A 53,211-nucleotide genomic window follows, 5' to 3' on the forward strand; every position below is an offset into this window, starting at 1 on the left:
GCGACCTCCGCCGCCACGTCGGCCCCGGCGGGCCTGAGTCGGCGCAGCGTGCGCACCGCGTCGTCCGCGCGGTGTTGCTCGATGAGCCAGCGCGGACTCTCCGGCAGGAACATCATGCCGACGGCCAGGGCCACGGCGGGGATGACGGCGAGGGCGAACATGACGCGCCAGCCGCCGCTGCCGGACAGGGCCCAGCCGCACAGGTAGGCGATGAGCTGTCCGATGGCGACCATGAGCTGGAAGAGGACCATGAGCCGGCCGCGCACCGCCGCGGGTGCCAGCTCCGCGATGTAGACGGGCACCATGTTGGAGGCGCCGCCCACCGCGAGGCCGAGCACGAAGCGGGCGGCGACCAGGGTCGTCACGTCGGGCGCGACGGCGGCGGCCACCGCACCGGCGGCGAAGATCACCGCGACCGCCGCCACGACCTTGCGCCGGCCGTGCCGCACTGCGGTACGTCCCGAGACGAGGGCGCCGGCCATCGCGCCGAGCAGGATGACGCTGACGACGATCTCCTGCTCGCGGGAGGACAGGTCTAGGTCGTCGCGCAGGTGGAGCAGGGCGCCGGAGATGATGCCGGTGTCGTAGCCGAACAGCAGTCCGCCGAGCGCCGAGACTGCGGCGACGGCGTAGACCAGCAGCGGCGGGCGCCCCGAGGGTGCGGGCGGCGCCGGCGGGCGGCCGGTCACCGTGGCCGCCTCAGACATCGCCCATGACCAGGCCCTCGATGGTGTGCTTCTGCGTGAGGGGCGTCAGCTCGTCGACGACCGGGCAGTCCAGATGGCGACGCACCCGCTCCGGCAGCGACTCCCAGAACCGCCGGGTGACCGCGGTGTCGTGGCGGTCGGCGTTGTTCGCCTCGGGCCCGTCGAGGCCGAGCACGAGGACGGGGCGCGCCTTGGCCGACTCGTTCTTCGTGCCGCGGTGGATGGTCAGGGCGGTGCGGGCCGAGATGTCGCCGCGCTGCGGGTACTTGCGGACCGCGCGCTCCTCGTAGCGGCCGTAGCGCTCGCGGGGCGGGAACATCCCGTGCTCGAAGTCGGGTTCGTCGTCCCACTGGGTGCCGGGCGCGATCTCGAAGGGGCCCATGTCCTCGGCCGTGTCGACCGCGGTGACGTTGAAGGCGAGTGAGGTGAGGCGGCGGTCGGCGCGTGTCTCCTCGGGGATCGGGAAGTCACGGTGCCACGGCTGGTGCACGGCACCTTCGAGCGGTACGTCGAAGCCGAGTTCGACGATGCGGTAGTCGGGGCCGAGGACGGCGGTGGCCACGGAGCGGACCCAGGGGTGGTCCACGAGGTCGACGAATCCGCGCAGTTGCTCGGGGTGGATCTCCACGTAGTAGCGGTGGGGGCCGCGGCCCACGGCACCGTCCGGACGGGAGCGGGCCTCCTCGAACGCGACCTCGATGTCCTCGCGCAGCCGGTCGGCCCACTCCTTGGTGAAGGCCCCCTTCCGCGCGGTGATGCCGTCCGTGTAGAGGTGCGTCACCTCCTGCGTCACGTCGACGTCCAGGTCGGCGGGGTGGACACCGGGGTATGCGGACACAGTCATCCTTGCCTCCTTGCAAGCAGAGCTTCCGCCCATAGATTGCATCGTTGAATGCAACGTTGCAATACCCTGCGGCGCACCTCTTTCGTGAAGGGCTTCGCGGACAGGACCGCGTGAAAGGATGGCGCGGTGAGCAGTCGTCTGAAAGATGTGGCCGCCCGGGCAGGCGTCTCCGTGCGCACCGTGTCCAACGTCGTCAGCGGATCCGCCTCGGTGGCGCCCGAGACCCGGCAGCGCGTCCAGGAGGCGATCGACGCACTCGGCTACCGGCCCAACCTCGCCGCCCGCAGCCTGCGCGCGGGCCGCACCGGCATCATCGGGCTCGCCATCCCCGAACTGCACTCGCCGTACTTCGGTGAACTCGCCGGACTGCTCGTGGACGAGGCGCAGCGCCGCTCCTGGACCGTCATCATCGACCAGACCCGGGGCGACGCCGACGCCGAACGCCGACTCCTCGCCCAGGGTGGCGGGCGCGTGGTCGACGGCCTGATCATCAGCCCCTGGGCCCTGGACCCGGCCGAACTGGCCGCCACGGCACCGGCCGTGCCCCTCGTCCTGCTCGGCGAGCGCAGTCCGCACGGAGCGGCCGACCGCGTCGCCGTCGACAACGTCACCGCCGCCGACGAGGCCACCGGCCATCTGATCGGTCTCGGGCGGCGCCGCATCGCCGCCATCGGCCTCCAGCCCCAGCTGCACAACGGCACCGCCCGGCTGCGCGCCGAGGGCTACCGCCGCGCGCTCGACCGGGCCGGACTTCCGGCGCTCCCCGGCGCCCAGCGCCCGGTGGCCGCGCTGCATCGCGCGGACGGCGCCCGCGCGATGACCGAACTCCTCGACGGCTCCGCCGCCCCCGACGCCGTCTTCGCCTTCAGCGACGAACTCGCCCTGGGCGCCCTGCACGTGACGCACGAACGGGGCCTGCGCGTCCCCGAGGACATCGCGATCGTCGGCTTCGACGACATCGAGGACGGCCGCTACAGCCATCCTCCCCTGACCACCGTCGCGCCGGACAAGCGGCAGATCGCCGAACGGTCCCTCCAGTGCCTGGCGGACCGCATATACAGCCCGGGCAACGCCGTCCCCCCGCAGGAGCTGATCGTGCCGCACCGCCTCGTCCGGCGCGGCACGGCATGAGCACCGCCGCACGAACGAGGAGTGCCCCGGCCTGTCGCAGGCCGGGGCACCCCTCGTTCCAGGTCAGGCGATGCGCCTCACCATCGGTACCAGCGGCCCTTACGACCGCTCGCGGCGGGCCGGATCACGAAGCCGAGCAGCCACACCACCAGGACGATAATCGCGATCCACCACAGGGCCTTCAGCGCGAATCCCGCGCCGAAGAGGATCAGAGCCAGAAGCAGAACCAGAAGCAGGGGAACCATTGTCATTACCTCCTGGCCATCGTGTGCTCTTATCTTGCCCCTACAAACACACAAAAAGCGCGTTTCCTTCATGATCTCGCCGGGCACGTGGTCACGTCGCGTCGTGAAGTGCCCGCTGCCGCTTCCGCCATGCATGTTTACCGAGCGCGAGAGCGGCCAGGCGGACCACAGAACGTGATGTCGATGCCAAGGGAGCGTGAGCGGACATGACCGCCAACGAGAAGGCCAAGGCGAAGACCGAGCAGGCCACCGGAGCCGCCAAGAAGGCCGCCGGACGCGCCGTGGGCAACGAACGGCTCACCGCCGAGGGCCACGCCGAGCAGATGAAGGGCGACGCCCGCCAGGCCAAGGAGAAGACCAAGGACATCGGCAAGCACTAGTCCGGCGAGCGCCGGTGCGCCGGCATCGCCGAGCACCGGTGACGGACGCAGTGCCGTACCACGCAAGCCTCGAGGGCGGCCCCGCACAGGGGCCGCCCTCGGAGTGTGTGTGGGCCGGGGCATGCGCGCGGGCGGGCCGTGCCGCCGTCGCCGGTGGCGTCAGCCGGTGTCGCCGGGAGGCTCGGTCGCGGCCCGGCGGTACTGCTCGTTGAGCCGCTGGGCCTCTTCGAGCTGGTCCTCCAGGATCACGATGCGGCAGGCCGCCTCGATCGGGGTCCCCTGGTCGACGAGTTCGCGGGCGCGGGCGGCGATACGCAACTGGTAGCGGGAGTAGCGGCGGTGCCCGCCCTCCGAGCGCAGTGGCGTGATCAGGCGGGCGTCGCCGAGCGCCCGCAGGAAGCCGGGGGTCGCGCCGATCATCTCGGCAGCCCGCCCCATGGTGTACGCGGGATAGTCGTCATCGTCCAGCCGGCCGCTGAGCGGAGTATCTGCTGTCATTCCACCTCGATAGGTAACACGCGTCGAGGGGCCCTGGTGCCGTACGGCACCAGGGCCCCGAAGGAAATTCAACACCATCTGCCGGCCCTCTTACGCCGCCGGCCTTCTGTTTCCGCCGACGCTCCCACGACGGGGGCGCTGCGCGGGGATCGCGGTTGCCTGACCGAGGACCACCTTCCTACCGGGGGTCTGCGGTACCCGGCCCACTTCCTGTCGGGCCAGGCGATCCTGATGGCGCCTGCTTCCTCCTGTTCTGTCCTCATCGACCTCGTCTACGAGAGAAACACTAGCCACCTGGGCGAGGAATGTCTAACTCGGCCAGGACAGATTTGGGCCTGCCGGGGACCACAGGAGGCCGCCGCCCCGGAAGCCGAATAGAATCTGCGGCCATGTCGAAGCCTGACGAACTGCTCACCGTGCTCGCTGCCACCGTCGAGTCCGAACAGAGCACACAGATGTCTCTCACCGTGGTCACCGGCGGCACTGTCATCACCGGCCGGCTGGCGCCCGAAGCGGTCTGGCGCCAGCGGGTGTCGGAGGTCCTGAAGGACTCGGACCAGCTCAGGCCGTTCTCGGTCGCCTTCACCGCCCTGGAGGCCCAGGACGCGTCCGCGCTCCGCGAGACGGCCGAGCCGCCCACCCATCTGCACTTCCATGTCGCCCGCATCCTTCAGGGCACCATGGGGATCCCCGAGACGGGCGGGATGTACCGGGTCGCGATCTCGGACGTCAACGCGTGGACCGTGGGCGACTTCAGCTACTCCGACCACTGAAGCCGTCCCACGGGGCGTGAGGACGCCACCGGACAGCAGTCAGGGCCCGACCGGAGAACCGGTCGGGCCCTGACTGTCCGTCAAGCGCTCCCGTGCGAGCGAACGTCGCTCAGAGGGAGACGGAGGATCCCAGCATCGCGGAGGCCCGCTGGTAGGAGGCGGTGGCGGCGGCCGGGGGTGCGACCACCTCGACCGGCGCGGCGGCGCGGCAGGTGAACCCGAGCTGGGTCATGGCGCGGACGACCTCGCCCACGCTGAAGTCACGGCGGTCCTGGCCCGTGACGAGCTGGCCGACCTGCTTGACGGGGTAGTGGCGCCGCCCGATGATCACGGACTCACCCGTGACCGGCTCGGGCTTGACGCCCTTCATCGTGTCGAGGACCGCGTCCTTGGTCAGGTCGAACGGGAAGCGAGCGATGACGCAGCGCATGAGACCTCATTAGGGGAGTGAGAGGCTGGGCAGGGCAGAGGATCGAGTTGGTTCAGCCGGCGAGGGCGAGCGGGACGTCACGCAGGCGCGTCTCGTCCGTGTAGCCGGAGCTGTCCCGGACGACGGCGAGCCTCGCCCGCGTGACCAGGCCGGTGCGCCGGCCGTCGTCGTCGCAGACGAGCAGGTGCCCGACACGGGCGCCCGCCATGACGGACAGGGCCACTTCGACCGTCATGTCCGCCCATACCCGCAGCCCGGCGTCCGTCGCCGCCCGACGCTCGGGATCGCCGCTCGCCGAACGAGTATCTACCTGAACCAACGTCAAAGGTGCCTCCAGCGAAGAGAAAATGGGACCAGTTGTGCGCGGTGCTACGCCGCCGCGTCGACGGAGGACTGTCGCACCGAGGAGCGGCGCGCCGCCGAGGCGGGGCGGCGACGGCCGCGCGAGGCGCCGCGCTTGGGGCGCTCGGCCACCGGCGTGGTGATGACGACCGGGACACCCGACGGGGCCTGGGCGCCCGTGATGCGGTGCAGTTCCTCCTCGCCGGAGTGGACCTGCGTGACCTGCGGGCGGATCCCGGCGTCCGACATGAGGCGGGTCATGCTGCGGCGCTGGTTCGGGGTGACCAGCGTGACGACGCTGCCGGACTCGCCCGCGCGGGCGGTGCGGCCACCCCGGTGCAGGTAGTCCTTGTGGTCGGTCGGCGGGTCCACGTTGACGACGAGATCGAGGTTGTCGACGTGGATGCCGCGCGCGGCGACGTTCGTGGCGACAAGCACGGTGACGTGCCCCGTCTTGAACTGCGCGAGGGTGCGCGTGCGCTGCGGCTGCGACTTCCCGCCGTGCAGCGCGGCGGCCCGCACCCCGCTGTTGAGAAGGTCGCGGGTGAGCCGGTCGACGGCGTGCTTGGTGTCCAGGAACATGATCACGCGGCCGTCGCGCGCCGCGATCTCGGTCGTGGCCGTCTGCTTGTCGGCGGCCTGGATGTGCAGGACGTGGTGCTCCATCGTCGAGACGGCACCGGCCGAGGGGTCGACGGAATGGACGACCGGGTCGCTCAGGTAGCGGCGCACCAGCAGATCGACGTTACGGTCCAGCGTCGCCGAGAAGAGCATCCGCTGCCCCTCAGGGCGTACCTGGTCCAGGAGCGCGGTGACCTGGGGCATGAAGCCCATGTCGGCCATCTGGTCGGCCTCGTCGAGGACGGTGATGCCCACCTGGTTCAACCGGCAGTCGCCCCGGTCGATGAGGTCCTTGAGCCGGCCCGGGGTCGCCACGACGACCTCGGCACCGCCGCGCAGCGCGGCGACCTGGCGGCCGATGGACATCCCGCCCACGACCGTGGCCAGCCGCAGCCGCACGGAGCGGGCGTACGGGGTGAGCGCGTCCGTCACCTGCTGCGCGAGCTCGCGGGTGGGGACCAGGATCAGCCCCAGCGGCTGGCGGGGCTCCGCGCGCTGCCCGGCGGTACGGGCGAGCAGGGCGAGGCCGAAGGCGAGAGTCTTGCCGGAACCGGTGCGCCCACGGCCCAGGACATCCCGGCCCGCGAGGGAGTTCGGCAGCGTCGCCCCCTGGATCGGGAAGGGGACGGCCACGCCCTGCCTGCCGAGTTCGGCGAGGAGCGGGGCGGGCATGTCGAGGGCGCCGAAGTCCTCCACGGCGGGCAGTGCCGGGGTGATCGTCTTGGGGAGAGCGAACTCGCCCTGGGGGCCGGCCGCGGGCCGACGGCCGTAGCCGGCGGAACGGTTCGGCCGCTCGGAGCGGCGCGGGGCGGGCGCGCCGAAGCGGCTGCCGCCCCTTTCGCTGCCGGCGCCACCATTACGGGTGCGTGCGAAACGGTCGTTCGTGCGTGTGCGGTTCATGCGGAACCTTCCTCAATGCGGTGCACATCATGGAATTTCTCCGGCGAACAGCGGCGCGGAGAAGCACAGGACATGGACCGAATGGAACGCGAAAGCGAAACCGGCCGAGGGGTGATTTCTGCGGCGCGGTGACGTGATGGACGGCGCGCGGTGGGCGCCTGAAGCGGGGATGAGGACCCGGCAGATGAGACCCCGGTGAAATCCTCTGGATCCAGCCGTCCCGCAGGTGGAACCACTGCGGGGAAAGTGCATGCGGCTGGGGCCCGCACCCCGAAGGATGCGGGCCCCAGCTACAAAGTGCGCGTCAGCGTCAGGCCGGAATGATGTTCTCGGCCGTCGGGCCCTTCTGGCCCTGCGCGATGTCGAAGGACACCTTCTGGCCCTCGAGGAGCTCGCGGAAGCCCTGGGCAGAGATGTTCGAGTAGTGGGCGAACACGTCAGCGCCGCCACCGTCCTGCTCGATGAAACCGAAACCCTTTTCGGCGTTGAACCACTTCACGGTGCCTGTAGCCATGTCATTTCTCCTTAGGGGCAGTACATCGGAGTCCGCCCTGTGCGGATTCCGTGTCGCCGCGATGATTACCCCGCCCGGAAATGACCGGAAATACAAGAGTGCTCCTGTCCGGCGAGCCGGCCAGGGGCACCTGAAGTTCGGGAACCACAACTGCAACTGAGATCGACAGTAGCACGCATCGAGGGGCGACATCCGGCAGAAAATGCCGCCCTGCTTGAGGCGATAAAAATCCTCACCGCAGGCCGCGCCAAACTCTCATCCGGCGGTCGCAGATATTGATTGTTTCGAAGCACTGTTCGGGCGTACCGGCTGCCTGGCGGGAGGGCGGGCCCGCCGGGCCCGCGCCTGGGTTGGCCCATCCGGAGCCGCGGAGGGGCCGCATCGCCCGTGGGGCACGACCGCCCTGTTATCCGTCGTGCCCCGAGTGGCATAAACCTCAAAGAAGATCATTCGTCTTTCCTCTTCCTACGGGAGTGCTGTGTGATGCGTATCCGCGGACGACTACTGCTCATGGCGGTCACGCCACTGGCCATCGGCGTGGCCGCCTCGACCGCCGGAGCCGAGCCCCGGCCCCCCGCCTCCGCCTCCGCCGCGAGCACGATCGGCACGCGCACGGCCACCGTCGTCACCGAGCTGAGCGCGCAGGAGACCTCCGCGGGACCCACCGGCGCCACGGTGCGGGTGGAGGGACGGCTCGTGGAGGGGGAGACGATGCTCTTCCCGCTGTCGCGGCTGGCCGTCTCGGTGCGGATCAGCGGCGAGGACCCGACCTCCTCGCAGAAGTGCAACACCACCACCACGCGTGAGGGCCGGTTCAGTTGCACGTTCGAGGTGGCGGCGCACCGGACGACCTCGGCGACCGCCACCTTCGCGGGCAACGCCCTGTTCGCCCCCGGGACGGCCACCACCAGCGTCGCCGGTGCCGATCAGAACCCCGCGCCGCCCGCGGCAGCCGCCCCGCTCGCGGCGCCGCCGTCCGCCACTCCCCCGCCGACCGCCGCCCATTAGTCCGGCCGCAGCCAGGAGATGACACCTACGGGTGGCGGGGCCGGTACCGGTCCGGTGCGTCGCCGTCGCGGCGGGCGGGCGGCGGGCAGGGTCGTGCCATGTCGATTCCGTCGCTGTCACGTCATCCGCTTCGTCCGACCGTTCTGACTCTCGCCCTGGCCGCCGGGCTCTGCCTGGCTTCGTCAGGGATCGCCGCCGCGGCGGACCGATCCACCACGACCGAGGGGCCGGCGCCCACGGCGTCGGCCCCGGCCGTCTCCGCGGGCCCGACCTGGGACCAGGAGACGGTCGACTTCACCGGCGGCCGCATCGTCTACAGCGACACCTCGTCCGGCTTCGACTCCGCGGGCGGCGCGTACTTCGAGCAGTACGTCCTGACGGTGGGCGGGCCCGACAGTCTCCGCTGGACCACGACCCACTCCCATTCCTGACGTTCCGACCGCCCGGGCCCCGGACAGGCGTGTGCCCCGAAGTCGTCGACTTCGGGGCACACGGATCGGCTCGGCTCAGCGGCCGGGCCGCACAGTGGACCGCGTCAGGAGTGCGAGCCGACCGTGTTGCCACCGGCGCCCTTGGGACCGGCCTTCTTGATCGTGGTCAGGAAGTACGCCTTGCCGTCCGGGGTGAAGCCGCTGAACGTGGCGGCCGTCTGACCACCGTTGGCGCTCGCGGAGTTCTGGGCCTTGCCGTAGCCGGGGCCGTTGACGTAGCCGGGGCCGTCGTGGGCCGACGCGAAGCCGGCGCTGCCGATGACAAGGGGGGTGACGAGGGCACCGACAGCGACGTACTTGGCAATCTTGCGCATCTGATGCGGTCCTTTCAGGGTTCGCGGGCCCAGGGCAAACCCCGGCACCATTACCGGGGCTCGGCGGAACGGGCCGTCTTCCCGCCGCGATCGACATTGCCGCCTCGGGCAACCCTCCGCATCCGCTGGCGTCACGATCCGTGACGGACGGGTGATTCGATCAGGCCCCTCCACCCCTCTGAGCTGCACAGACAGCCGTAGTGACACCTTCGGTGCGTACACCGGAATTCGCCCGCACGGCGGGCAAGGCATCTTCCACCAGATACCAGGACCTTTTGCACGCTCTCGGGAGGCGACAGAGACTCGAACCGCCGAGACCGACCGGTCCGGAGTTCGCTCGCACCAGCCCGGAGGATCCATGTCCCGTATGCGCAGACGTCTCGTCCACACCGCGGTCGTCCTCGCCCTGTCCACGACGGCCGCGGCGCTGGCCACCGCGTCCGCCGCGGCGGACGACCGTCTCGACGTGCTCTCGGCGACCGCCGAGAACGACCATGTCGAGGTGGCCGTGCGCTACCGCTGCGAGTCGCTCATGGGCACCGACACCCTGGACGTCGCTCTCGCCGACACCGCCAAGGGCGGCATCTACTCCGCCTCGATCACCCCGGTGTGTGACAACGCCCTGCACAAGGCCGTCGTCGAGACGGCCCGCAACGCCGGACCGGTCGCCGCCGCTCATCGGGACGTCGTCATCACGGCCTCTCTGGGCGCCGGTCCCACGCCCCAACTGTTCCCGACCGCGACCAAACAGGTCACGATGGCCCTCAAGAGCCGGTCCTGACCCGCTCGTCGAGGAGCCTGCCCTCCGGCGGCGTCCACCGGGGCGTTCGCTCCCGTGTACAGTGGAGTCACCGACGCGGGGTGGAGCAGCTCGGTAGCTCGCTGGGCTCATAACCCAGAGGTCGCAGGTTCAAATCCTGTCCCCGCTACGAAACGAAGGGGCCCGGCAGCAGCCGGGCCCCTTCTTCGTGCCGCGTCAGGGCTCTTCCGGGCCGTCCTCGTCGAGCGCGAACCAGACCGTCTTGCCCTCCGGTTCGGGGCGGACGTTCCACTGGTGCGCCAGCAGGTCGAGGAGGACCAGGCCCCGTCCGGACGAGGAGAGCTCACCGGGAGCGCGCCGGTGCGGGACGTCGTCGCTGCGGTCGGTGACCTCGACGCGGAGCCGACGACGGCCGGTTACGCCGCTGACGTCGGCGTGCAGGACGGCGGCGTGCTCGGTGTGGACCAGGACGTTGCCGAGGAGCTCCGAGGTGAGCAGGACCGCTGTGTCGACCTGCTCAGGGCGGGCCCAGTCGTGCAGCAGGCCCTGGAACTCGGTTCGCGCCTCGCTGAGGGCCTCCGCCTGGTCCTGTTCGAGGGTGAGGTGCAGGTGGCGTCCTGGCGGGGCCGCGGGGTTGGTGGAGGGGTCGCGGCGCAGCAGGAGCAGGGCGATGTCGTCCTCGGTCAGGGAGACGGGCTGGTCCGGATCGCGCGCGGTCTCGGGGGCCACGACCGCGTTGAGGAGCCGGTCCGCCATCGCGTCGAGGTCCTCGGGGGCGCCCGGCGAGAGCGCGTTGCGTACGCGGAGCCAGCCGGAGTACATGTCGTGGCCGCCGGTCTCGATCAGGCCGTCGGTGCAGAGCATCAGGATCTCGTTCTCGCGCAGGGTGAGGACGTTGACCGGATAGTTGTCCTCCGCGAGGTCGAGGCCGAGGGGCAGGCCGCCGCTGAGGTGCTTGAGCAGGCAGGTTCCGTCCGGCAGGCGCAGCACGGGGTGCGGGTGGCCGGCGCGGGCGATGCGCAGGATGCCGGTGGCGGGGTCGGCCTCGATGTAGATGCAGGTGGCGAAGCGGTCCGCGGCCAGTGCCGAGAGGAAGTGGGAGGCGCGGACCAGGACGGCGTCCGGGCCGTGCCCCTCGGCCGCGTAGGCGTGGATGGCGGTGCGCAGTTGGGACATCAGTCCGGCGGCGTGCATGTCGTGGCCCTGGACGTCGCCGATGACCAGGCCGAGGCGGCCGTTGGGCAGGGGCAGGCAGTCGAACCAGTCGCCGCCGACCATGAGTCCGCCGCCGGTGGGCAGGTACCGGGCGGCGGTGGTGAGCCCGTCGACGGCGGGGCCGGCCCCGCCCATGCTGCTGCGCAGGCTCTGGGAGAGGGCGCGGTCCGCCTGGCCGGTGTAGGTGTGTTCGATGCTCCGGCCGAGCAGGCGGGCGATGGTCACGAGCAGGGCGCGCACGCTGTCGGTCATCGCCAACGGCGCGTCGAAGGCGGTCATCCATACGCTGGTGAGCTGGCCATAGGTGGTCAGGGGCAGGAAGGCCCAGGCCCGGTGCCCCTCGCGGTCGGCGAGTTGCCAGGTGGAGGGGTAGCGGGCCCGGTACTCCTGCGGGGAGGCCAGGAAGACGGGGCGCCCGGTCCTGGCCACCTGCGCGCCGGGGTAGTCGGCGTCCAGCGGCATCCGCAGGGTGTCCTCGTCGCAACCGCGGAATCCGAAGTGGCCCACGCAGTGCAGGAACTCACGGTCCGCCCGGAAGACCGCCTGGCCGCAGAGCGGCAGGGCGGGGTCGGCGAGCCGGGAGATGAGGGCGAGTGCTTCGCCGAGCGATTCCGTGCGGGCCAGCGCGTGACCCGTCACGAGCAGGTCGGCTCCGCGATGGCGTACCCGGTCCGGCACCTTGCCGAGGCCGTCGCCGGTCGGGCCCTCCAGTCGGTTGAGCGCCTCGACCTGGCGCACCTCGGCGGCGTACTCCTCAGAACGGCCGTGCTCGCGCCCCGCACCCACTTGTGGCACTCCCGTCTGCTCGGCCCACGCGTACTCTCCCCCATGGTCCGTCGACGCGACGGTAAGCGCCTGCCCACCCGGGTACATTCGTGACCGGGCCGCCAAACCTTCGCGGGCCGGATTCGATCCGGATGCATGGTTGTGGCGGACGGGGGTTGACCGGGGCGTGGCGCTGCCCGCGCACAGGTCGTTGCGCATGCCATGGAGACACACGACATCACTCACCCCGGGCTGTGCGGCTGCTGCCTCGATGAGGCGGAGCCGTTTCCGCGACCGGGAGGATCGTTCCGCTACGCGATGATCGGGATGGCCTGCGCCCTGATTCTGGCGGGTCTCGCGGTGGCCGTCGCCGCCTGACCTCCGCACGGGTGGGAGGAGGGGCGCCGGAGCGCCTGCCGACGGGGTGCGGTTGCTGCATCCGGGGGAACCACGCACGCGCGCGGGCGCGTAGGACCGGTTTTCCGGCGGCGGTGGACTACTCGTGGTCGCGTCCCTCGACAGCACCGACGAAGAGAGCCCCACCTGATGACGTCCTTGGACAGCGCTGAGGCGGCGCCCGACACACCCGACGCGGAAAGCGCTCACGCGCGGCGGCCCGGCGCCATCGTGGTGAAGTGGCTCAGCACCACCGATCACAAGACGATCGGGACGATGTACCTGACGACATCGTTCCTGTTCTTCCTGGTCGGTGGCGTGATGGCGCTCTTCATGCGCGCGGAGCTGGCCCGCCCCGGCACGCAGTTCCTCTCGAACGAGCAGTTCAACCAGGCGTTCACCATGCATGGCACTGTCATGTTGCTGATGTTCGCCACTCCGCTCTTCGTCGGTTTCGCGAACTGGATCATGCCGCTCCAGATCGGCGCCCCCGACGTCGCGTTCCCGCGGCTGAACATGCTCGCCTACTGGATGTACCTGTTCGGCTCGCTGATCGCGGTGGCCGGGTTCCTGACGCCGCAGGGGGCCGCGGACTTCGGCTGGTTCGCCTACAACCCGCTGTCCGACGCGGTGCACTCCCCCGGCGTCGGCGGCGACATGTGGGTCATGGGCCTGGCGTTCCAGGGCTTCGGCACGATCCTCGGCTCGGTCAACTTCCTCACCACCATCGTCTGCATGCGCGCCCCGGGCATGACCATGTTCCGCATGCCGATCTTCACCTGGAACGTGCTGCTGACCGGCGTGCTCGTGCTGCTCGCCTTCCCGGTGCTGGCGGCGGCGCTGTTCGCCCTGGAGGCCGACCGGAAGTTCGGGGCGCACGTCTTCGACGCGGCGAACGGGGGGCCGCTGCTGTGGCAGCACCTCTTCTGGTTCTTCGGCCATCCGGAGGTGTACATCATCGCGCTGCCGTTCTTCGGCATCGTCTCCGAGGTCATCCCGGTCTTCAGCCGCAAGCCGATCTTCGGCTACTCGGGGCTGGTGGGCGCCACCATCGCCATCGCGGGTCTGTCGGTGACGGTCTGGGCGCACCACATGTACGTCACCGGGGGCGCGCTGCTGCCGTTCTTCTCCTTCATGACGTTCCTGATCGCGGTGCCGACGGGAGTGAAGTTCTTCAACTGGATCGGCACCATGTGGAAGGGGTCGCTGTCCTTCGAGACGCCGATGCTGTGGGCGACCGGCTTCCTCGTGACCTTCCTCTTCGGCGGTCTGACCGGAGTGATCCTCGCGGCCCCGCCGCTGGACTTCCATGTGTCGGACTCGTACTTCGTGGTGGCGCACTTCCACTACGTCGTCTTCGGGACCGTGGTGTTCGCGATGTTCTCCGGGTTCCACTTCTGGTGGCCGAAGTTCACCGGGAAGATGCTCGACGAACGGCTCGGCAAGATCACGTTCTGGACGTTGTTCTGCGGCTTCCACGGGACGTTCCTGGTGCAGCACTGGCTCGGTGCCGAGGGCATGCCGCGGCGGTACGCGGACTATCTCGCGGTCGACGGCTTCACCGCGCTGAACACCATCTCCTCGATCTCGTCCTTCCTGCTCGGCCTCTCCCTGCTGCCGTTCCTCTACAACGTCTGGAAGACGGCCAAGTACGGGCGTCCGGTCCTGGTCGACGACCCGTGGGGCTACGGCCGGTCGCTGGAGTGGGCCACGTCCTGCCCGCCGCCGCGCCACAACTTCGTCACGCTGCCGCGGATCCGCTCCGAGTCGCCCGCGTTCGACCTGCACCACCCCGGCGTCGCCGCCCTCGACCAGAGCCAGAACACCTACCGCAACGAGACCAACTCCGAATGAGCACCGAGCAGGACGTCGAGTCCGGCCTCAGGCAGATGGAGGGCTATCTGCTGTGGACGTCGAAGGTCGCCGAGACGCGGACGCAGGCCGAGGCCTTCACCCGGCGCCTCCCCTGGCTCACCACGGCGCAGCGGGAGGAGGTCGAGCGCGTCTTCACCGAGGAGCGGCTGGCGTTCCACAGAGCCGCGCTGGCGCAGCTCGCGGACCGCGCGCGTGAGCTGCGCGGTGAGTACGAGGAGCGCTATCTCAGGCTCAGGGCGCGCTGTCTGGCGTGGTGCGCGGGCGGTGTCGGCGCGGTCGTCGGACTGTTCTCGTACGTCGTCCAGAGGTGAGCCCCGGCAGGGGATCCGGGCAGTGAACGAAGGGGCCGTACGTCCCGCCGTGATCGCGGCGGGACGTACGGCCCCTTCGTGCGGCCCTCGCGCGGGCCCGCTCAGGAGGTCGAGCTGACCCGGTCGGCCTGGTGCGGGAGGTCGGGGCGGGAGGAGGTGACCACCTCGGAGCGGCGGGTGCCGCGGTCCATGAACCCGCCGACGAGGGCGAGGCCGAGGCCGGCCACGGCGAGCGCCGCGCCGACCAGGTTGGGCGAGGCCCAGCCCCAGCCCGCCGAGATGGCCAGGCCGCCGAGCCAGGCGCCGCCCGCGTTGGCGAGGTTGAAGGCCGAGTGGTTGGAGGCCGCCGCCATCGTGGGGGCCTTCTCCGCCTTGGCCATGAGCAGCATCTGCACGGGCGTGGTGATGAGGGAGCCCATCGCGCCGATGAAGGTGATGGTGACGAGCGCGGGCACCGTGCTGTGGACGGTGAAGTAGAACGTCACCAGCGCCACGACGAGCAGGGCGAGACCCGCGTACAGGGTGGGCCTGAGCGCCCGGTCCGTGAGCGGGCCCGCGATCAGCGTGCCGAGGGTCATGCCGACGCCGTACAGCGCGAGGACCAGGGTGGTCGAGGTGTCGGAGATGCCGGTCACATGGGTGAGCATGGGCACCAGGTAGCTGTAGACGGCGAAGAACCCGCCGAAGCCGACGACGGCGGTGGCCAGGCCGATCACGACCTGCTTGTTGCCCATCGCGCGCAGCTCGTGGCGGATGCCCGACTGCTTGCCGCGGGGCTGGTGCGGGACGAAGAGGGCCAGCGCGGCGAGGGCGACGACGCCGATGACGGCGACCCCCTAGTAGGCGGCGCGCCAGCCGAGGTGCTGCCCGAGGGCGGTGCCGGCCGGTACGCCGACGATGTTCGCGACGGTCAGCCCGAGGAACATCTTCGACACGGCGCGCGCCGCCCGCTCGGGGGCGACCAGGCGCGACGCCACGACGGCACCCACGCCGAACAGTGCTCCGTGCGGCAGCCCCGCGAGGAATCGGGCGGCGAAGAGCAGGCCGAAGGAGGGGGCGAGCGCGGACGCCACGTTGCCGACCACGAAGAGTCCGGACAGGAGCAGCAGCAGCCGCTTGTGCGGGACGCGCGCGCCGATGCCGGTCAGCACGGGCGCGCCGACGACGACCCCGAGGGCGTACGCCGAGACGAGGTTGCCGGCGTGCGGCACGGAGACGTCGACCCCGTCGGCGATCTGGGGCAGCAGCCCCATCGTGGCGAACTCGGTGGTGCCGATGCCGAACGCGACAACAGCCAGGGCCAGGAGGGCCAGCGGCATGGTGCAGGAGACCTTTCGAAGTACAGCGGTCTGTGGACAGGGAACCCGAGCCCCGTTGCCCGGCGCCACCTTGTGAAGGGGCAAGCCCACAAGCATGCAGCAGCGTGGCGGATGACGCACATTCCATGATCGGACCCTGCGGGCGGGTGACCTCGGTCACGGGCCGCGGGATCCGGTCCTCAGGCGGCCCCCGCCCGTGTCAGGCAGTCCCGCGCCACGTCCTTGTCCAGGGCGGCCCGCACCAGTGCCGCCGCCACCCGCGCGCGCGGGGCGTCGCCCGCGAGGCGGGTCAGCGCGGCGGCGTCCTTGGGCAGTCCGAGGCGTTCGGCGCCCTGCATCGTCTTGGCGTCCAGGTACGGCGCGTACTCGGGCCAGATGTCCTGCACCTCGCGCAGGAAGATGTCGACCCCGGTCGGGCCGAGCCCCGGTACCCGGCGCAGCCGCTCGCTCAGGGCGCCCACGTCGCCGTCGGCCTGCTCGCGTACCGTGCGCAGGTCTCCGCCCCACTCGTCGAGCACCAGTCGGGCGCCGTCGCCGAGCTGGGTGGCGGTGCGCTCGTCGTAGCGGCGGTAGCCACCCTGTCCCAGCGCGTCGACGCGCTGCTGCCAGGTGGCGTCGGCCATGCGGCGGGGATCGCGCAGCCCCGCGTCGTGCAGCGCCCGGGCCGTCGCCACCGCGACCGAGGCCCGGATCCGGGCGCTGAGCAGGCTCGCGAGGACCAGCGTCCGGTAGAGCGGCTGCGGGGTGTCCTTGAGGTGGATGCCCGCCTCCTCGGCGTAGGTCAGTCCGTGCTCGCGGAGCAGTTCCCTCAGGACGTTCTTCGGATCGGTCATGGCGTGGCGCGCTCCCTCACGACGTCGGCCGGATTCTTGTCGTCGCGCAGTCCTTGGTAGCGGGGGTGACGCAGCATGCCGTCGCGCGTCCACTCCGCGAAGTCGATCTGCACGACGAGCTGGGGACGTACCCAGTGGACGCCCCGCTGCGCGATGCGGCCGGTGAACGGCGACGCGGCCACCTGGAGCGCGTCGAGCCGGCGCCGCAGGGCGAGCAGGGTGCGCCGGTCGAACCCGGTGCCGACCTTGCCCGCGTACCGCAGCTCCCCGTCCTCGTGGTAGCCGATGAGGAGGGCGCCGAGGCCCTCGCGGCTGCCCGCGGGTTCGGTGAAGCCGCCCACCACGAACTCCTGACCGCGGCTGCACTTGAGCTTGAGCCAGTCGTCGGAGCGGCGGGCCTGGTAGGTGCTGTCCGCGCGTTTGGCGATGAGCCCTTCCCAGCCGCGCCGGCACGCGTCGGCGAGCAGGTCGGGGCCGCCGTCGTTGCGGTGGGTGCTGAAGCGCAGCGGCGCCTGGAAGGCGAGCGCGCGGCGCAGCAGGGACTTGCGGTGGCGCAGGGGCAGGCGGCGCACGTCGACGCCGTCGAGTCGCAGCAGGTCGAACACGTAGTAGGTGACGGTGACCTTGCTCGCCTCGACGTCGGCGCGCCTGGTGAGTCCCATGCGTTGCTGGAGCAGGGAGAAGTCCGTGCGTCCCTGGCTGTAGGCGACGATCTCGCCGTCGACGGTGAAGTCCGCGCAGTCCTGTGCGGCGAGCGCCTCGATGATCTCCGGGTACGTGGCGTCGAGGCGCCGGCCCGAGCGGGAGCGGAGTGTCACCTCGCCCCGCTCGCGTACGGCGAGGACCCGGATGCCGTCCAGCTTCCGTTCGAAGACCCAGCCCGTGGGGAAGTCACGGCGGGCGCTGAGCGTCGCGAGCATCGGGGAGGCCGCGAGTTCCACGCCCGGTGCCGCGGCGCGCGTGCGGCTGTCCAGTCCGGGCGGCAGGGTGTCGAGCAGGCCGGTCATGCGTGCTCACCGTCCTTCGGCTGCCAGGTCGGCGCGTCGGGTGCCTCGGCGACCTGGCGCAGGGTACGGCCGGTGCGGGCGGAGCGGGCCCGGCGCGGGTCGGGGGTGCCGCCGCCGTGCCCGGCGCCGGGGCCCTGGGTGCGGACCAGCAGCCAGGTCGGCTTCTTCGGCGGGCCGCCGTCGCGCTCCTCGCGGCCGTGGAACCGCGTGAGCGCGTACCCGCCCCGCAGCTTCTCGCCGTGCATCTCGAAGGTGACGTGGCCGTTCTCCAGCGCCTGTGCGAAAGGCACCGGGCGGCCCCGCTTGTCGTGGCTGGTCGGGCGGTAGGTGCCCTGGTCCCAGACGATGACGGTCCCGCCGCCGTACTCGCCGTGCGGGATCACCCCCTCGAAGTCCCGGTAGGCCATGGGGTGGTCCTCGGTCGGGATGGCGAGCCGCTTGTCGTGCGGGTCGGTGGAGGGGCCCTTCGGGATCGACCAGGACTTGAGCACGCCGTCGACCTCCAGGCGGAAGTCGAAGTGCAGCGAGCTGGCGTCGTGGATCTGCACCACGAACGCCGGCTCGTCGGAGGAGTCCGCCGCGCTCTTCTCCCGCTTCTCCCGCGTCTCGTGCTCGCCGCTCGGCTCGCTCGTCCGGTCGAAGTGCCGCTTCGCGCGGTAGGTCCGCAGCCCGTCCTTCTCGCTCACGCGTGACTCCCCTCTGCCGTCGGTCGCGCGGTCCGGTGGTGCCGGGAGGGCCGGGCCGCGTGCGCGCGGACGGTGGCGCAACTGCGGTGGATGAGGCGGGAGACGTGCATCTGCGAGATGCCGACCACCTCGGCGATGCGGGCCTGGGGCATGTCCTCGAAGAAGCGGAGGTAGAGGATGGTGCGTTCGCGTTCGGAGAGCTTTCGCAGGCCCGCCTTGGCGGCTTCCCGGTCGGCGACGAGGTCGTAGCCCGCCTCGGCCGCGCCGAGGGTGTCGGCCAGGCTGTGGCCGTCTTCCGCCGCGTCCGCCCCGGCGTCCAGGGACAGCGCGCTGTAGCTCTGCAAGGCCTCCATGCCGTCGCGCACCTCGCCGGGGGTCAGGCCGGTGTGCGCGGCGAGCTCGTCGACGCTCGGCTCGCCGTCGTGGCCGGGCCGGTTCATCAGGTCACGGCGGGCGACGCGGACCTTGTTGCGCAGGTCCTGGACGCGCCGGGGCACCCGCACGTCCCAGGTGTGGTCGCGGAAGTGGCGGCGTAGTTCACCGGTGATCGTGGGGACCGCGTAGGCCTGGAAGGCGCCGCGCCGGACGTCGTACCGCTCGATGGCCTTCATCAGGCCGATGGCCGCGACCTGCTCCAGGTCCTGCAGGTGCTCGCCCTTGTCGCGGAAGCGCCTGGCCAGCCGGTTGGCCATCGGCAGCCAGGCCTTCACCAACTCCTCGAACAGGATCTCGCGCTCGCGTCCGGCCGGCGTCGCGGCCAGGCGCACGAACATCTGCTCGGTGTCGGGGGCGTCGTCGTACGGACGGTGCGTGGCCATGGAGAACTCGTTCCTCGACGCGGCCGGGCCCGGGGCGCGGGGAGCGGACCCGCATGCGGGTGACCCGGCTCCTCGCGGCCGCGCCTGCGGTCGCGGACCTGTGGTCTCAAGCACTCGAATGCGCCTGCCCGTCGCCCTCGGGGACAAACGGTGCGGCTCTGATCACGCTACGCGCGGGCGGTGCGCGGCGCACACGGAGAACCGCTCGACGTGCCGGGCGCCCGTGCGCTGCCTACGCTGGCGTTCTCGGGGCCGACCAGGGAGGTTCGTCATGCCCCGTCCCGTGTGGAGCGGCGCCATCTCGTTCGGGCTCGTCACCATCCCCATCCGGGTCATGACGGCCACCGAGGACCACAGCATCCGCTTCCACCAGTACCACCTGGACGACATGGGACGGGTCCGCAGTCGCAAGGTGTGCGAGCTGGAGGACCGCGAGGTCGGCCAGGACGAGATCGGCAAGGGGTACGAGGTCGCCCCGGGCGAGGTCGTCACCGTCTCCGACGAGGAGCTGCGGGAGATCCCGCTGCCGACCGCGAAGGCCATCGAGATCGTCGCGTTCGTGCCGTACGAGAGCATCGACCCGATCCAGATCGGCGAGGGCTACTACCTGGAGGCGGGCGGGCAGGCCGCCACGAAACCGTACGTCCTGCTGCGCAAGGCGCTGGAGCGCAACGCGAAGGCCGCGATCGCCAAGTTCGCCTGGCACGGCCGGGAGCGTCTCGGGTTGCTGCGCGTGAAGGAGGACGTGATCGCCCTGCACGCCCTGAAGTGGCCCGACGAGATCCGCTCCCCCGGCGAACTGGCCCCGGACGAGGTCGACATCACCGGCGAGGAGGTCGAGGAGGCGTTGCTGCTGATCGACTCGATGACGCGCGAGGAGCCCCTGGAGGACGCCGAGTGGGCCGCCGACCGCTACACGGCGGCCCTGGAGGAGGTCATCCACGCCAAGGCCGACGGCAAGAAGCCTCCCGTGGCGGAGCCGGAGGAGGAGCCGTCGGGCCGGGTCCTGGATCTGATGTCGGCGCTGGAGCAGTCCGTGCAGCGGGCGAAGAAGTCCAGGTCCGCCGAGGGGGACGGTGCCGGGGGCGGTCGGGCGACCGTGCATGAGATGCCGCGCAAGAAGGCCGCCGCCAAGAAGGCCACGAAGAGCGCGGGCCGCTCGAAGAAGGGGTCGGAGGAGAAGGCCACGGCGGGGCGGTCCACGGGAGCGCGGTCCTCGGCCGAGAAGACGGCGAAGAAGACCGCGAAGAAGACGGCCAAGCGCACGTCGCGCTCCGCCTGACGAGAACCCGGAGCGCCCCTGGGGTGCGGAGATCCGGTGGGCGCGACGTGCGTCACCCGTTCCGCGCGGCGTCCGGCGGGTACTCGCGACCACTGAGACAAAAGACCCAGCGATCAGTTCCTGGAAGGCGCGACATGACCACATACGGCTACTTCCTCTCCTCGGAGGAGTTCACCCCCGCCGAGCTGCTGTCCCAGGCCAGGGCCGCCGAGCAGGCCGGGTTCCAGGCACTGGCGATCTCCGACCACTTCCACCCCTGGAACGACGAGCAGGGCCAGAGCTCGTTCGTCTGGTCGATGATCGGGGCCCTGTCCCAGGTGACCTCGCTGCCCGTGACGACCCTGGTCACCTGTCCGACCGTGCGGATGCACCCCGCGATCAACGCGCAGGCCGCGGCGACGGCGGCCGTCCTCACCGAAGGGCGCTTCCGGTTCGGCATAGGCACCGGCGAAGCCCTCAACGAGCACATCCTCGGTGACGCCTGGCCCGACGCCCCGCAGCGCATGGAGATGCTGGAGGAAGCCGTGCACGTGATGCGCCGGCTGTTCAGCGGCGAGCAGGTCACCCATCGCGGAGCGCACTACACGGTGCAGAACGCCCGGCTCTACACCCTCCCCGACAACCCGCCGCCGCTCTACGTGTCCGGGTTCGGCCCGCAGGCCGCGGCGCTCGCCGGCCGGATCGGCGACGGCTTCGTGACGATGACGCCGGACGCGGATCTGGTCGGCCAGTTCCGGCGGGCGGGCGGCGGCCAGAACCCGGTGATCGGCGGGCTGAAGGTCTGCTGGGGCACCGACCGGGCGCAGGCCGTCAAGACCGTGCACCGGCTCTGGCCCAACGAGCAGCTTCCCGGCGAACTCCCCCAGGTCCTGCCGACGCCCGCCCACTTCGAGCAGGCCTCCGGTCTGGTCACCGAGGAGATGGTGTCCGACGCCGTCGTCTGCGGCGACGACAAGGACGAACACGTCCGGGCGGTACGGGAGTTCGCCGACGCCGGTTTCGACGAGGTCTACGTCAACCAGATCGGCCCCGACCAGCAGGGCTTCTTCGACTTCTACCGCGCGGAGGTCCTGCCGCGGCTGCGCGACGCCGCGCGCCCCTGACGATCCCGCGGGCGACGCGAGGCCCGACGTACAGACACGTCCCTACGAGGAAAGGCACTCATGCGTATCCGCCGTTCGACGCTCAGCCGCTGGCAGCGGTGGCGCTCCGGTCCCGCCCTGCGTGTTCCGCGCGGGGCGGACGACGTGGAGAACGCCAGCCGCAGGTTCCTGCTGTACGGCGTGCTGCCGCTGTGGTTCGTGCCGGCCGTCGCCGACTGGGTGATGCACCGGCGCACGGACATCGAGCACACCAGTGGCATCCGCGAGTCGGCGGTGCACGCCCTGATGATGACCGAGGCCGGTGTGCCCGTCGTCGCGGGGCTCACCGCGAAGATCAACCCGCTGGTGCTCTCCCTCATGGGCGGCGCGGCGCTCACCCACGGTGCGACGGCGCTGTGGGACGTGTCGCTGGCCACCGACAAACGTGAGGTGCGCCCCGTCGAGCAGCACATCCACAGCTTCCTGGAGGTGCTGCCCCTGACGGCCGCCGCCTTCACCACGTGTCTGCACTGGGACCAGCTCCGGGAGACCCTGCGGGGCGGTGGCCGGCCCGACGACTGGAAGCTCGTCCCCAAGGAGCGCCCGCTGTCGGCGGGGTACCTCGCCGCCATCACCGCCGGAGTGGGGCTGTGCGTCGCCCTCCCCTACGCGGAGGAGATGATCCGCTGCCTGCGGGCCCGCAAGGACCGTGACGCCGATGAGCCGCGGTAGGGGCGGCGCCGCCCCGCCCCGGCTGCTGCCGCTCGGCGGGGAGGGGCCCGAGCACGTCACGGGCGACGGCCGGGGCGGGCTCCTGACCGGGGTCGCGGACGGGCGCGTGCTGCGCGTCGATCCCGCCACCGGCGAGGTGCGGGAGGTGGCGCGCACCGGCGGGCGCCCGATGGGCCTGACCCCGCGCTCCGACGGCACGCTGCTCGTGTGCGACGCCGAACGCGGCCTGCTCGCCGTGGACCTCTCCACCCGGGCGGTCCGCACCCTGCTCACCGGGGTGCGGGGCGTCCCCTTCGGCCTGTGCAGCAATGTGGCCGAGGCAGCGGACGGGACGGTGTACGTCACCGACTCCAGTACCCGGTACGGGCTGCGGGACTGGAAGCGCGACCTGCTGGAGCACGTCGGCACCGGCCGGCTGATCCGCCTCGCGCCCGACGGGTCGGTGGACGTCCTCCTCGACGGGCTCCAGTTCGCCAACGGCGTGGTCCTCACCGCCGACGAGTCGTGCGCGGTCGTCGCCGAGTCGGGCGCGTACCGCCTCGTGCGGGTCCGGCTCGACGGCGAGCGGGCCGGGCGGCACGACGTCCTGGCCGACGCGCTGCCCGGCTTCCCCGACAACCTCACCCGCGACGCCGACGGCCTGATCTGGGCGGCGATCGCCGGCCCCCGCGATCCGCTGGTCGACGCGCTGCACCGCGGCCCGGCGGCCGTGCGGCGCGGCCTCGCGGCGCTGCCCGCCCGGCTGCTGCCCGGCCCGCGCCGCTCCGTGCGGGCGCTCGGCATCGCCCCGGACGGGCGCACCGTCCACGACGTGCGGCGCCTGCCCCGGGGCTTCTCCATGGCGACCAGTGCGTACCGCGCCGACGGACGGCTGTGGTTCGGCAGCCTGCGGGGCACCGCGCTGGCGGCGACCGATCTCCCGCAGCCGCGGACGGCCCCGGCCCACGGCGCATAGGCCGACGAATGACGGCAACCCGGACACACCTGGCCCCACGCGGCCGACAGAGCGAGAACACCACCGCACGAAAGGACTGACCCGTGACGCAGAAGGTCTCCGACCACATCCTGGAGCGCCTGCGCGAATGGGAGGTCGAGCATGTCTTCGCCTACGCGGGCGACGGCATCAACGGCCTTCTCGCCGCCTGGGGACGCGCCGACAACAAACCCGAGTTCATCCAGGCCCGCCACGAGGAGATGGCCGCGTTCGAGGCGGTCGGCTACGCGAAGTTCTCCGGGCGGGCCGGTGTCTGCGCGGCCACCTCGGGACCGGGCGCGATCCACCTCCTCAACGGGCTCTACGACGCCAAGCTCGACCACGTCCCGGTCGTCGCCATCGTCGGGCAGACCAATCGCAGCGCCATGGGCGGCTCGTACCAGCAGGAGGTCGACCTGCTGAGCCTCTACAAGGACGTGGCGTCCGACTTCTGCGAGATGGTCACCGTCCCCGAACAACTCCCCGGCGTCATCGACCGCGCCTTTCGCACCGCGTACGCGCGCCGTACCGTCACCGCGATCATCGTCCCCGCCGACGTGCAGGAACTCGACTACACGCCGCCCACGCACGCCTTCAAGATGGTCCCCTCCAGCCTCGGCATGTCCTCCTACGCGCCGGTCCCGGCCGAGGAGGACCTGCTCAAGGCCGCGGAGATCCTGAACGCGGGCGAGAAGGTCGCCGTGCTCGTCGGCCAGGGCGCGCGAGGGGCCCGCGCCGAGGTGCAGCAGGTCGCCGAGGTGCTGGGCGCGGGCGTCGCCAAGGCGCTGCTCGGCAAGGACGCCCTGCCCGACGACCTGCCGTACGTCACCGGGTCCATCGGCCTGCTCGGCACCCGCCCCTCCTACGAGCTGATGCAGGGGTGCGACACCCTGCTGGTCATCGGTTCCAGCTTCCCGTACAGCCAGTTCCTGCCCGAGTTCGGTCAGGCGCGGGCGGTCCAGATCGACATCGACCCGCACATGATCGGGCTGCGGTACCCCTTCGAGCTCAACCTCGTCGGCGATGCGCGGGCCACCCTGGAGCGGCTGCTGCCTCACTTGCGCAAGAAGTCCCACGGCAAGTGGCGCAAGAAGATCGAGAAGGACACCGCCCGCTGGTGGCAGGTGATGGAGCGGCGCGCCGCCGTCGAGGCCGACCCGATCAACCCGGAGTACGTCGTCCACGCCCTCGACGCGCTCCTGCCCGACGACGTCATCCTCGCCGCGGACTCCGGCTCGGCCGCCAACTGGTACGCGCGTCACCTGCGGCTGCGCGGCGACATGCGCGGTTCGCTGTCGGGGACGCTGGCCACGATGGGCCCGGGCGTCCCGTACGTCATCGGCGCGAAGTTCGCGCATCCCGGGCGGCCCGCCATCGCCCTCGTCGGCGACGGGGCGATGCAGATGAACGGCATGGCCGAGCTGATCACGGCGGCCAAGTACTGGAAGGAGTGGGAGGACCCGCGGCTCGTCGTGGCCGTCCTCAACAACCAGGACCTCAACCAGGTCACCTGGGAGATGCGGGCCATGTCGGGGGCGCCGCAGTTCCTGCCCTCGCAGGCGCTGCCCGACGTGGCGTACGCGGACTTCGCCCGGTCGATCGGGCTCGGCGGCGCCCGGGTGGAGAAGCCGGGCGACGTGGAGAGCGCGTGGCGCCAGGCGCTGGCCTGCGACCGGCCGTTCGTGCTCGACTTCCGCACGGACCCGGCGGTGCCGCCGATCCCGCCGCACGCCACGCTGGACCAGATCGAGGCGGCGGCCACCGCGATCCTCAAGGGTGACAGCGACTCGGCGGACGTGCTGAAGCAGGGCTTCAAGGCGAAGGTGCAGGAGATGCTGCCCGGCGGGCACCGGGACACGTGAGGCACAGGGGGGCGGGCTTGTCGCAGGTGGCGGCGGTGGAGCGGGACGTGTGCCAGGGCTGACGACGGGTACCCAGGCCCCCATCGTCAACTTTGGGAGCCGCACGTGACTCAGCGCCGCAAGAACGTGTTCGTCCTCGGACTGGACGACGCCAACCTGCCGACCCTGCAAGCCGTCCCCCGCGCCCGCGACCTGGAGTTCCATCGCCTGCTGACCATCGAGGAACTCCAGGAGGGCGAGGTCAGCGTCCCCGACCTCATCGACCGGGCCTGCAAGGTGCTCGACGCCTTCGACGGCCCGATCGACGCGATCGTCGGCTACTGGGACTTCCCGGTCAGCACGCTGGTGGCCATTCTCGGCGAGCGGTACGGCACCCGCGCCACGAGCCTGGAGTCGGTCGTCAAGTGCGAGCACAAGTACTGGAGCCGGCTGGTCCAGGCCGAGGTCGTCTCGGAGCACCCGAACTTCGGGCGCGTCGACCTGACCGCGGACGACCCCCGGCCGCCCGAGGGCGTCTCCTTCCCGATGTGGCTCAAGCCGGCGCTCTCGTACTCCTCCGAACTCGCCTACGGCGTCGAGGACATGACGGAGTTCCGCGACGCCGTCGAGCACATCCGCGACGGCATAGCGCGGGTCGGCCGCCCCTTCGAGTACATCCTGGAGCAGCTCGAACTGCCCTCGGAGATGGCCGGGGTGGGCGCCCAGGTGTGCCTGGCGGAAGAGGCGCTCGAAGGGCTCCAGGTCGCCGTCGAGGGGTACGTCCACGACGGCGAGGTCACCGTCTACGGCGTACTCGACTCGATCAACTACCCGGATTCGACGAGCTTCCTGCGCCATCAGTACCCCTCGGCGCTGCCCGCGCCCGTGCAGCAGCGGCTGCGGGACGTGTCCGAGCGGGTGATGCGCCGCATCGGCATGAACGAGGCGACGTTCAGCATCGAGTTCTTCTACGACCCGCACACCGACTCGGTCGCCGTCCTGGAGATCAACCCGCGCCACTCCCAGTCGCACGCCGAACTGTTCCAGTACGTCGACGGAGTGCCCAACCACCACTGCATGCTGGCGCTCGCCCTGGGCGAGGACCCCGCGCTCCCGCACCGCGAGGGCCCCTACGCGCTGGCGGCCAAGTGGTACTACCGCTGGTTCACCGACGGTGTCGTGCGCCGGATCCCGTCGGCCGACGAGGTCGCCAGGATCGCCGAGTCGATCCCCGGCGTCCGCATCGACATCGTCCCCGACCAGGAGCAGCGCCTCTCCGAGATCGGCCAGCAGGACAGCTACAGCTACGAGGTGGCGCACATCTTCACCGGCGGAGACAGTGAGGAGGAGCTGCGCGAGAAGTTCGACCGCTGCGTGGCCGCCCTCCGCCTGAGCTTCGACAGCCCGACCGACCACTCGTCCTGAGAGAGTTATGCGCTACGTCGATCATCTCCCGCACGCCACCAAGGAAGAGGAGAACGTCAGGATCCCGATGTCGGACGGCATCCACCTGTCGGCCCGGATCTGGCGTCCCCTCTCCTCCGACAACACCCCGGTCCCCGCCGTCCTGGAGTACATCCCCTACCGCAAGCGGGACCTGAGTTCGGTCCGCGACTCCATCCACCACCCGTACATCGCCGGTCACGGCTACGCGTGCGTCCGCGTCGACCTGCGCGGCACCGGCGACTCCGAGGGCGTCCTCACCGACGAGTACCTGGAACGTGAGCAGGCCGACGCCGAGGAAGTCCTCGAATGGCTGGCCGCGCAGCCCTGGTGCGACGGCAACACCGGCATGATGGGCATCTCCTGGGGCGCGTTCGCCGCGCTCCAGGTCGCCGCCCGCCGACCGCCGAGCCTGCGGGCCGTCGTCCTCTCCTCGTTCACGGACGACCGCTACGCCGACGACATGCACTACATGGGCGGGGCGCTGCTCTCCGACAACCTGGGTGAGGCGGGCACGATGTTCGCCTACTCCACCTGCCCGCCCGACCCCGCGACGGTCGGCGACGCCTGGCGCGAGATGTGGCACGAACGCCTGGAGGCGGTCGAGCCGTGGGTGCTCAACTGGCTGCGCCACCAGCGCCGCGACGCCTACTGGCGGCACGCCTCCGTCTGCGAGGACTACGCGGCGGTCCGCTGCCCCGTGCTGGCCTCCAGCGGCTGGGCGGACGGCTACTCCAACGCCGTGACGCGGCTGCTCGCCCACCTCGACGTGCCCCGCAAGGGCCTGATCGGCCCGTGGTCGCACAAGTATCCGCACCTGGGTGAGCCGGGGCCCGCGATCGGCTACCTCCAGGAGGTCGTGCGCTGGTGGGACCACTGGCTGAAGGGCGTGGACAACGGGGTGATGGACGGGCCGATGTTGCGCGCCTGGATGCAGGAGAGCGTCCCGCCGTCCACGTCCTACGAGGAGCGCCCCGGGCGCTGGGTGGGTGAGTCCTGGCCGTCGGAGCGCATCGAGGAGACCGCCTACCAGCTCGGCTCGGGCCGTCTGTCGTCCCCGGCGGAGAAGGCCGGGGAGCCGGTCGGGGCGAGCATCCAGTCCCCGCTGTCCGTGGGGCAGTTCGCCGGCAAGTGGGCCTCGTACAACGCGCCGCCGGACCTTCCCTACGACCAGCGCGAGGAGGACGGCGGCTCCCTGGTCTACGAGACGGAGCCGCTCACGGAGCGCCTTGAGATCCTCGGGGTGCCGCGCGTCGAGGTCGAGGTGAGCGCGGACCGGCCCGTCGCGATGATCGCGGCGCGGCTCTCCGACGTGGCGCCCGACGGGCGGGCCACCCGCGTCACGTACGGCATCCTCAACCTGACGCGCCGGGACGGCGGGGACGAGCCCGCCCCGCTGGAGCCCGGAGAGCGCTACCGCGCCGTGGTCAACCTCAACGGCGTCGCCCAGGCGTTCCCGCCCGGCCACCGGGTCCGGCTCTCCCTGTCGACGTCGTACTGGCCGCTGGCCTGGCCGCCGCCGTGCCCGACGCTCCTGACGGTCCACGAGGAGTCCTGCCGCGCGGTGCTGCCGGTCCGGCCCGCCGGGAGCGACGACGACACGCCGGTGCCCGCCTTCGAGGCGCCGGAGGGCGCGTCCCCCCTCACCGCCCGCTCCGTGACCCCACCGGAGGAGCGCTGGGAGGTGACCCGGGACCTGGTGGACTACGGCTCCACCCTGGAGATCGTGAAGGACCGCGGCACCCTCCACTTCGACGACATCGACCTCGATGTGGGGTGCCGCGCGGTGGAGCGGTACACGTCGACGGCCGACGACTTCACGTCGCCGGCGGGCGAGTCCACCTGGACCATGAGCTTCCGGCGCGACGACTGGGACGTACGGGTGCGCACCAGTACGACGCTGCGCTGCGACGCCACCTCGTTCCAGGTGAACGCGACGCTGGACGCGTACGAGTCCGACCGCCGCGTCTTCTCGCGCACCTGGAACGAGACGCTGCCCCGGGACGCTCTCTAGCGCGCTCCGGCCGGGCGGTGGCCCCTCCCTCCTCTAGTCCTGCGTCACGCGGACGGTGCGGAAGGAGGGGTCCGCGGCGTCCGGGAGGTTCATTCCGGCCTCGACGCCCGAGGACAGGTAGTCGAGGACGGGCTCGGTGAGGCGCTCGCCCGGCAGGACCGCGGGGATGCCGGGCGGGTAGGGCGTCACCATCTCGGCGGCGACCCGGCCCGCCGCCTTGTCGACGGGCACGTCCTCGGTCCGGGCGAAGAACGCGTCCCGCGGCAGGCACGCCTGCTCCATCCGCAGTTCGTCCGGGTCCGGGACCTCGACCGGCGGTGCCGCGTCCCAGTCGCGCGCCGCGTCGGCGAGGTCCCGCAGGGCCCGCAGCAGCGGCCTTGTCGTCTCGTGGCTGTCGGCGTGCGTGATCTGGACGTTGATGCGGCGGTGGTCAGCGAGGTGGACGTCGATGCCGCGGTGTTCGCGCAGCCAGTCCGCGGCACGGTAACCGGACAGCGCGGGCCCGGTGAGGTCGACGACGACGGGGAGCGGATCGAGGTCGTCGGCGAGACCCGGGCCGCAGAAGTCCCTCCGGTCGTTCACGTGCATGCCGTCGATCGCCTCGATGCCCGCGCGCACCTCGCCCGCGAGTTCCAGGGCGCGGGTCAGCAACTCGCGCCCGTGCAGGGCCATTTGGCGCCGCCAGCCGTCCAGGCCCGCGAAGATGAGGACCGAGGGGCTGGTCGTGCCCCACAGGTCCGCGCGGTTCTTCAGGACGTCCGGTGCGACGAGGTCGCCCTGGAGATGGAAGACCGAGCCCTGTTCGAGGCCGCTGCCCATCTTGTGGATGCTGGTCACGCAGACGTCCGCGCCCGCGTCCATCGCCCAGGTGGGCAGGTCGGGGTGGAACGGCAGGTGCGCGCCCCACGCCTCGTCGACGATGAGCGGAAGGCCCCGGCGGTGGCAGACGTCGGCGATGGCGGCCAGGTCGGCGCAGGCGCCGTACGGTGTGGGGCTGGTGACGAGGGCGCCCCTGGCGTCGGGGTGGGCCTTCAGGGCGGCTTCGAAGTCCGCCGCGGACGGGGCGTGGGCCAGGTGCCGCTCGGCGTCCCAGCGCGGTTCGACCCACACCGGCACTATGCCGGACAGGATCAGGGCGGACACCACGGACTTGTGGGCGTCCCGGCCGATCAGCAGGTGGTCGCCGGGGCCCGCGACCGACAGCATCGCCGCCTTGACCGACAGGGAACTGCCGCAGGTGGTGAAGAAGGTGTGGTCGGCGTGGACGGCGTCCGCCATGAGTTCCTCGGCGTGGCGCAAATACTGGCCGCGCCGGCGCCGGTCGTCCAGGCCGCCGGAGGCGAGCAGGTCACCGAAGAAGACGGCGTCCCCGAGGACCCTGCGGGTCTCGGGATCGGCGCCGCGGGCCTGCTTGTGCCCGGGCGGGGTGAACGCGAGCGAGCCGTTGCTCCGGTAGGCGTCGAGAGCTTCCAGGACAGGGGCCTGTGTGTGATCCATGGACATGCACGGACGCGTTCCCCGAAGTGCCGCCCTTCCCACCTCGTGGAATGCGGGGCCGGCAGGGGCGGCGTACGCGGGCGAGGGCCGGACCCCACATGGCGGCCCGGCCCTCTGTCCCGGTGTGTCGCGTCGGCGACCCTCAGATCGTGGGTCGGCCGGGGCCCGTGCCCGGAGCGCCGGGCGCGCCCGGGGTACCAGGTGTGCCGGGGGTGCCGGACGTGCCGGACGTGCCGTAGTACGAGCCCAGTTGCTCGTGGTAGCCGGCGTCGCCCAGGTGCTTCTCCTTGTTGAATTCCGGCGCGCTCTTGATCTCGTCCTTGGTGCGCGCCACCTGGATGGTCTTCGCCTCGGCGTCGATCCCGATGATCGTGCCGGCGGGGAGCAGGACCTCCTTGCCGAAGATCCACACACCGGTGTCGACCACGATGTACTGCGAACCGACATCGTTGGAGTGCTTGTCCACCTTGCCGATGTGCCCGTCGGTGGCCTCGACCTTGTACCCCGTCAGGTCGGCGTTCGGAGTGTGACCAGCACTGGCCGGGTAGTTCCAGATGTTCTCGGTCATAGTGCTACCTCCGTACATCAGTCGCATGCAGTCAGGCGATGCAGGGCTGCATCGTGCGTCCTGTCCGGCGACGTAACCCGACTGTCCGAGGGGCCCGTCTTCAAACGGGCCCCGCCGAACATGGCGCGATGTCCTCCGCCTCACGATGCCGTGCGACCGGGTCGGCCGGCCCGGTCAGTCGATACCCGAGCGTTCCACCCCCGCCACGATCCAGCGCTGGAACAGCAGGAACACCACGAGCAGGGGCACGATCGAGACCGTGGCGGCGATGAACAGCTCGTGCAGGCGCACCACTTGGGAGGTCGTGAACGACGACAGGGCGACCTGCACCGTCCACGCGTCTCGGTCCTGGCCGATGACCAGCGGCCACAGGAACGCGTTCCAGGCCCCGATGAAGACGATGGTGCCGACGGCGGCGAACACGGGCCGGGCGTTCGGCGCCACCACCAGCCAGTACGTGCGCCAGGGGCCGAGGCCGTCGACCCGGGCCGCGTCCTCCAGCTCGCCGGGGAAGCCGAGGAAGTACTGGCGGAAGACGAAACAGGCGAACGCGGAGAACAGCGTCGGGACGATGAGCCCGCGCAGGGTGGAGACCCAGCCGAGCGACGACACCAGGACGAAGGTGGGCACGAACGTCACCGCCGCCGGAACCATGAGCGTGCTGAGGACGACGTAGAACACCTTGTTCGCGTGCCGGTACGGGATGCGGGCGAGGCCGTAACCGGCGAGCGAGGCGAGCAGCACGGTGCCCAGGGTCGTCGCGACGGCGATGAGCGCCGAGTTGAGCAGGGACCGGGCGAAGGGGACCGAGGTGTCCTCGAACAGCTCGCGCACGTTGTCCCACCGCAGCCGCGAGGGGAAGAACGTCCAGTCGGGCGAGGTGATGTCCTGCTCGGTGGCGAGGCCGTTGCGGACGAGCAGGTAGAACGGGATGAGGAAGAGCGTCGCCAGGGCGATGAGGAGGACGAGCCGCAGGGCCCGGCCGGCGCGGACGAGGGCGTCGCCCTCTCGGATCGGCGGCATCAGTCCGCCTCCTTCCTGCCGAGGCCGAACCACCGTGCCTGCCCGATCGTCACCACCGCGATGATCAGGGCGAGAAGCACCGCTCCCGCGCTGCCGAGGCCGAGGTTCTGCCCCTGGCCGAGGGCCGTGTAGTAGAGGTAGACGAGCGGCGGGCGGGCGTAGGGCGGATAGCCGCGGGCGTCGGAGAGCAGGTTGTAGAACTCGTCGAAGGCCTGGAAGGCGTTGATGACGAGCAGCAGCACGACGGCGACGGAGGTCGCCCGCAGTTGGGGGAAGGTGATGTGCCGGAACACCTGCCAGCCGGGCCTGGCGCCGTCGACGGCCGCCGCCTCGTAGAGGGTTGGGCTGATCCGCTGGAGGCCCGCCAGGAAGAGGATCATGTAGAACCCCGCTTGGAGCCACAGTCGTACGGTGACGACGACCAGCCAGTACCAGGGCGGGTCCGTGGTGGACAGCCAGGCGACCGGGTCCGAACCGGCGTACCCGAGCAGGGTGTTGGCGAGCCCGAACCGCACCCCGTTGAAGAGGGACATCTTCCAGATCAGCGCGGCGACGACGTAGCTGCACGCGGCGGGGAGGAAGAAGACCGAGCGGAAGAACGCCTGGGCGCGCCGCAGCCGGTTCACCATGAGGGCGAGCGCGAGCGAGGCGGCGTAGGTCGTCGGCACGATGAAGAGGGTGAAGAGGCAGAACGTCCACAGGCTGTCGCGGAACGCGTCGTCCTCAAGGAGCGAGACGTAGTTGTCGAGGCCGACGAAACGGTCCGGCGTGACGGTGTTGTGGGCATCGAAGAAGCTCAGCCAGACACTCCAGGCGAGCGGCACGTACGTGAACAGGCCGAGGCCGAGGGCGAAGGGGCCGACGAACACCCAGAACCATCCCGTGCGGCGACGGGTGATCCGCTTCGCCGACTGCGACGGGACGGCGCTCACCTGGACGTCACGCGGGTCAGCTCCGCCGACACCTTCCGCACGACGTCACGCAGTTCGCTCTCCGGGTTCGCGCCGTCCTTGATGACGCGGTTGAGGGCGTCCTGGTAGGCGGTCTGGGACGCCGGGGTCCACAACAGCGGCTGGGCGTAGCCGTGTTCGGTGGTGAAGCGGACGGCGTCGGCCGCCGCGCCGTCCTTCAGCCTGTCCGCCTTCTCGGCGAGGGAGACGCGGGCCGGGATGTGGAAGCCGTAGCCGAGGGCGAAGTCCTCCTGGTATGCGGTGCGGTCGATCCACAGCCACTTCGCGAAGTCCTTGGCCGCCCGCTGGTGCGCGCCGCGCGTGGAGACCGCGGCGGCGTACGCGCCGACGGGCACGGACGGGGCGCCGTGGGTGCCGTCCTTCGGGAACGGCAGCACCCCGAAGTCGTCGCCGAGGGCCTTTTGGACGGCGGGCAGCGCCCACAGTCCCGACCACTGCATGGCGGTGAGGCCCTGGATGAACGCCGACGGGTCCGACCAGTCCGCGGGGGCGCCGAGCAGCAGCGACTTGTCGGCGTACAACTGGTGCAGTTTGCCGAGCGCGCGGGCGGCGGCCGGGTCGTCGAAGCCGACCTTGCCGTCGTCGGTGACGAGGGAGAGTCCGGCCGCGTACAGCGGGGTGCCACCGAGGACACCCGCGCCCGCGTCGTTGCCGAGAAAGAGGCCCTTGACCTTCCCGCTCGTCAACTTCGCCGCCGCGTCGACGAGTTCGTCGAGCGTGCCGGGCGGTCGCACTCCCGCGTCGTCGAGCATGCTCTTGCGGTAGAAGAGCATCTGCATGTCGATGACCTGGGGGATGCCCCAGATCTTCCCGTCGTACGTCTTCGGGGCGAGCACCGCCGGGTTGAAGTCGTCCTTGACGCCCTCGAAGAGGTCGGTGAGGTCCGCGACCTGCTTGCCCTGGATCTGGTCCAGGGTGGGGCCGTTGACCTCGAAGACGTCCGGTCCCGACTTGGTGAGCAGGGCGGCGGCCGTCTGCTGGTCGTAGTTGCCCGGGCGCCACTGGACGGTGACCCGCGCCTTCTTGTAGGCGGCGGCGTACCTCTTCACGGCCTGCTCGGTGCCCTGCTCGCCGTACTGGTGGTACCACTGCGACAGTTCAAGTCCCGTGCCGGATTCGTTCCCCTCGCCGCGTCCCGTGTCGGACCCGCATGCGGTGAGCAGGCCGAAGGCGGCACCGGTGGCGAGCAGTCCCCTGCGGCTGATGGTCATGTCGGTCGTCCCCAGTCTCGGTCGGCCGGGCCGGCTGCTGGCCTCCCGGCGGTCTCGGTGCGGTGCGAACCCCGTGTGTCTGTCCCGGTGGCCCGACGATCAACCCTGCACGGGCTTTTCGAAGGTGGTGCTACGGGCGTGTGTCACCGTCGGAAGGCGCGGAGGAATCGGGCAGCAGCGGGCGCATGAAGGTGCGTTCGTAGCGCGCGCGGTACTGCTCGTACGCGGCGAGGCTGGGGAAGCCGAACCGGGCGAGGGCGAGGTCGCCGGCGCCTTCGGCCGGGAGGAAGTAGCCGTGGTGCGTGCCGCCGTGCCGGTCGAGGAGCCGCATGCAGCGGCGGTCGAACCGCTCGCACGCGTGATCTTCGCCGGGCCGATCTCGTAGTGGACCACGCAGGTAATCACGGAGGGCATCGTAGGTGGGGTGTGGCAGCCCGAGGTCTCACTTCCGGGGGCCGGTGGGTTCCTGGTCCTGTCGGCGGCCGATCACGAGTTCCACGCCGCCCTCGGCGGGAAGCGTCCGCCGCACCCCCCACAGCCGTTCCGCCGTCGGGGTGCCGGCGGCCGTGGTGTGGGCCGCGACGGCCAGGGCCAGGTCGCCCCGGTCGGAGACCAGCAGCTCCGCCGCGGTGGTGACCCCGTCGGAGAAGCGCAGGGCCAGGCCGACCGCGGTGGGGGCGGCGGCGAAGCCGGCCGGATCGGGCAGGCCCCGCACAAGGCAGCGCGCGCCCGCGTAGAGATGCGTACGGGCGCACTCGGCGGGAAAGGGGTCGTCGTTCGCGGGGTCGGGAAGGGGCTCGGGCACGGGACCGGGCACGGCTGGCTCCGAACGTCGCTGGGGTGATCGGACGACTCCATGCCAGCAGTGCGGAGAGGAGGGCGCATGAGCGGACGGCCGAACGCGGGGCCGGAGGACGCGGGCGGGCCGGGAGGTCGCCGTGGCTGACGTCGACGGCTTCGACGCCTTCACCTCGCTGGCCGACTCCCCCGTCTACGTGGTCACCACCGCCGCCCGCGGCGAACGCGCGGGGTGCCTCGTCGGCTTCGCGGCCCAGTGCTCCCTCGACCCCGTGCGGTTCGCCGTGTGGCTGTCCAAGGCGAACCACACCTACCGTCTCGCCCGAACGGCGCAGAGCCTGGCCGTGCACCTCGTCGACCGGCGGATGCACCATCTGGCCGAGGTGTTCGGGGGGCGCTGCGGCGTACAGCACGACAAGTTCACGGGGCTCGGCTGGTCCGAGGGCCCGGACGGGGTGCCCGTCCTGGACGACGCGCTCGCCTGGTTCGCGGGCCGGGTCCACGACCGGTTCGACGGGGGCGACCACGTCGCCTTCGTCCTGGACCCGGTCACCGGCGGGGCGTCGCCGGACACCGAGGGCCGTCCGCTCTCGCTGCACGACACCCTCGACATCACCGCCGGACACCCCGCATGAGCGTGCGCGCCGGGCGCTCCCGGCATGCCGCACGGCGCGTCCTGGCCCAGGCTGGGGATGTGCCATGTCCATCGCAGTCCCCGCATCACCCGAGGAGCAGCGCCCCATGCCCACCGATGCCTTCCGTTCGGACGTGTCTCTGACGGTCAATGGCAGCCCGCACCGCCTGCCTCTCGACCACCGCACGACCGTCCTGGACGTGTTGCGCGAACATCTCGGTCTCGTCGGCGCCAAGAAGGGCTGCGACCACGGCCAGTGCGGTGCCTGCACGGTCCTGGTCGACGGCCGGCGCGCGAACAGTTGCCTCATGCTGGCCGTCGCCCACGACGGCGCCGAGATCACCACGGTCGAGGGTCTGCCGGACACGGCCGAGGGTGAACTGCACCCCCTCCAGCGTGCCTTCGTGGAGCGGGACGCCTTCCAGTGCGGCTACTGCACACCCGGGCAGCTCTGTTCCGCGGTCGGCGCCCTCGCCGAGGCCGCGGCGGGGCACCCCTCCCACGTCACGCCCCCGGACGCGGGAACCGGCGAGCCCGTGCCGCTCACCAGGGACGAGATCCGCGAACGGCTCAGCGGCAACCTGTGCCGCTGCGGCGCCTACCCGCACATCGTCGAGGCCGTCGAGGACGTGATCCGGTGAAACCCTTCCGCTACGTGCGCGCCCGCACCGTCGAAGAGGCGACCGCCGCCCACGGGGGCCGGCCGGACGCCCGCTATCTCGGCGGCGGCACCAACCTCGTCGACCTCATGAAGCTGGGCGTGGAACAGCCCGGCACCCTCGTCGCCGTCCAAGATCTGCCGCTCGACACGGTCGAGGAACTGCCCGACGGTTCCCTGCGCGTCGGCGCCACCGTGAGCAACAGCGACCTCGCCGCCCATCCCCTGGCCCGGGGCCGCTACCCCGTGCTGTCGCAGGCGCTGCTCGCGGGCGCCTCCGGCCAGTTGCGGAACATGGCCACGACCGGCGGCAACCTCCTCCAGCGCACCCGCTGCCCCTACTTCCAGGACACCGGCAAACCGTGCAACAAGCGGGAGCCGGGGTCCGGGTGCGGCGCGCGCGACGGCGTGCACCGCGACCACGCCGTCCTCGGCCACTCGCCGCAGTGCATCGCGACGCACCCCTCCGACATGGCGGTCGCGCTCGCCGCCCTCGACGCCCAGGTGGAGCTGCACGGCTCCGCGGGCGCCCGCACGCTGCCCGCCGCCGACTTCCACCGGCTGCCCGGCGACCGGCCGGAGCGGGACACCGAGATCGAGCCCGGCGAGCTGATCACCGGTGTTCTCCTGCCGCCCACGACGGCGGGGCTGCCCAGCGCGTACCGCAAGGCCCGTGACCGGGCGTCGTACGCCTTCGCCCTCGCCTCCGTGGCCGTCGTCCTCGACGTGCGGGACGGTGTCGTCCGCGACGTGCGGATCGCCTTCGGTGGGCTCGCCCACCGGCCCTGGCGCGCGCTGCGCGCCGAACAGGCGCTGGTGAACGGTCCCGCGACGGACGACGCGTTCCGGCGGGCGGTCGACGCCGAACTCGCCGACGCCGCACCGCTGCGGGACAACGCCTTCAAGGTCCCGCTCGCCCGCAATGTGGCCTGCGACGTGCTGCGCCGCCTGGCCGGCGCCCCCACCGCCTCCTGACGCCCCGCCCCCGCTCACAGAAAGAGACATCATGCCGGACACGGTCAGCGCACTCGGTTCGCCCGCCGGGCGCAGGGAGGGCCCCGCGAAGGTGACGGGGACCGCCCGCTACGCCGCGGAACACACCCCCGAGGGATGCGCCTACGCGTGGCCCGTGCCCGCCACGATCGCGCGCGGCAGGGTGAGCGGCATCGACGACACGGAGGCGCTGGCGCTGCCCGGCGTCGTCGCCGTCCTCACCCACCGCGACGCGCCGCGCCTGAACGAGCCGGACGACGCGACGCTCGCCGTGCTCCAGGACGCGCGGGTCCCGCACCGGGGCTGGTACGTCGCCCTCGTCGTCGCCGACACCCTGGAGACCGCCCGCGAGGCCGCCGCCGCGGTACGGGTCTCCTACGCCGAGGAGCCGCACGAGGTGGAGTTGGGCACCGACCACCCCGACCTCTACGTCCCCGAGGACCAGGACGGCACCTCGGGCGAGCACCTGCGCGGCGAGGCGGACAACGCGTTCGCGTCCGCGCCCGTCCGTGTCGACGTCCTGTACCGGGTGCCGCCGCTGCACAACCACCCGATGGAGCCGCACGCGGCCACCGCCGTCTGGCGGGACGGGCGCCTCACGGTGCACGACTCCAGCCAGGGCAGCTCCACGGTGCGCGACACCCTCGCGGACCTGTTCGGCCTGGCGAAGGACCGGGTCACGGTCGTCTCGGAGCACGTGGGCGGCGGCTTCGGCTCCAAGGGGACGCCCCGCCCGCACGTGGTGCTCGCCGCCATGGCGGCGCGGGTGACCGGACGACCCGTCAAACTCGCCCTGCCGAGGCGGCAGTTGCCCACCGTGGTGGGTCACCGCTCGCCCACGTCGCAGCGGGTGCGGCTGGCCGCCGAGACCGACGGCACGCTGGTCTCCGTGGTGCACGAGGTGACCTCGTACACCTCGCGCGTCAAGGAGTTCGTCGAGACGGGCGCCGCCGCCACCCGCGTCGTCTACCCCTCGCCGCACGCCCGGACCACCCACCGCGTCCTCCCCCTCGACGTGCCGACCCCTTCGTGGATGCGGGCTCCCGGTGAGGCGCCGGGCATGTACGCCCTGGAGTCCGCGATGGACGAACTGGCCGTGGCCCTGGACATGGACCCCGTCGAGCTGCGCCTGCGCAACGACACGGACACCGAGCCGGACAGCGGGCTGCCCTTCAGCAGCCGGCACCTCGCCGAGTGCCTGCGCGAGGGTGCCCGGCGCTTCGGCTGGGCCGAGCGCGACCCGCGCCCCCGCGCGCGCAGGCAAGGGCCGGTCCTGATCGGCACCGGCGTGGCGGCGGCGACGTACCCGGTGCTCGTCTCCCCGAGCCGGGCGAGCGCCCACGCCCGCCCGGACGGCGGCTTCGAGGTGCGGGTCAACGCCACCGACATCGGCACGGGCGCCCGTACGGTGCTCGCCCAGGTCGCCGCCGAAGCGCTGGATGTGGCGCTGGACCGGGTGCGCATCCGGATCGGTGACAGCGACCTGCCGACGGCGCCGCTCGCGGGCGGCTCCTCCGGCACGGCCTCCTGGGGGTGGGCGGTCCACGCGGCCTGTACGCGACTGGCCGAGACGCTGCGGGGGCGGCAGGGGCAGCCGTTGCCCCCGGAGGGGGTCACGGCCGCGGCCGACACCGCGGGTACCGCCGACGCGGACAGCGCCTACGCCCGGCACGCCTTCGGCGCCCACTTCGCCGAGGTCGGCGTCGACACGGTGACCGGCGAGGTACGGGTGCGCCGGCTGCTCGGCGTGTACGCGGCCGGGCGCATCCTCAACCCCCGTACCGCACGCTCCCAGTTCATCGGCGGGATGACGATGGGCCTGGGGATGGCGCTGACGGAGGACAGCACCATGGACCCCGCCTTCGGCGACTTCACCGAGTCCGACCTGGCCTCCTACCATGTGCCCGCGCACGCGGACGTACCCGCGATCGAGGCGCACTGGATCGAGGAGGAGGACCCGCACCTCAACCCCATGGGCAGCAAGGGCATCGGCGAGATCGGCATCGTGGGCACGCCCGCGGCGATCGGAAACGCCGTCCGGCACGCCACCGGGGTCAGGCTGCGCGAACTGCCCCTCACCCCGGACAAGGTCCTCACCGGCGGGGTGTGAGAACCCGCGGGCTCACGCGACGTACGCCGGGCGGAAGCACGCGGTGACGTCCTTGCCGCGGGGGCACGGGTAGGCCCGCCAGGTGTCGGCCAGCGCGTCGATCAGCAGCATGCCGCGACCGCCGAGGGCGTCGTCGTCCGGCTTGCGGGGTTCGGGCGGGCGCGGCGAGGAGTCGTGCACGGTGACGTGCAGGCAGTCGCCGTCCCAGGTCAGCACCAGCAGCGCCGCGCTCCTGGCGTGCACATGGGCGTTGGTGACCAGCTCCGACACGGCCAGCAGGACCGCGTCCACCGTGTCCGGCGCACGCTCCAGCCAGCCGAGCGCCCGCAGATGGTCACGGGTCCAGTCCCGGGCCGCCTTCACTCCGCTGTTCATCGGCAGGGACCGTGCCCACCCCACGGCGCGCAGGGAGGAATCGTCCATCGTCGTGGCTCCTAGTGTGTGAGGGTCCTCCTCCGTGTGCCCTCTAACCGCGGGATGAGACGGACATGACCATGGCGGGTGCGCGCGGGGTACGGCCGGCCGTCAGTCCTTGTCCCGGGGAGTGCGACCGCGGCCCCGCCCGCCGAGGGGGTGCCACAGGCGTAGCCATACGTCTCGCGCGTGCCGCCCGGCGTCGGTGCGGCTGCGGGCCACGAGGGCGCGGGCCTCGTCGGACGTCTCGACCATCGGGCCCGAGCCGCGCAGCGGACGGCCCGCGGTCTCGTACAGGAAGAACGTCGACACGAGACCGATCAGCCCGGCCACCATCAGGTAGAACGCCGGGACGAGGGTGTTGCCGGTCTTGTCGACCAGGAAGGAGGCGAAGAGCGGGGTGGTGCCGCCGAACACGGACACGGACAGGTTGTAGGCGATGGACAGGGCGCCGTAGCGCAGCCGGGTGGGGAACAGGGCCGGCAGGGTGGCCGCCGCCGTTCCGGCGAAGCAGACCAGGAGCAGGCCGAGGATCACGCAGCCGAACGCGGGCAGCAGGATGCCGCCTTCTCTGATCAGCAGGAACGCGGGGACCGCCAGGACGATCATGGCGATGCTGCCGCCCATGAACAGGGGGCGTCTGCCCCACCGGTCCGAGCTGCGGCCGACGACGGTGATCGCGACGACGACGAGCAGCATGGTGCCGAGGACCAGGAGCTGCGCGGTGGTGTCGCTCTCCCCCAGCGTCACGGTCATGAAGGTCGGCAGATAGGACGTCACCATGTAGTTGGTGACGTTGTAGAGCAGCACGAGCCCCATGCAGATCAGCAGGGCCTGCCAGTGGCGGGCGAAGATCTCCCTGAGGCGGCCCTTGCCGGACTGCCGGGCCGCCTCGACGGGGTCCGTGTCGCCGTCCCCGTCCCCCGCTCCGCGCGCCGCCGCCTCGTTGGCCGCCTCCTGCTGGAAGGCGGGTGTCTCCTCCAGCTTCAGCCGCATGTACAGGCCGATGAGGCCGAGCGGTCCGGCGACGAAGAAGGGGATGCGCCATCCCCAGCTCTCCAGACCGTCCGCGCCGAGGGTCAGCGTCAGGACCGTGACCAGCCCGGAGCCGAGGGAGTAGCCCACGAAGGTGCCGAAGTCGAGCCAGCTACCGAGGAAGCCGCGGCGCTGGTCGGGCGCGTACTCCGCGATGTAGGTCGTGGCGCCCGCGTACTCGCCGCCGGTGGAGAAGCCCTGGACCAGGCGGCACAGGAGGAGCAGCAGCGGCGCGGCGAAGCCGATCGAGGCGTACGACGGCAGGAACCCGACGGCGAAGGTGCTGGCCGCCATCATGATCATGGTCGCGGCGAGGACGCGCTGGCGGCCCACGCGGTCACCGAGCGGCCCGAAGACCAAACCGCCGAGCGGGCGGACGAGGAAGGCCGCGGCGAACGTGGCGAAGGTGGAGACCACCTGCGCGCCGGGCGAGCTGGAGGGGAAGAAGACCTTGCCGATGGTGCCCGCCAAATAGGCGTAGACGCCGAAGTCGAACCACTCCATCGTGTTGCCGAGCGCGGCGGCCGTCACGGCGCGCCGGACCGTCGGCCGGTCCGACACCGTCACGTCCGCGGCGCTCAGCGTCTTCTTGCGTTGCCGCAGGAGGGTGCGCACCATGCGGTCCGTGGCGGGTGTGCGGTGCGGTGGTGTCCCCCGTGTCCGGGTCCGGGTCCGTCCGAGCTTTCCGCGCGGCGAGCCTTTCGCCATCAGGCTTGTCTCTTCCTGTGCTGGTGCCGCTCCTGGCCTTCAGCCCTGAAAGGTCGTCTCGGCGCCAAATTATGGCGCCCGGGAACGCGCAGCAACTTCTCCGGCGCAGATGAGGACCTTGGTCCTGTGTACGAAGATCGGTCCGGGACATAAGGAAGATCGCTGCTGCTTGCAGCGTCCCCGCACCGAACGGAAAGGACGAACTCGTGGGCATCATCGCCTGGATCCTGATCGGGCTCATCGCTGGAGCCATCGCCAAGGCACTCACCCCCGGCAAGGACCCGGGTGGCTGCCTCATCACGATGCTGATCGGCATCGTGGGTGGTCTCCTCGGTGGCTGGCTCGGCAAGGTGATCTTCGGAGTCCACTCGATCAACGGCTTCTTCAGCCTCTCCACATGGATCGCCGCCATCATCGGTTCGGTGATCGTGCTGCTCGTCTACCGCCTGGTGGCCGGCCGGACACGCTGACCCGCGTATGCCCTGACATGCCGACCGGAGCACGCCGGTCGGCGGTCAGCGCGTGGTCACGGGCGCGCGCACGTCGCAAAGCCGACAGGTCGACAGGCAGACAGGCGGTCGCCGGAACCCAACAGGCCCGCGGAGCAAGCGAGTTGGCATGCGCCCCACATCGGACCCTCGCCCCGCCCGGAACCTTTCAGCCCGAAGACCCCGCCCGCCGCGATCGAGGACCTGCGCGCACGCCTGCGGGCGACGACCTGGCCGGACTCGTTCTGGCGCTGCTCCAAGGTGGTCCCGCTCCTCACCGATCCCGGGGCGCACGGCGCGGACCCCGCCGACGCCTTCGACGTGGTCGTGCCCGACAACCCGGGTCACGGGTACTCCGATCGGTCCGCCGCTCGACGCGATCGCCGTCGCCGGTTTCCGGGCCGAGCTCATGTCCGTCCTCGGCTACGCGAGGTTCGGCGCCGCGGGCGAGGGGGGCGTACGCCGCGATGCACCGCACGAAGCCGCAGACCGCAGCCTTCGGACTCACCGACTCACCGACTCACCCGCCGGGCTCGCCGCGTGGAGCGTGGAGAAGCTCCGGGCGTGGAGCGACTGCGGCGGGGACGTCGAACGCAGCTTCACCAAGGACGAGATCCTCACCAACGTCACCCTGTACTGGCTGACGCGGACGATCGGCTCGTCGATGCGGATGTACCACGCGAACGCGGCGATCGACCCCGCAGCTCACCCGAAGGGTCGAGGTGCCGTCCGGTTTCTCGGTCTTCCGCGGCGATGTCGTCCGCCCGCCGCGCGCCTGGCTCGCGCGCACCACCCACCTGGTCCGCTTCACCGAGCCCGCCCGCGGCGGTCACTTCGCGGTGTTCGAGGAGCCCGAGCTCTACGCGGAGGAACTGCGGGCGTTCTTCCGGCCGTACCGGACGCCCGGCCTGAGCGGGGCGTAGATGACCAGCGCGGTCATGAAGGCGACGTAGTAGCCGAGATCCGCGCCGTGCAGCGCCCGCGCCACCGGGCCGACGTAGAGGCTCGTGTCCATGAACGGGACCGTGGCGGCGAAGGCGGCGAGGAACGCCAGGAGCGCGGGCCAGGAGGGCCGTCGCCGGGAGAGTTCGGTGGCGAGGTCGAGGGGGGCGCCCGCTCGCGCGCGGGCCCGGGCCAGCCAGTCGACGAGGACGACGGCGACGAAGCCGGGGATCCAGTAGCCCACGAACAGGAGTACGTCCTGGAAGCGGGCCGCGGTGTCGGCGGCGTGCATCCACAGCGCCAGCGGGAACCCGAGGAGCGCGGCGAGCCCGGCGGCGAGCGGGCGTGGCAGGCGGGCGCCGATGACCTGGAGTGCCAGTGAACCGCTGTAGTCGTTCATCGCGTTGCTGCACAGCGCGGCCAGCGCGACGGCCAGGAGCCCGACGGAGCCGATCACTCCCCCGCCCAGCAGTGTGTCGACGCCCCGGGCGGTCTGGTCGGTGAAGACGGAGGCGCCCCAGAGCCCGAGCGTCTGCACGGCCGTGAAGGACACGACGATGCCCGCCAGCGTGCACCAGAACATGCGGGGCGCCGAGGTCGTGCGCGGCAGGTAGCGGCTGAAGTCACTGGCGTACGGGGCCCAGGAGATCGCGAGGCTCAACGCGATGGTGGTGGTGAGGACGAACGCCCCGGCGCGGTCGGCGCCTTGAGCGCTTCCGTGGCCGGCGGGCGTGACACCGGTGTGCGCCAGCCGCAGCGCCAGGGCGCAGAGGGCGACGGCCAGAACGGCCGTCATCCACTTCTGGAGGCGGTGGACGGCCTCGTAGCCCAGTGCTCCGAAGGCTCCCTGGGCCGCCATCATCACCAGCGCCCCGAGCCAGAACGGCCAGCCGCAGAGACGGGCCAGCGCGTCCGCGCCGAACAGTCCGATGAGCGCGTCCCAGGCGATGGACGACAGCCATTGCAGGGTGCCGGGGACGACGACGCCCCGGCCGAACGCCAGGCGGGCGAGGGGCAGTTGCCCCGCTCCGGTGCGGCTGCCCCACGTGCCGAGGTACGCGGTGGGCACGGCGCCGAGCACGGTGCCGAGGACCACGGCGGCCAGGGCGGTGGCGAAGTCCAGGCCGAGGGCGATGCCGACGGTGCCGGTGAAGACGCCGCTCATGGTCAGGTTGGGCGCGAACCACACGGTGAACAGCCGTCCGGCGCCGCCGTACCGGGCGTCCTCGGGGACCGGCGCGATGCCCCGCGCCTCGGGCCGCCAGTCGCCCGGCGCGGCGGGCATCCGTCCGTCGAAAGCGGGCGTGGTCGCGGGCGCGTGCGGTGTCGGCATCGCTGACATCCCTCCGCCAGTGCTAACTGGTTCAGGTTCTACGGGTGTGATCTCAGCCCCGTCGATGTCGTGGGGCACCCCGTGTCGGGCAGTACGGATGCGAAGACTAGCCGCTAGTTCAGGACGCCCGCTCCCCCGGCCTCCGGTGCCGAGGACCGGCAGGCCTCCAGGGCGCTCAGGACGGTGTCGTGGATGCCGCCCGACAGGCGATCGGCACCCTCGGCGTCCAGCACGGGGCGCGCGGTGGTGCCGGGGACGACGGCGAGGAAGCCGCCCGGCAGCGCCTCGGTCTCCGGGCCCGCGCCGACGAACTGCCGGACCGCGTCCGCAGAGCAGCGGTCGACCTCCCGGAAGTCCACCACGAAGAGCCGCTGTCCGGTCCGTGCCGTACGCGTCAGCAGCCCGCTCAGCTCGGCCGCGGCGGGTCCGTCGAAGTCGCCGACGACCTCGACGACCAGGACGCCGCCGTCCTCCCAACGCGCCGGAAACCGCGCCCCCGCTCGCTCCATCCTCGGACCCCTCAGTCGGCGGGCGGCGCAGCCGGCGCGGCCCGTGTGGGGCGCGCCTACCCACGGCCGGGCGGCACACGCCCCCGGCCGGCGCGAGGTTCCGGCCGATGTCACGCGAGACACCGCCGGTTTCCCACGTTTCACCCTCGTTGTTCAGGGGACTTCGTGCGACACGGATCACCTCGAACCCCTCCCGGGAGGGTTCGGCAGTGAGCCCGCCACCCCGCCCTCCGCCTCCGGGCGGAGGGCGGGGCCCTCAGACCTCCGCGGCCCCCTGCGGCAGGCCGGGTTCCGCGATCGGGTGAGCGGGGCCCGGCACGGGGCAGTCGGTCGGGATGAAGGCAGCGATGAAGTCATCCGCCCGGTATCTGGCCGTCGGGGCTCTCGTGCTGGCGGCGGGCCCTCTTCTGGCGGGGTGCGCGGAGGGCGACGGGCACGGTCGGTCCGACGCGGCGGACGCACAACTGACAGGTTCCGTCACGCGTCTGACGATCACCACGGAGAACGGGGTGCGTCTGCGGCCCGCCGACGGTGACGAGATCGGCGTCGACCAGGCCGTCGCCTCCCACTGGTCCGGGCACGGCCGCAGCCGGGTCCTCGATCTGTCGTGCCGCAAGGACGACGGGCCGGACCGCCCCTGCCCGCGCATGCCGGAGATCGGCGTCCCGGCCGGGACCTCGGTCACCGTCACCGCGCGCAACGCCGGGGTCGATGCGGCCGGGGTGTCCGGCCCCCTGGACCTGACCACCGTCAACGGCGATGTGACGGTGACGGGTTCGGGGCAGCGCGAGGCGACGGTACGGCTCGCGACCCGGAACGGTTCCGTGCGGACCACCGCCGTACGCGCGTCGGCACTGCGGGCGCGTACGGTCAACGGTGATGTCACCCTGGGGTGCGCCACCGCCCCGCGGCAGGTCGCCGGGCGGACCGTCAACGGCTCGGTGGACGTCTCCGTCCCGCACGACTCCCCCGCCTACCGGGTGAACGCCACCACGGACAACGGCCGCCCCCTGATCACGCTCCCCGCGGGCGGCGACCGGCCCGCCCGCACCATGACGCTGACCACGGTCAACGGTGACGTACGGGCCGCCCGCGACTGAGGACGGGCTAGGAGACGCGGCTCGGGTCCTCCTCGCGCAGGCTCCGTACCAGCTCCGGGGGCAGGCCGTGCGTGTCGTGGAGGTAGTGCAGGTCCTCCTCGTCGAGCGTGCCGCGGAAGCGCGGCCGGGCCAGCACCTGTCGGCCGCGCCGGAGGAGACCGGCGAACCGGCGTTCCTCGTCGAGCAGGACGCGGCGCACCTCGTCCGGGTCGGCCGACTGACGGAAGTGGTCGAGCGTGTGCCGCGTCAACTCGCCCGGAAGATCGCCGAGTCCGCGCGAGGGGTCGTCCCGCCACAAGGCGGTGAGGGCACGGCGGATCAGGCGGCGCAGTACATAGCCGCGGCCCGTGGTGCCGGGGCGTACGCCGTCCCCGACGACCACCATGGCCGAGCGCAGGTGGTCGCAGACGAGGCGTGAGGTGGGTTCGTCGAGGTGCCACAGGTCCGGCACGGTGCGGCGCCACGGCGTGAAGACGTCGCAGTCGAACACCGAGCGTTCGCCCTGGAGCAGGGCGGCGAGCCGTTCCACGCCGAGGCCCGTGTCGACGTTGCGCTGCGGCAGCGGCACGAGGCTGCCGTCGGGCAGTCGGCGGTGCCGCATCATCACGTGGTTCCAGACCTCGACCCAGCGTTCGTCGCGGGTGGGCGTCGACTCCGGGGGCGTGTCACCGGTCCAGAGGAAGATCTCCGAGTCGGGGCCGCACGGTCCGGTCGGCCCGTTGGACCACCAGTTGTCGTCGACGGTGTGCTCCACCGGTACCCCGCGCTCCTCCCACACCCGCAGGGAGTCCGTGTCCGGGCCCACCTGGTCGTCGCCGCCGAACACCGTGGCGTGGAGCAGGCCGGGGTCGATGCCGAACCCCTCGGTGAGCAGGGCGTGTCCCCAGTCGAGGCTCTGCGGGCCCTCGTAGTCGCCGAGCGACCAGGTGCCGAGCATCTCGAAGACGGTGAGATGGGTGGGGTCGCCGACCTCCTCCAGGTCCGTGGTCCTCAGACAGCGCTGCACGTTGACCAGCCGCCGCCCGTGCTCGTGCGGTCGGCCCTCCAGATGGGGGGTGAGGGGGTGCATGCCCGAGGTGGTGAAGAGGACGGGGTCGCCGGGGGGCGGGAGCAGCGTCGAGCCGGTGACGCGGTGGTGGCCGCGTTCCTCGTAGTACTCGACGAAGGTACGGATGACGGTCTCGGTGTTCATGGGGTGGCTCCTTCGCGGAGGGCGGGGAGGCACCGGACACGGACCGCATGGGACACGGGAGAACCGGGCTGAGGAGCTGAGGAACTGCCACGGAACCATCGGCGGGCCGTCTCCGGTCGCCGAGGTGGGAGAAGAACGTCAGGCGGCGGCAACCGGCGAGCTGGTCGCTCGCGCGGTCGCGGTGGTGCGTGGGCCCATGACGTTCATGGGCCCTACGGTAACGGGCTCCGCCCGGGAGCACATCTGGTTTACGGGTCCGCGCGGGGTCAGCGGCGGCCCTTGAGCCGCTCCAGACCCGCGACGCCCACAGCCGCCAGGCCGATCTGGATGATCAGTTCGATCCAGTCGATGCCCTTGGTGTCGGCGACGTCGAACGCGGCGGCGAGGACCGTGCCGAGAAGCGCGGCGACGATACCGACCGCGACCGTCCACAGGATGCCGATGCGCTGACGGCCGGGGAGGACCAGGCGCCCGAGGACGCCGATCACGATGCCGATCACGATCGCGGTGAAGATGCCCGAGATCTCCATGTCTGCATGCCTTTCGTTGGCGAAGCAACTCCGCTGCGGAGTCGGGGAGTTGACGAGTGCCCCGCCTCGGGGCCGCTACGCCGGGACTGTGCGCGGCGGCCTGGGGCGCGCCATGGGACGTCCGATCTGCGTCCGATCGAGTAGGGAGCCGCGCGCCTTTGCCGGTTTTTTTCTTTTTGGCGTACAACCATTCCGACCCGCCACACATTGACAATGTCGGGAGGAATTTCCTCGTAATTCCGGGAACTGACGGGGCGCGCCGGTCATCTTCCTCTGTGACCAAGGAGCCCGGTTCTTCTTCATCCCGGGCGACCACAGATGTTGTACGGGGAAGGCATTTCCGATGCGCAAAACCATTCGCACCCGTTTCCTCGCCGCCGGCGGAGTCGCCGCGGTCCTGACGCTGGCGGCCGTCACCCCGGCGCTGGCCGGACCGGCCGACACCGGAAAGCGCGGCGTCGCGGCGGCCCCCACGGCGCAGGGCGACCCGCGCAGCACCACCGACCGGGTGGCCCATTTCTACGGTGCCTACATCGACGCCGTGTGGGACAACGAGGACGCGGGATCCGCCGCCCAGACCAAGGCGCTGCGCGGTTTCTATCTGTCCGCCGCCGCACAGAAGAAGGTCGCGGCTTTCGAGGCCCGGGAACACGCGGACGGAATCCTCTTCGCGCAGAACGTACCGGTGAAATGGGCCGTCACCTACACGGGTTCGGGCGCCGGGCATTCCACGGCTCTGGTCACCCTCACATGGAACGACGGAAAGAACCCGGACACCACCAAGATCAAGGTGCAGTCCGATCTGACCACGCGGAAGATCACCGATCTGGCGCCGGTCGGCTGATCCGCGCCCCCTCCCCGGCCGCTGCCGGGGAGGGTCACTCCTCCGGCACGGTGAAGTCGCACCAGATGGCTTTGCCCTCGCCGCGCGGCTCCACGCCCCAGCCGGACGCGATCGCCTCCACCATGAGCAGGCCCCGGCCGGACGTGGCGGTCTCGCCGGGATCCTTTCTGCGCGGCCGGGTGCTGGAGCGGTCCTTCACCCACAGGCGGACCCGGCAGGGCGGCCCGGACAGCACCTCCAGGGTGAGGATCGCGCCGCCCTCCGTGTGGACCAGGGCGTTGACCAGGAGTTCGCCCGCCGCCACCTCGACGTCGTCGGCCACCGCGCCGAGCCCCCACGCCGCGAGGTGCTCCCGCAGCGCCGCGCGCGTGTCGGCGAGTCCTTCGGGGTCGGCCTGGTGGACGTACCGGTGGATGCGCGGCTCCTGCGGGGTGCCGGGGTCGGGCAGCCGGCGCAGCACAAGCAGCGCCACGTCGTCACCGCCGCCCCATCGCTCCCACAGCGCCTCGGAGAGATGATCGGCCAGCCCCTCGGCCGACTCGGGGCCCTCGCGCAGCACCTCGGCGAGGTTGTGGATGCCGGTGTCGAGATCGAGCCCGGCGTCCTCCACGAGGCCGTCCGTGCAGAGCACCAGCGTCTCGCCCGGTACGAGGTCGAGCCGCACCTCCGGGTAGTCCTCCATGCCGAACTCGGTGGCGAGGCCGAGGGGAAGCCCGCCGCGCACGCGGGGGATGCCGACCTGTCCGCCGACGTGCCGTACGAGGGGCGGCAGGTGCCCGGCCCGCACGGCGCGCACGATGCCGGTGGCGGGGTCGAACTGGGCGTAAGTGCAGGTGGCGAACCGCTCGGTGTCCAGCTCCGCGAGGAAGCGGGAGGCGCGGGAGAGCACCGTCGCGGGCGCGTGCCCCTCCCCGGCGAAGGCGCGCAGGGCGATGCGTAGTTGCCCCATGATGGCCGCGGCGTGGGTGTCGTGCCCCTGTACGTCGCCGACGACCACGCCGATGCGTCCGCGGGGCAGGGCGATGACGTCGTAGAAGTCGCCGCCGACGTCCCGTCCGCCCCAGGCCGCGTGGTAGCGCACGGCGATCTCGGCGTCCGCGACCTCGGGGAGGTCGCGCGGCAGCATCGTGGCCTGGAGGCTCTTGGCGAGGTCCCGTTCCTCGTCGAAGAGCATGGCGCGCTGCAACGACTGGGCGACGATGCCGGACAGGCCGATGCACAGGTTGCGGTCGGCGTCGGTGAACTCCTTGCGCCCGCGGTAGAAGAGCGCGAGTGCGCCGATGGCGCGGTCCTGCGCGACCAGGGGCAGGAACGCCGCCGAGTCCAGCTTCATCCGGTCGATGTAGGGCCCCAGGCGGCTGTAGTGGCGTGCCGAGGCGGTCAGCGAGCCCATGAAGCGGGGCTGCCGCGTCGTGACGGCCTGGGCGAGCGGGAGCGAGGCGTCGACGTTGTGCAGCTTCAGTTCGTCGAGGGCCTGCATCGTCTGGCCCACGAGAGCGATCAGCTTGAGGTGGTCCCCTTCGACGAGGCCGAGGACGAGGCCGTCGGCGGCGAACCGGTCGAGGCCGCTGGCCCCGGAGAGCACGGCCACCACGTCGTCGACGGTGACGGCCCGGGAGAGGGCGTCCGTAGTGCCCTGCACCATGAGGGCGATGCCCTGGCGGCGCTCCTCCACCGGGTCGACGGCCGCCAGTTGCTCGCCGTCGCCGGAAGCGGGCCTGATCACTCCCACGGCGCGTACGGGCCGCCCGTCCTCGTCGCGCAGGATACGGCCGCGGACATGGCCGAGGTGCACCCTGCCGTCGCGGTGACGGACGCGGAAGTAGACGCCGTAGCAGTCGGCGCCTGAGGTGATCGCCTCCGTGACCGCGAAGGTGAGGCGCACGATCTCCTCGGAGGAGATGCGCTGGAGCAGGGAGGAGATCGAACCGCCGAACTCGCCGGGGCGCAGGTCGAGCAGGTCGAGGGCGCTCGCGTCGAGGCTGACCTCGCCGCTGTCCAGATCCCAGTCGAAACTGCCCGTGCCGGTCAGGGACATGCGTTGTTCGAGACCGATGTGCGTCTTTCGAGACTTCCTTGCTGAGGTCATCGCTGTCTCCGGTCTGCCGCACGGCCACCATAAACGCCGGACGTGCGGCGCGCGCGGCCACGCCGCCGCGGCCCGGAGCCGCCGGCGCGACAAGTGGGAACCGTCCTTCCGGTGATGCGCAGGACACCTCGGGTAAGCGGGGCGTTCCGCGGCCCCGACGGCCGTGGCACGAGCGGAGGGCCATTCGTGTCCTCGGGAAGGAGCAGGTCGATGAGGGTCCGTGGAGCGATGACGGCCGCGGTGGCCGGTGCGGCTCTGATGATGGTGGCGGGATGCGGTGACAGTGACGCGGGCGACGAGAAGCCCTTCGCGGGCAAGAGCGCCGACGAGATCGCCGCCGACGCGGTGAAGGCCACCCAGGAGGCCGACTCGATGCACATGAAGGGGACCGTGCGGCAGTCCGGCTCCTCGGGGGCCGCGGTCACCGTCGACCTGTCGGTGGACCAGCGCAAGAACTGTGACGGCACCATCAGCAACGGGGGCGCGAGCGCGGACGTGCGGCACACGAACGCGACGCTGTACTTACGGGGTGACGAGAAGTACTGGCGCAATGCCCTGAAGGGGCAGCCCGGTGGCGGCAAGGTCGTGCCGAAGGTGGCCGACAAGTGGGTGAAGACGCCCGCGGACGACTCGATGACGCAGGGGCTGTGCGACAAGCAGGGGCTCGTCTCGTCCATGGACGAGAACAAGTCCGAACGCAAGGGGATGAAGAAGGGCGCGACCACCACCGTCAACGGCACGGAGGCGATCCGCCTGACGAAGAAGAAGGCGGGCGGCGAGACGCTCACCCTGTACGTGGCCACGGAGGGCAAGCCCTACATCCTGCGGACGACGTCGACGGGCGGCAAGGAGCCCAGCACCGCGACCTTCAGTGACTACGGGAAGCCGGTCCACCCGCAGGAGCCGGCCGCGGGCGAGACGGTGGACCTCAAGGAGCTGGCCGCGTCCGCGCAGAAGGCATGACGTCCGGGCAGCGGCCGTGGGCCTGAGAGCCTGAGTGCCTCTCTTCGAGCCGACAGCGCGGCGCCCGTCCCTGAGGGAGCGGGCGCCGGGCTGTGCGGTGGTACGTCGGGGGTGCGGCGTCAGGCGGGATTGTCGATACCGGTCACGGCCGGTGGACCGAGCGGGGCCTCGTCCGAGGAGAACCCCGCGGCGCGCAGCGCCTCCGCCGCCGTCCGCTCGGCCTTGAGCTGGGCTTCCTCACCGGCGCCCGCGGTCACCTCGAGGCGCATGCTGAAGGTGTTGTCGTCGTTGACGGTGAGCAGGTCGAGGTCCTCCTCGCGGCCCAGCTCCGTCTGGTTCGGGTCGGCCGGCCGCAGGCGGGCGGCGATGTCGGCCCGTGCCCGTTCGTCCGCGGCGCGCAGAAACGTCCCCGGGATGGTGATGACAAATGTGGTCACGGGAGGGTCCTTCCCTTGTCGGCGGCCCGCCTCAGAGGTGCTCGGAGACGGCCTTGCGTGCGCTCGACGGCAGCGTGCGAACGGTTCCGGACGCCCCTCGCAGGGTATGCGCGGCGTCCCGTCGCGCGCGTCGCGCGGTACTGCGTCCGCTCGCCGCGGCGCCCCGCGCCCGGTACGCCACCGATGGCTTGCCGTGCGTGTCGGCGGCGGCGATGAGCAGGCCGCCGATCAGCGAGAGGTTCTTCATGAACTGTGTCCGCTGTTGTGCGCGCCGCTCGGGGTCCTTCTCCTTCCACCAGGCGTGCCCCGCGATCGTCGTCGGCACGAGGGAGCCGGCGAGGGCGAGGGAGGCGACGCGGGGCAGCCTTCCGGTGGCCAGCATCAACCCCGCGCCGATCTGCACCGCCGCGTTGATCTTGACCAGTTGCTCCGGGTCCTCGGGCAGGCGCGGTACGCGCGTCGCCACGGGGACCGCCACGGGCTCGGCGGCGGGCGCGACGCGTGCCGGGTCGCGGAGCGTGGACAGCCCGCCGGTGACGAAGACCGAAGCGAGCATCGGACGTGCGGCTTTCCTCAGTACGGTCATGCCCGCACGTCTTCCCCCGGTTGCGGCGCTCAGTCCGCGCTCCGTCCGTGTTTCGCCCGTGTGGCTGGCGAGCGGCGGGCGCGGGGCGCCGTGCGGTCACAGTGCCAGTACGGCGGTGATGGTCTTCCCGCTCGTGTGCAGACGTATGTCGACGCTTTCGGCGAGCCGGCGTACCAGGGGCCAGCCGAAGCCTCCCGGGCAGGTCGGGTCCGGGTCCCCGGTCAGGGGGGTGGCGCGGCTGTGGTCACGCACCGACACCTCCACCGTCCCGGGGCCGCTCCGGAGCCGGAAACCCGCGAGGCCCCCGGCGTGCCGTACGGCGTTGGTGACGAGTTCGGAGACGACGAGCAGGACGTCCTGGCCCGCCGCGCGACCGTCCGGTACCGCTTCCCGCAGGAAACCGCGGGTCAGCTCCCTGGCCCGGGCCGCGGCCTCCGGGCCTTCGCCGCGCAGCGCCTCGCCGCTCGCCTCACATGTATGCACGATCAGGTGCCCCCATCGACGTTCCGGCCGCGGTCGCGTGGCCGTCCTGGTTCGCCTGCCCCTGTGTGAGGCGCGCACCGTCCCGATGATGTGAAGAAACCGCGACGCCTCCGCACCATTGCCCGCGTTTGCAATTAACCCGCGTGCGCAATTATTGTCGACGCCTATAAAGCCCTGGCGCACACCACCGCGCGGCACCCTCGCACGACAAGGACCACCCCATGCCCACCATCCCCACGGCCACCCTCAACAACGGCGTCACCATGCCGCGGCTCGGCTTCGGCGTCTTCCAGATCCCCGACGAGGAGACCACCGCCGCCGTGGCCACCGCCCTCGACGCGGGCTGTCGCAGCATCGACACCGCCGCGGTCTACGGCAACGAGCGCGGCGTGGGCCGAGCGCTCGCCGACTCCGGGATCGCCCGCGACGAGCTGTTCGTGACCACCAAGCTGTGGAACGCCGACCAGGGCCATGACGCCACGCTCGCCGCCTTCGACGCCTCCCTGGAGAAGCTCGGCCTCGACCACGTCGACCTCTACCTCATC

Annotated in this window: 54 protein-coding genes, 1 tRNA gene, 3 pseudogenes and 1 riboswitch (2 of these 59 cut by a window edge); of the genes and pseudogenes, 26 read left to right on the forward strand and 32 right to left on the reverse strand. The window is 71.6% G+C overall.

Annotation, left to right across the window (positions count from 1 at the left end):
- A protein-coding gene (locus ACIRF8_RS10440; RefSeq protein WP_404213048.1) for a sugar porter family MFS transporter crosses the window boundary here: on the reverse strand, nucleotides 1-707 show its 5' portion. 721 nt of this gene lie to the left of the window's left edge; 707 of the gene's 1,428 nt are visible here — the first part of the coding sequence; its start codon is at nucleotides 705-707; its stop codon lies beyond the left edge, outside the window.
- The gene (locus tag ACIRF8_RS10445) at nucleotides 700-1,551 is read right to left on the reverse strand and encodes a phytanoyl-CoA dioxygenase family protein (protein ID WP_404213049.1); all 852 of its coding nucleotides are present in this window, start codon (nucleotides 1,549-1,551) and stop codon (nucleotides 700-702) included. Before ACIRF8_RS10445 ends, ACIRF8_RS10440 begins: the two co-directional genes overlap by 8 nt.
- Nucleotides 1,552-1,677: 126 nt before the next feature.
- Here ACIRF8_RS10445 and ACIRF8_RS10450 point away from each other — a divergent pair, with 126 nt between their 5' ends.
- On the forward strand, nucleotides 1,678-2,682 hold the full coding sequence (locus ACIRF8_RS10450; RefSeq protein WP_404213051.1) for a LacI family DNA-binding transcriptional regulator: 1,005 nt from the start codon (nucleotides 1,678-1,680) through the stop codon (nucleotides 2,680-2,682).
- A gap of 77 nt (nucleotides 2,683-2,759) precedes the next feature.
- Here the strand turns inward: ACIRF8_RS10450 and ACIRF8_RS10455 are convergent, their stop codons facing one another.
- Nucleotides 2,760-2,927, reverse strand: coding sequence for a hydrophobic protein (locus tag ACIRF8_RS10455; protein ID WP_324766961.1), 168 nt, complete (start codon nucleotides 2,925-2,927; stop codon nucleotides 2,760-2,762).
- A gap of 206 nt (nucleotides 2,928-3,133) precedes the next feature.
- Between ACIRF8_RS10455 and ACIRF8_RS10460 the strand changes: the two genes are divergently transcribed.
- Nucleotides 3,134-3,307, forward strand: coding sequence for a CsbD family protein (locus tag ACIRF8_RS10460; RefSeq protein WP_404213053.1), 174 nt, complete (start codon nucleotides 3,134-3,136; stop codon nucleotides 3,305-3,307).
- A gap of 159 nt (nucleotides 3,308-3,466) precedes the next feature.
- Here the strand turns inward: ACIRF8_RS10460 and ACIRF8_RS10465 are convergent, their stop codons facing one another.
- A complete protein-coding gene (locus ACIRF8_RS10465) occupies nucleotides 3,467-3,805 on the reverse strand; it encodes a MerR family transcriptional regulator (RefSeq protein WP_404213055.1) in 339 nt (112 codons plus the stop codon).
- 389 nt (nucleotides 3,806-4,194) lie between these two features.
- Here ACIRF8_RS10465 and ACIRF8_RS10470 point away from each other — a divergent pair, with 389 nt between their 5' ends.
- Nucleotides 4,195-4,578 (forward strand): hypothetical protein, encoded by a 384-nt coding sequence (locus ACIRF8_RS10470; RefSeq protein WP_404213057.1) that lies wholly within the window; start codon nucleotides 4,195-4,197, stop codon nucleotides 4,576-4,578.
- A 109-nt stretch (nucleotides 4,579-4,687) separates the two neighbouring features.
- On the opposite strand, the gene ACIRF8_RS10475 is transcribed toward ACIRF8_RS10470, so the two are convergent.
- The 4 genes from ACIRF8_RS10475 to ACIRF8_RS10490 all read right to left on the reverse strand — a co-directional run bounded on the left by ACIRF8_RS10475 (nucleotide 4,688) and on the right by ACIRF8_RS10490 (nucleotide 7,385).
- Nucleotides 4,688-5,008, reverse strand: a complete 321-nt coding sequence (locus ACIRF8_RS10475; protein WP_404213059.1) for an SCO5918 family protein — start codon at nucleotides 5,006-5,008, stop codon at nucleotides 4,688-4,690.
- 52 nt (nucleotides 5,009-5,060) lie between these two features.
- Nucleotides 5,061-5,243 carry a CBS domain-containing protein gene (locus ACIRF8_RS10480; RefSeq protein ID WP_404213061.1) on the reverse strand — a complete coding sequence of 61 codons (183 nt, stop codon included), beginning with the start codon at nucleotides 5,241-5,243 and terminating at the stop codon, nucleotides 5,061-5,063.
- A 134-nt stretch (nucleotides 5,244-5,377) separates the two neighbouring features.
- Nucleotides 5,378-6,871 carry a DEAD/DEAH box helicase gene (locus tag ACIRF8_RS10485; RefSeq protein ID WP_404213063.1) on the reverse strand — a complete coding sequence of 498 codons (1,494 nt, stop codon included), beginning with the start codon at nucleotides 6,869-6,871 and terminating at the stop codon, nucleotides 5,378-5,380.
- A 310-nt stretch (nucleotides 6,872-7,181) separates the two neighbouring features.
- Nucleotides 7,182-7,385 (reverse strand): cold-shock protein, encoded by a 204-nt coding sequence (locus ACIRF8_RS10490; RefSeq protein WP_404213065.1) that lies wholly within the window; start codon nucleotides 7,383-7,385, stop codon nucleotides 7,182-7,184.
- Between the two features lie 510 nt (nucleotides 7,386-7,895).
- Between ACIRF8_RS10490 and ACIRF8_RS10495 the strand changes: the two genes are divergently transcribed.
- Entirely contained in the window at nucleotides 7,896-8,393 is a 498-nt protein-coding gene (locus ACIRF8_RS10495; protein WP_404213067.1) for a hypothetical protein, read from the forward strand.
- 98 nt (nucleotides 8,394-8,491) lie between these two features.
- Nucleotides 8,492-8,824: a hypothetical protein gene (locus ACIRF8_RS10500; RefSeq protein ID WP_404213069.1), complete on the forward strand. Its 333-nt coding sequence runs from the start codon at nucleotides 8,492-8,494 to the stop codon at nucleotides 8,822-8,824.
- Between the two features lie 104 nt (nucleotides 8,825-8,928).
- Here ACIRF8_RS10500 and ACIRF8_RS10505 read toward each other — a convergent pair whose 3' ends face one another.
- A complete protein-coding gene (locus tag ACIRF8_RS10505) occupies nucleotides 8,929-9,198 on the reverse strand; it encodes a hypothetical protein (protein ID WP_404213071.1) in 270 nt (89 codons plus the stop codon).
- A gap of 367 nt (nucleotides 9,199-9,565) precedes the next feature.
- Between ACIRF8_RS10505 and ACIRF8_RS10510 the strand changes: the two genes are divergently transcribed.
- Nucleotides 9,566-9,979 (forward strand): hypothetical protein, encoded by a 414-nt coding sequence (locus ACIRF8_RS10510; RefSeq protein ID WP_404213073.1) that lies wholly within the window; start codon nucleotides 9,566-9,568, stop codon nucleotides 9,977-9,979.
- Between the two features lie 74 nt (nucleotides 9,980-10,053).
- Nucleotides 10,054-10,127 (forward strand) — tRNA-Met (locus tag ACIRF8_RS10515).
- Nucleotides 10,128-10,174: 47 nt separating this feature from the next.
- Here the strand turns inward: ACIRF8_RS10515 and ACIRF8_RS10520 are convergent.
- The gene (locus ACIRF8_RS10520; protein ID WP_404213075.1) at nucleotides 10,175-11,959 is read right to left on the reverse strand and encodes a SpoIIE family protein phosphatase; all 1,785 of its coding nucleotides are present in this window, start codon (nucleotides 11,957-11,959) and stop codon (nucleotides 10,175-10,177) included.
- Nucleotides 11,960-12,484: 525 nt separating this feature from the next.
- On the opposite strand from ACIRF8_RS10520, the gene ctaD reads away from it, so the two are divergent.
- Together ctaD and ACIRF8_RS10530 are read left to right on the forward strand one after the other, a co-directional pair.
- Nucleotides 12,485-14,188, forward strand: coding sequence for a cytochrome c oxidase subunit I (ctaD, locus tag ACIRF8_RS10525; protein ID WP_404213077.1), 1,704 nt, complete (start codon nucleotides 12,485-12,487; stop codon nucleotides 14,186-14,188).
- Nucleotides 14,185-14,520 carry a hypothetical protein gene (locus tag ACIRF8_RS10530; protein WP_404213079.1) on the forward strand — a complete coding sequence of 112 codons (336 nt, stop codon included), beginning with the start codon at nucleotides 14,185-14,187 and terminating at the stop codon, nucleotides 14,518-14,520. Before ctaD ends, ACIRF8_RS10530 begins: the two co-directional genes overlap by 4 nt.
- A gap of 101 nt (nucleotides 14,521-14,621) precedes the next feature.
- Here ACIRF8_RS10530 and ACIRF8_RS10535 read toward each other — a convergent pair.
- The 5 genes and pseudogenes from ACIRF8_RS10535 to ACIRF8_RS10555 all read right to left on the reverse strand — a co-directional run bounded on the left by ACIRF8_RS10535 (nucleotide 14,622) and on the right by ACIRF8_RS10555 (nucleotide 19,183).
- Nucleotides 14,622-15,839 (reverse strand): annotated as a pseudogene (locus ACIRF8_RS10535) (MFS transporter).
- A 179-nt stretch (nucleotides 15,840-16,018) separates the two neighbouring features.
- Nucleotides 16,019-16,672 (reverse strand): endonuclease, encoded by a 654-nt coding sequence (locus ACIRF8_RS10540; RefSeq protein WP_404213081.1) that lies wholly within the window; start codon nucleotides 16,670-16,672, stop codon nucleotides 16,019-16,021.
- A complete protein-coding gene (gene ligD, locus ACIRF8_RS10545) occupies nucleotides 16,669-17,679 on the reverse strand; it encodes a non-homologous end-joining DNA ligase (RefSeq protein WP_404213083.1) in 1,011 nt (336 codons plus the stop codon). The genes ACIRF8_RS10540 and ligD overlap by 4 nt, the downstream gene beginning before the upstream one ends.
- A complete protein-coding gene (locus ACIRF8_RS10550; protein WP_404213085.1) occupies nucleotides 17,676-18,365 on the reverse strand; it encodes a DNA polymerase ligase N-terminal domain-containing protein in 690 nt (229 codons plus the stop codon). Before ACIRF8_RS10550 ends, ligD begins: the two co-directional genes overlap by 4 nt.
- Complete coding sequence (locus ACIRF8_RS10555) at nucleotides 18,362-19,183, reverse strand: SigB/SigF/SigG family RNA polymerase sigma factor (protein ID WP_404213087.1); 822 nt, start codon at nucleotides 19,181-19,183, stop codon at nucleotides 18,362-18,364. The genes ACIRF8_RS10550 and ACIRF8_RS10555 overlap by 4 nt, the downstream gene beginning before the upstream one ends.
- 271 nt (nucleotides 19,184-19,454) lie before the next feature.
- Here ACIRF8_RS10555 and ACIRF8_RS10560 point away from each other — a divergent pair, with 271 nt between their 5' ends.
- The 7 genes from ACIRF8_RS10560 to ACIRF8_RS10590 all read left to right on the forward strand — a co-directional run bounded on the left by ACIRF8_RS10560 (nucleotide 19,455) and on the right by ACIRF8_RS10590 (nucleotide 28,550).
- Nucleotides 19,455-20,465 carry a Ku protein gene (locus tag ACIRF8_RS10560; protein ID WP_404213089.1) on the forward strand — a complete coding sequence of 337 codons (1,011 nt, stop codon included), beginning with the start codon at nucleotides 19,455-19,457 and terminating at the stop codon, nucleotides 20,463-20,465.
- A 134-nt stretch (nucleotides 20,466-20,599) separates the two neighbouring features.
- On the forward strand, nucleotides 20,600-21,568 hold the full coding sequence (locus ACIRF8_RS10565) for a TIGR03557 family F420-dependent LLM class oxidoreductase (protein WP_404213091.1): 969 nt from the start codon (nucleotides 20,600-20,602) through the stop codon (nucleotides 21,566-21,568).
- 60 nt (nucleotides 21,569-21,628) lie between these two features.
- Nucleotides 21,629-22,279: a diguanylate cyclase gene (locus tag ACIRF8_RS10570; protein ID WP_404213093.1), complete on the forward strand. Its 651-nt coding sequence runs from the start codon at nucleotides 21,629-21,631 to the stop codon at nucleotides 22,277-22,279.
- A complete protein-coding gene (locus ACIRF8_RS10575) occupies nucleotides 22,266-23,234 on the forward strand; it encodes an SMP-30/gluconolactonase/LRE family protein (RefSeq protein WP_404213094.1) in 969 nt (322 codons plus the stop codon). Before ACIRF8_RS10570 ends, ACIRF8_RS10575 begins: the two co-directional genes overlap by 14 nt.
- An 83-nt stretch (nucleotides 23,235-23,317) precedes the next feature.
- A complete protein-coding gene (locus ACIRF8_RS10580; protein WP_404213096.1) occupies nucleotides 23,318-25,114 on the forward strand; it encodes a thiamine pyrophosphate-requiring protein in 1,797 nt (598 codons plus the stop codon).
- A gap of 105 nt (nucleotides 25,115-25,219) precedes the next feature.
- Entirely contained in the window at nucleotides 25,220-26,518 is a 1,299-nt protein-coding gene (locus ACIRF8_RS10585; protein WP_404213098.1) for an acetyl-CoA carboxylase biotin carboxylase subunit family protein, read from the forward strand.
- 7 nt (nucleotides 26,519-26,525) lie between these two features.
- Nucleotides 26,526-28,550, forward strand: a complete 2,025-nt coding sequence (locus ACIRF8_RS10590) for a CocE/NonD family hydrolase (RefSeq protein ID WP_404213100.1) — start codon at nucleotides 26,526-26,528, stop codon at nucleotides 28,548-28,550.
- Between the two features lie 33 nt (nucleotides 28,551-28,583).
- On the opposite strand, the gene ACIRF8_RS10595 is transcribed toward ACIRF8_RS10590, so the two are convergent.
- From ACIRF8_RS10595 to ACIRF8_RS10625, 7 genes and pseudogenes are all read right to left on the reverse strand, one after another.
- Nucleotides 28,584-30,053 carry an aminotransferase class I/II-fold pyridoxal phosphate-dependent enzyme gene (locus ACIRF8_RS10595; protein ID WP_404213102.1) on the reverse strand — a complete coding sequence of 490 codons (1,470 nt, stop codon included), beginning with the start codon at nucleotides 30,051-30,053 and terminating at the stop codon, nucleotides 28,584-28,586.
- Nucleotides 30,054-30,276: 223 nt separating this feature from the next.
- Nucleotides 30,277-30,615 (reverse strand): annotated as a pseudogene (locus ACIRF8_RS10600) (PRC-barrel domain-containing protein); the annotation flags it as partial.
- A 174-nt stretch (nucleotides 30,616-30,789) separates the two neighbouring features.
- Nucleotides 30,790-31,638 carry a carbohydrate ABC transporter permease gene (locus tag ACIRF8_RS10605; RefSeq protein WP_404213103.1) on the reverse strand — a complete coding sequence of 283 codons (849 nt, stop codon included), beginning with the start codon at nucleotides 31,636-31,638 and terminating at the stop codon, nucleotides 30,790-30,792.
- Nucleotides 31,638-32,570: a carbohydrate ABC transporter permease gene (locus tag ACIRF8_RS10610; RefSeq protein ID WP_404213105.1), complete on the reverse strand. Its 933-nt coding sequence runs from the start codon at nucleotides 32,568-32,570 to the stop codon at nucleotides 31,638-31,640. The genes ACIRF8_RS10605 and ACIRF8_RS10610 overlap by 1 nt, the downstream gene beginning before the upstream one ends.
- A complete protein-coding gene (locus ACIRF8_RS10615; protein ID WP_404213107.1) occupies nucleotides 32,567-33,820 on the reverse strand; it encodes an ABC transporter substrate-binding protein in 1,254 nt (417 codons plus the stop codon). Before ACIRF8_RS10615 ends, ACIRF8_RS10610 begins: the two co-directional genes overlap by 4 nt.
- Before the next feature lie 130 nt (nucleotides 33,821-33,950).
- Nucleotides 33,951-34,151 carry an NIPSNAP family protein gene (locus ACIRF8_RS10620; RefSeq protein WP_404213109.1) on the reverse strand — a complete coding sequence of 67 codons (201 nt, stop codon included), beginning with the start codon at nucleotides 34,149-34,151 and terminating at the stop codon, nucleotides 33,951-33,953.
- A gap of 111 nt (nucleotides 34,152-34,262) precedes the next feature.
- The gene (locus ACIRF8_RS10625; protein WP_404213111.1) at nucleotides 34,263-34,637 is read right to left on the reverse strand and encodes a hypothetical protein; all 375 of its coding nucleotides are present in this window, start codon (nucleotides 34,635-34,637) and stop codon (nucleotides 34,263-34,265) included.
- A 121-nt stretch (nucleotides 34,638-34,758) separates the two neighbouring features.
- Between ACIRF8_RS10625 and ACIRF8_RS10630 the strand changes: the two genes are divergently transcribed.
- The 4 genes from ACIRF8_RS10630 (at nucleotide 34,759) to ACIRF8_RS10645 (ending at nucleotide 39,013) form a co-directional block, all read left to right on the forward strand.
- Nucleotides 34,759-35,253, forward strand: a complete 495-nt coding sequence (locus ACIRF8_RS10630; protein WP_404213113.1) for a flavin reductase family protein — start codon at nucleotides 34,759-34,761, stop codon at nucleotides 35,251-35,253.
- A gap of 64 nt (nucleotides 35,254-35,317) precedes the next feature.
- The gene (locus tag ACIRF8_RS10635; protein ID WP_404213115.1) at nucleotides 35,318-35,893 is read left to right on the forward strand and encodes a 2Fe-2S iron-sulfur cluster-binding protein; all 576 of its coding nucleotides are present in this window, start codon (nucleotides 35,318-35,320) and stop codon (nucleotides 35,891-35,893) included.
- Complete coding sequence (locus tag ACIRF8_RS10640; RefSeq protein ID WP_404213117.1) at nucleotides 35,890-36,885, forward strand: FAD binding domain-containing protein; 996 nt, start codon at nucleotides 35,890-35,892, stop codon at nucleotides 36,883-36,885. The genes ACIRF8_RS10635 and ACIRF8_RS10640 overlap by 4 nt, the downstream gene beginning before the upstream one ends.
- Nucleotides 36,886-36,916: 31 nt before the next feature.
- The gene (locus tag ACIRF8_RS10645) at nucleotides 36,917-39,013 is read left to right on the forward strand and encodes a xanthine dehydrogenase family protein molybdopterin-binding subunit (protein ID WP_404213119.1); all 2,097 of its coding nucleotides are present in this window, start codon (nucleotides 36,917-36,919) and stop codon (nucleotides 39,011-39,013) included.
- A gap of 12 nt (nucleotides 39,014-39,025) precedes the next feature.
- Here ACIRF8_RS10645 and ACIRF8_RS10650 read toward each other — a convergent pair whose 3' ends face one another.
- Both ACIRF8_RS10650 and proP read right to left on the reverse strand, forming a co-directional pair.
- Nucleotides 39,026-39,436 carry an ATP-binding protein gene (locus tag ACIRF8_RS10650; RefSeq protein ID WP_404213121.1) on the reverse strand — a complete coding sequence of 137 codons (411 nt, stop codon included), beginning with the start codon at nucleotides 39,434-39,436 and terminating at the stop codon, nucleotides 39,026-39,028.
- A gap of 102 nt (nucleotides 39,437-39,538) precedes the next feature.
- Nucleotides 39,539-41,080, reverse strand: coding sequence for a glycine betaine/L-proline transporter ProP (proP, locus tag ACIRF8_RS10655; RefSeq protein WP_404213123.1), 1,542 nt, complete (start codon nucleotides 41,078-41,080; stop codon nucleotides 39,539-39,541).
- 296 nt (nucleotides 41,081-41,376) lie between these two features.
- On the opposite strand from proP, the gene ACIRF8_RS10660 reads away from it, so the two are divergent.
- Both ACIRF8_RS10660 and ACIRF8_RS10665 read left to right on the forward strand, forming a co-directional pair.
- On the forward strand, nucleotides 41,377-41,640 hold the full coding sequence (locus tag ACIRF8_RS10660; RefSeq protein WP_404213125.1) for a GlsB/YeaQ/YmgE family stress response membrane protein: 264 nt from the start codon (nucleotides 41,377-41,379) through the stop codon (nucleotides 41,638-41,640).
- Nucleotides 41,641-41,853: 213 nt separating this feature from the next.
- Nucleotides 41,854-42,581, forward strand: a pseudogene (locus ACIRF8_RS10665) (alpha/beta fold hydrolase).
- Here ACIRF8_RS10665 and ACIRF8_RS10670 read toward each other — a convergent pair.
- Together ACIRF8_RS10670 and ACIRF8_RS10675 are read right to left on the reverse strand one after the other, a co-directional pair.
- Complete coding sequence (locus ACIRF8_RS10670) at nucleotides 42,518-43,942, reverse strand: purine-cytosine permease family protein (RefSeq protein ID WP_404213126.1); 1,425 nt, start codon at nucleotides 43,940-43,942, stop codon at nucleotides 42,518-42,520. The pseudogene ACIRF8_RS10665 and the gene ACIRF8_RS10670 sit on opposite strands and share 64 nt — an antisense overlap.
- Nucleotides 43,925-44,025, reverse strand: a riboswitch (TPP riboswitch). Its footprint overlaps the gene before it by 18 nt.
- A 21-nt stretch (nucleotides 44,026-44,046) precedes the next feature.
- On the reverse strand, nucleotides 44,047-44,442 hold the full coding sequence (locus ACIRF8_RS10675) for a hypothetical protein (RefSeq protein ID WP_404213128.1): 396 nt from the start codon (nucleotides 44,440-44,442) through the stop codon (nucleotides 44,047-44,049).
- A gap of 347 nt (nucleotides 44,443-44,789) precedes the next feature.
- Between ACIRF8_RS10675 and ACIRF8_RS10680 the strand changes: the two genes are divergently transcribed.
- Nucleotides 44,790-45,542 (forward strand): DUF4097 family beta strand repeat-containing protein, encoded by a 753-nt coding sequence (locus ACIRF8_RS10680; RefSeq protein ID WP_404213130.1) that lies wholly within the window; start codon nucleotides 44,790-44,792, stop codon nucleotides 45,540-45,542.
- A 7-nt stretch (nucleotides 45,543-45,549) separates the two neighbouring features.
- Here the strand turns inward: ACIRF8_RS10680 and ACIRF8_RS10685 are convergent, their stop codons facing one another.
- Nucleotides 45,550-46,734 carry an alanine--tRNA ligase-related protein gene (locus ACIRF8_RS10685; RefSeq protein WP_404213132.1) on the reverse strand — a complete coding sequence of 395 codons (1,185 nt, stop codon included), beginning with the start codon at nucleotides 46,732-46,734 and terminating at the stop codon, nucleotides 45,550-45,552.
- A 266-nt stretch (nucleotides 46,735-47,000) separates the two neighbouring features.
- Entirely contained in the window at nucleotides 47,001-47,264 is a 264-nt protein-coding gene (locus ACIRF8_RS10690; protein WP_404213134.1) for a GlsB/YeaQ/YmgE family stress response membrane protein, read from the reverse strand.
- A 343-nt stretch (nucleotides 47,265-47,607) separates the two neighbouring features.
- On the opposite strand from ACIRF8_RS10690, the gene ACIRF8_RS10695 reads away from it, so the two are divergent.
- Nucleotides 47,608-48,108, forward strand: a complete 501-nt coding sequence (locus tag ACIRF8_RS10695) for a hypothetical protein (RefSeq protein ID WP_404213136.1) — start codon at nucleotides 47,608-47,610, stop codon at nucleotides 48,106-48,108.
- A gap of 34 nt (nucleotides 48,109-48,142) precedes the next feature.
- Here ACIRF8_RS10695 and ACIRF8_RS10700 read toward each other — a convergent pair whose 3' ends face one another.
- Entirely contained in the window at nucleotides 48,143-50,197 is a 2,055-nt protein-coding gene (locus tag ACIRF8_RS10700) for a SpoIIE family protein phosphatase (protein ID WP_404213138.1), read from the reverse strand.
- A gap of 210 nt (nucleotides 50,198-50,407) precedes the next feature.
- Between ACIRF8_RS10700 and ACIRF8_RS10705 the strand changes: the two genes are divergently transcribed.
- A complete protein-coding gene (locus ACIRF8_RS10705; protein WP_404213140.1) occupies nucleotides 50,408-51,160 on the forward strand; it encodes a hypothetical protein in 753 nt (250 codons plus the stop codon).
- A gap of 119 nt (nucleotides 51,161-51,279) precedes the next feature.
- On the opposite strand, the gene ACIRF8_RS10710 is transcribed toward ACIRF8_RS10705, so the two are convergent.
- From ACIRF8_RS10710 to ACIRF8_RS10720, 3 genes are all read right to left on the reverse strand, one after another.
- Complete coding sequence (locus tag ACIRF8_RS10710) at nucleotides 51,280-51,597, reverse strand: hypothetical protein (protein ID WP_404213142.1); 318 nt, start codon at nucleotides 51,595-51,597, stop codon at nucleotides 51,280-51,282.
- Between the two features lie 31 nt (nucleotides 51,598-51,628).
- Entirely contained in the window at nucleotides 51,629-52,183 is a 555-nt protein-coding gene (locus ACIRF8_RS10715; protein ID WP_404213144.1) for a DoxX family protein, read from the reverse strand.
- A gap of 96 nt (nucleotides 52,184-52,279) precedes the next feature.
- Entirely contained in the window at nucleotides 52,280-52,666 is a 387-nt protein-coding gene (locus tag ACIRF8_RS10720) for an ATP-binding protein (RefSeq protein WP_404213146.1), read from the reverse strand.
- Nucleotides 52,667-52,887: 221 nt separating this feature from the next.
- Here ACIRF8_RS10720 and ACIRF8_RS10725 point away from each other — a divergent pair, with 221 nt between their 5' ends.
- On the forward strand, nucleotides 52,888-53,211 hold the 5' portion of the coding sequence (locus tag ACIRF8_RS10725) for an aldo/keto reductase (RefSeq protein WP_404213148.1). It continues 501 nt past the right edge of the window; the window shows 324 of its 825 coding nt (coding positions 1-324); the start codon lies at nucleotides 52,888-52,890; its stop codon lies beyond the right edge, outside the window.

This window comes from Streptomyces sp. NPDC102406 (genome assembly GCF_044765725.1).
Lineage (GTDB): Bacteria > Actinomycetota > Actinomycetes > Streptomycetales > Streptomycetaceae > Streptomyces.

Excerpts from the sequence above, each read along its gene's own strand:
- ACIRF8_RS10460 (WP_404213053.1), top strand. The coding sequence starts at position 3,134 with ATGACCGCCAACGAGAAGGCCAAGGCGAAGACCGAGCAGGCCACCGGA.
- ACIRF8_RS10605 (WP_404213103.1), bottom strand. The coding sequence starts at position 31,638 with ATGCCGCCGATCCGAGAGGGCGACGCCCTCGTCCGCGCCGGCCGGGCC.
- ACIRF8_RS10635 (WP_404213115.1), top strand. The coding sequence starts at position 35,318 with ATGTCCATCGCAGTCCCCGCATCACCCGAGGAGCAGCGCCCCATGCCC.
- ACIRF8_RS10705 (WP_404213140.1), top strand. The coding sequence starts at position 50,408 with ATGAGGGTCCGTGGAGCGATGACGGCCGCGGTGGCCGGTGCGGCTCTG.
- ACIRF8_RS10570 (WP_404213093.1), top strand. The coding sequence starts at position 21,629 with ATGCGTATCCGCCGTTCGACGCTCAGCCGCTGGCAGCGGTGGCGCTCC.
- ACIRF8_RS10560 (WP_404213089.1), top strand. The coding sequence starts at position 19,455 with ATGCCCCGTCCCGTGTGGAGCGGCGCCATCTCGTTCGGGCTCGTCACC.
- ligD (WP_404213083.1), bottom strand. The coding sequence starts at position 17,679 with ATGACCGGCCTGCTCGACACCCTGCCGCCCGGACTGGACAGCCGCACG.
- ACIRF8_RS10590 (WP_404213100.1), top strand. The coding sequence starts at position 26,526 with ATGCGCTACGTCGATCATCTCCCGCACGCCACCAAGGAAGAGGAGAAC.
- ACIRF8_RS10475 (WP_404213059.1), bottom strand. The coding sequence starts at position 5,008 with ATGCGCTGCGTCATCGCTCGCTTCCCGTTCGACCTGACCAAGGACGCG.
- ACIRF8_RS10620 (WP_404213109.1), bottom strand. The coding sequence starts at position 34,151 with ATGCGGCTCCTCGACCGGCACGGCGGCACGCACCACGGCTACTTCCTC.
- ACIRF8_RS10445 (WP_404213049.1), bottom strand. The coding sequence starts at position 1,551 with ATGACTGTGTCCGCATACCCCGGTGTCCACCCCGCCGACCTGGACGTC.
- ACIRF8_RS10495 (WP_404213067.1), top strand. The coding sequence starts at position 7,896 with ATGGCGGTCACGCCACTGGCCATCGGCGTGGCCGCCTCGACCGCCGGA.
- ACIRF8_RS10555 (WP_404213087.1), bottom strand. The coding sequence starts at position 19,183 with ATGGCCACGCACCGTCCGTACGACGACGCCCCCGACACCGAGCAGATG.
- ACIRF8_RS10595 (WP_404213102.1), bottom strand. The coding sequence starts at position 30,053 with ATGTCCATGGATCACACACAGGCCCCTGTCCTGGAAGCTCTCGACGCC.
- ACIRF8_RS10615 (WP_404213107.1), bottom strand. The coding sequence starts at position 33,820 with ATGACCATCAGCCGCAGGGGACTGCTCGCCACCGGTGCCGCCTTCGGC.
- ACIRF8_RS10650 (WP_404213121.1), bottom strand. The coding sequence starts at position 39,436 with ATGGACGATTCCTCCCTGCGCGCCGTGGGGTGGGCACGGTCCCTGCCG.
- ACIRF8_RS10565 (WP_404213091.1), top strand. The coding sequence starts at position 20,600 with ATGACCACATACGGCTACTTCCTCTCCTCGGAGGAGTTCACCCCCGCC.
- ACIRF8_RS10505 (WP_404213071.1), bottom strand. The coding sequence starts at position 9,198 with ATGCGCAAGATTGCCAAGTACGTCGCTGTCGGTGCCCTCGTCACCCCC.
- ACIRF8_RS10510 (WP_404213073.1), top strand. The coding sequence starts at position 9,566 with ATGCGCAGACGTCTCGTCCACACCGCGGTCGTCCTCGCCCTGTCCACG.
- ACIRF8_RS10575 (WP_404213094.1), top strand. The coding sequence starts at position 22,266 with ATGAGCCGCGGTAGGGGCGGCGCCGCCCCGCCCCGGCTGCTGCCGCTC.
- ACIRF8_RS10530 (WP_404213079.1), top strand. The coding sequence starts at position 14,185 with ATGAGCACCGAGCAGGACGTCGAGTCCGGCCTCAGGCAGATGGAGGGC.
- ACIRF8_RS10690 (WP_404213134.1), bottom strand. The coding sequence starts at position 47,264 with ATGGAGATCTCGGGCATCTTCACCGCGATCGTGATCGGCATCGTGATC.
- ACIRF8_RS10470 (WP_404213057.1), top strand. The coding sequence starts at position 4,195 with ATGTCGAAGCCTGACGAACTGCTCACCGTGCTCGCTGCCACCGTCGAG.
- ACIRF8_RS10680 (WP_404213130.1), top strand. The coding sequence starts at position 44,790 with ATGAAGTCATCCGCCCGGTATCTGGCCGTCGGGGCTCTCGTGCTGGCG.
- ACIRF8_RS10675 (WP_404213128.1), bottom strand. The coding sequence starts at position 44,442 with ATGGAGCGAGCGGGGGCGCGGTTTCCGGCGCGTTGGGAGGACGGCGGC.
- ACIRF8_RS10685 (WP_404213132.1), bottom strand. The coding sequence starts at position 46,734 with ATGAACACCGAGACCGTCATCCGTACCTTCGTCGAGTACTACGAGGAA.
- ACIRF8_RS10645 (WP_404213119.1), top strand. The coding sequence starts at position 36,917 with ATGCCGGACACGGTCAGCGCACTCGGTTCGCCCGCCGGGCGCAGGGAG.
- ACIRF8_RS10500 (WP_404213069.1), top strand. The coding sequence starts at position 8,492 with ATGTCGATTCCGTCGCTGTCACGTCATCCGCTTCGTCCGACCGTTCTG.
- ACIRF8_RS10490 (WP_404213065.1), bottom strand. The coding sequence starts at position 7,385 with ATGGCTACAGGCACCGTGAAGTGGTTCAACGCCGAAAAGGGTTTCGGT.
- ACIRF8_RS10540 (WP_404213081.1), bottom strand. The coding sequence starts at position 16,672 with ATGACCGATCCGAAGAACGTCCTGAGGGAACTGCTCCGCGAGCACGGA.
- ctaD (WP_404213077.1), top strand. The coding sequence starts at position 12,485 with ATGACGTCCTTGGACAGCGCTGAGGCGGCGCCCGACACACCCGACGCG.
- ACIRF8_RS10480 (WP_404213061.1), bottom strand. The coding sequence starts at position 5,243 with ATGACGGTCGAAGTGGCCCTGTCCGTCATGGCGGGCGCCCGTGTCGGG.
- proP (WP_404213123.1), bottom strand. The coding sequence starts at position 41,080 with ATGGTGCGCACCCTCCTGCGGCAACGCAAGAAGACGCTGAGCGCCGCG.
- ACIRF8_RS10700 (WP_404213138.1), bottom strand. The coding sequence starts at position 50,197 with ATGACCTCAGCAAGGAAGTCTCGAAAGACGCACATCGGTCTCGAACAA.
- ACIRF8_RS10455 (WP_324766961.1), bottom strand. The coding sequence starts at position 2,927 with ATGGTTCCCCTGCTTCTGGTTCTGCTTCTGGCTCTGATCCTCTTCGGC.
- ACIRF8_RS10670 (WP_404213126.1), bottom strand. The coding sequence starts at position 43,942 with ATGTCAGCGATGCCGACACCGCACGCGCCCGCGACCACGCCCGCTTTC.
- ACIRF8_RS10465 (WP_404213055.1), bottom strand. The coding sequence starts at position 3,805 with ATGACAGCAGATACTCCGCTCAGCGGCCGGCTGGACGATGACGACTAT.
- ACIRF8_RS10485 (WP_404213063.1), bottom strand. The coding sequence starts at position 6,871 with ATGAACCGCACACGCACGAACGACCGTTTCGCACGCACCCGTAATGGT.
- ACIRF8_RS10715 (WP_404213144.1), bottom strand. The coding sequence starts at position 52,183 with ATGACCGTACTGAGGAAAGCCGCACGTCCGATGCTCGCTTCGGTCTTC.
- ACIRF8_RS10695 (WP_404213136.1), top strand. The coding sequence starts at position 47,608 with ATGCGCAAAACCATTCGCACCCGTTTCCTCGCCGCCGGCGGAGTCGCC.